The organism is Clostridiales bacterium, from assembly GCA_018333995.1.
Taxonomy (GTDB): Bacteria; Actinomycetota; Coriobacteriia; order Anaerosomatales; family SLCP01; genus JAGXSG01.
This window is the reverse complement of sequence record JAGXSG010000029.1, coordinates 1-49386: the sequence shown is the minus strand read 5'-3', so window position 1 is coordinate 49386 and position 49386 is coordinate 1. Positions and strand designations below refer to the sequence as shown.

60 protein-coding genes, 6 tRNA genes and 1 pseudogene are annotated in these 49386 nt (G+C 62.4%); 26 read left to right on the top strand and 41 right to left on the bottom strand.

The genetic code is table 11. The annotated features are described in order from the left end of the window. Positions 1 to 704, top strand: a 704-nt coding sequence (locus KGZ40_08520) for a DUF3360 family protein (GenBank protein MBS3957547.1), incomplete at its 5' end; no start/stop codon positions are given. 112 nt (positions 705 to 816) lie between these two features. Beyond that, a complete protein-coding gene (locus KGZ40_08515) occupies positions 817 to 1335 on the top strand; it encodes a universal stress protein (GenBank protein MBS3957546.1) in 519 nt (172 codons plus the stop codon). 217 nt (positions 1336 to 1552) lie between these two features. Here the strand turns inward: KGZ40_08515 and KGZ40_08510 are convergent. Both KGZ40_08510 and KGZ40_08505 read right to left on the bottom strand, forming a co-directional pair. After that, positions 1553 to 1645: transfer RNA gene (locus tag KGZ40_08510), tRNA-Ser, on the bottom strand. A gap of 124 nt (positions 1646 to 1769) precedes the next feature. After that, a tRNA-Ser gene (locus KGZ40_08505) sits at positions 1770 to 1863 on the bottom strand. A gap of 273 nt (positions 1864 to 2136) precedes the next feature. Here KGZ40_08505 and KGZ40_08500 point away from each other — a divergent pair. After that, positions 2137 to 3744 carry a HAMP domain-containing protein gene (locus KGZ40_08500; GenBank protein MBS3957545.1) on the top strand — a complete coding sequence of 536 codons (1608 nt, stop codon included), beginning with the start codon at positions 2137 to 2139 and terminating at the stop codon, positions 3742 to 3744. A 25-nt stretch (positions 3745 to 3769) separates the two neighbouring features. On the opposite strand, the gene KGZ40_08495 is transcribed toward KGZ40_08500, so the two are convergent. Genes KGZ40_08495 through tadA form a run of 3 tightly spaced genes read right to left on the bottom strand, consistent with a single transcriptional unit; the run spans position 3770 to position 5027 of the window. Continuing rightward, a complete protein-coding gene (locus KGZ40_08495; protein MBS3957544.1) occupies positions 3770 to 4000 on the bottom strand; it encodes a hypothetical protein in 231 nt (76 codons plus the stop codon). Beyond that, complete coding sequence (locus KGZ40_08490; protein ID MBS3957543.1) at positions 3993 to 4538, bottom strand: hypothetical protein; 546 nt, start codon at positions 4536 to 4538, stop codon at positions 3993 to 3995. The genes KGZ40_08495 and KGZ40_08490 overlap by 8 nt, the downstream gene beginning before the upstream one ends. Positions 4539 to 4571: 33 nt before the next feature. Continuing rightward, entirely contained in the window at positions 4572 to 5027 is a 456-nt protein-coding gene (gene tadA, locus KGZ40_08485; GenBank protein ID MBS3957542.1) for a tRNA adenosine(34) deaminase TadA, read from the bottom strand. Positions 5028 to 5055: 28 nt separating this feature from the next. Between tadA and KGZ40_08480 the strand changes: the two genes are divergently transcribed. From KGZ40_08480 to KGZ40_08460, 5 genes are all read left to right on the top strand, one after another. Next, positions 5056 to 5143 (top strand) — tRNA-Ser (locus tag KGZ40_08480). 65 nt (positions 5144 to 5208) lie between these two features. Then, positions 5209 to 5302, top strand: a tRNA-Ser gene (locus KGZ40_08475). Between the two features lie 51 nt (positions 5303 to 5353). After that, positions 5354 to 5430, top strand: a tRNA-Arg gene (locus KGZ40_08470). A 154-nt stretch (positions 5431 to 5584) separates the two neighbouring features. Next, positions 5585 to 6319, top strand: coding sequence for an SIMPL domain-containing protein (locus tag KGZ40_08465; protein MBS3957541.1), 735 nt, complete (start codon positions 5585 to 5587; stop codon positions 6317 to 6319). A 53-nt stretch (positions 6320 to 6372) separates the two neighbouring features. Next, entirely contained in the window at positions 6373 to 6864 is a 492-nt protein-coding gene (locus KGZ40_08460; GenBank protein ID MBS3957540.1) for a TIGR00725 family protein, read from the top strand. Between the two features lie 2 nt (positions 6865 to 6866). On the opposite strand, the gene zwf is transcribed toward KGZ40_08460, so the two are convergent. Continuing rightward, positions 6867 to 9212: a glucose-6-phosphate dehydrogenase gene (gene zwf, locus KGZ40_08455; protein MBS3957539.1), complete on the bottom strand. Its 2346-nt coding sequence runs from the start codon at positions 9210 to 9212 to the stop codon at positions 6867 to 6869. Between the two features lie 178 nt (positions 9213 to 9390). Between zwf and KGZ40_08450 the strand changes: the two genes are divergently transcribed. Then, entirely contained in the window at positions 9391 to 9822 is a 432-nt protein-coding gene (locus KGZ40_08450) for a hypothetical protein (protein MBS3957538.1), read from the top strand. Continuing rightward, positions 9798 to 11057: a poly-beta-1,6 N-acetyl-D-glucosamine synthase gene (locus KGZ40_08445; protein ID MBS3957537.1), complete on the top strand. Its 1260-nt coding sequence runs from the start codon at positions 9798 to 9800 to the stop codon at positions 11055 to 11057. Before KGZ40_08450 ends, KGZ40_08445 begins: the two co-directional genes overlap by 25 nt. Positions 11058 to 11073: 16 nt before the next feature. Here the strand turns inward: KGZ40_08445 and serS are convergent, their stop codons facing one another. Then, on the bottom strand, positions 11074 to 12354 hold the full coding sequence (serS, locus tag KGZ40_08440; GenBank protein MBS3957536.1) for a serine--tRNA ligase: 1281 nt from the start codon (positions 12352 to 12354) through the stop codon (positions 11074 to 11076). An 86-nt stretch (positions 12355 to 12440) separates the two neighbouring features. Here serS and KGZ40_08435 point away from each other — a divergent pair, with 86 nt between their 5' ends. Beyond that, positions 12441 to 13196, top strand: a complete 756-nt coding sequence (locus tag KGZ40_08435; GenBank protein MBS3957535.1) for a hypothetical protein — start codon at positions 12441 to 12443, stop codon at positions 13194 to 13196. After that, a complete protein-coding gene (locus tag KGZ40_08430; protein MBS3957534.1) occupies positions 13189 to 14523 on the top strand; it encodes a hypothetical protein in 1335 nt (444 codons plus the stop codon). Before KGZ40_08435 ends, KGZ40_08430 begins: the two co-directional genes overlap by 8 nt. Here the strand turns inward: KGZ40_08430 and KGZ40_08425 are convergent. From KGZ40_08425 to KGZ40_08415, 3 genes are read right to left on the bottom strand one after another with little or no spacing between them, the layout of a single operon-like run. Then, positions 14520 to 15236 (bottom strand): PHP domain-containing protein, encoded by a 717-nt coding sequence (locus KGZ40_08425; GenBank protein ID MBS3957533.1) that lies wholly within the window; start codon positions 15234 to 15236, stop codon positions 14520 to 14522. The two genes, KGZ40_08430 and KGZ40_08425, sit on opposite strands and share 4 nt — an antisense overlap. A gap of 60 nt (positions 15237 to 15296) precedes the next feature. Continuing rightward, positions 15297 to 16121 carry a prephenate dehydratase gene (gene pheA / locus KGZ40_08420; protein ID MBS3957532.1) on the bottom strand — a complete coding sequence of 275 codons (825 nt, stop codon included), beginning with the start codon at positions 16119 to 16121 and terminating at the stop codon, positions 15297 to 15299. Further along, on the bottom strand, positions 16118 to 17695 hold the full coding sequence (locus KGZ40_08415; protein ID MBS3957531.1) for a GGDEF domain-containing protein: 1578 nt from the start codon (positions 17693 to 17695) through the stop codon (positions 16118 to 16120). Before KGZ40_08415 ends, pheA begins: the two co-directional genes overlap by 4 nt. A 131-nt stretch (positions 17696 to 17826) precedes the next feature. Between KGZ40_08415 and larB the strand changes: the two genes are divergently transcribed. Together larB and larC are read left to right on the top strand one after the other, a co-directional pair. Beyond that, entirely contained in the window at positions 17827 to 18609 is a 783-nt protein-coding gene (larB, locus tag KGZ40_08410) for a nickel pincer cofactor biosynthesis protein LarB (GenBank protein MBS3957530.1), read from the top strand. Beyond that, the gene (gene larC / locus KGZ40_08405) at positions 18606 to 19868 is read left to right on the top strand and encodes a nickel pincer cofactor biosynthesis protein LarC (GenBank protein ID MBS3957529.1); all 1263 of its coding nucleotides are present in this window, start codon (positions 18606 to 18608) and stop codon (positions 19866 to 19868) included. Before larB ends, larC begins: the two co-directional genes overlap by 4 nt. A gap of 1 nt (position 19869) precedes the next feature. Here larC and KGZ40_08400 read toward each other — a convergent pair whose 3' ends face one another. Together KGZ40_08400 and KGZ40_08395 are read right to left on the bottom strand one after the other, a co-directional pair. Beyond that, positions 19870 to 20691, bottom strand: a complete 822-nt coding sequence (locus tag KGZ40_08400) for a hypothetical protein (protein MBS3957528.1) — start codon at positions 20689 to 20691, stop codon at positions 19870 to 19872. A gap of 29 nt (positions 20692 to 20720) precedes the next feature. Then, on the bottom strand, positions 20721 to 21944 hold the full coding sequence (locus tag KGZ40_08395; protein ID MBS3957527.1) for a DEAD/DEAH box helicase: 1224 nt from the start codon (positions 21942 to 21944) through the stop codon (positions 20721 to 20723). 473 nt (positions 21945 to 22417) lie between these two features. On the opposite strand from KGZ40_08395, the gene KGZ40_08390 reads away from it, so the two are divergent. After that, positions 22418 to 23293, top strand: coding sequence for a protein-glutamate O-methyltransferase CheR (locus KGZ40_08390; protein ID MBS3957526.1), 876 nt, complete (start codon positions 22418 to 22420; stop codon positions 23291 to 23293). An 18-nt stretch (positions 23294 to 23311) separates the two neighbouring features. Here the strand turns inward: KGZ40_08390 and KGZ40_08385 are convergent. From KGZ40_08385 to KGZ40_08370, 4 genes are all read right to left on the bottom strand, one after another. Further along, positions 23312 to 23397, bottom strand: a tRNA-Leu gene (locus tag KGZ40_08385). A 79-nt stretch (positions 23398 to 23476) separates the two neighbouring features. After that, positions 23477 to 23884 carry an arsenate reductase ArsC gene (locus KGZ40_08380; GenBank protein MBS3957525.1) on the bottom strand — a complete coding sequence of 136 codons (408 nt, stop codon included), beginning with the start codon at positions 23882 to 23884 and terminating at the stop codon, positions 23477 to 23479. Beyond that, the gene (locus KGZ40_08375) at positions 23881 to 24576 is read right to left on the bottom strand and encodes an aquaporin (GenBank protein MBS3957524.1); all 696 of its coding nucleotides are present in this window, start codon (positions 24574 to 24576) and stop codon (positions 23881 to 23883) included. Before KGZ40_08375 ends, KGZ40_08380 begins: the two co-directional genes overlap by 4 nt. A 343-nt stretch (positions 24577 to 24919) precedes the next feature. After that, the gene (locus KGZ40_08370) at positions 24920 to 25843 is read right to left on the bottom strand and encodes a hypothetical protein (protein MBS3957523.1); all 924 of its coding nucleotides are present in this window, start codon (positions 25841 to 25843) and stop codon (positions 24920 to 24922) included. 429 nt (positions 25844 to 26272) lie between these two features. On the opposite strand from KGZ40_08370, the gene KGZ40_08365 reads away from it, so the two are divergent. From KGZ40_08365 to KGZ40_08350, 4 genes are all read left to right on the top strand, one after another. Next, on the top strand, positions 26273 to 26464 hold the full coding sequence (locus KGZ40_08365; GenBank protein MBS3957522.1) for a hypothetical protein: 192 nt from the start codon (positions 26273 to 26275) through the stop codon (positions 26462 to 26464). 79 nt (positions 26465 to 26543) lie between these two features. After that, positions 26544 to 27449 carry an ATP-binding cassette domain-containing protein gene (locus KGZ40_08360; GenBank protein ID MBS3957521.1) on the top strand — a complete coding sequence of 302 codons (906 nt, stop codon included), beginning with the start codon at positions 26544 to 26546 and terminating at the stop codon, positions 27447 to 27449. After that, the gene (locus KGZ40_08355; protein MBS3957520.1) at positions 27450 to 28265 is read left to right on the top strand and encodes a hypothetical protein; all 816 of its coding nucleotides are present in this window, start codon (positions 27450 to 27452) and stop codon (positions 28263 to 28265) included. It begins immediately after the preceding gene. A 61-nt stretch (positions 28266 to 28326) separates the two neighbouring features. Further along, positions 28327 to 28554, top strand: a complete 228-nt coding sequence (locus KGZ40_08350; protein MBS3957519.1) for a response regulator transcription factor — start codon at positions 28327 to 28329, stop codon at positions 28552 to 28554. An 84-nt stretch (positions 28555 to 28638) separates the two neighbouring features. Here KGZ40_08350 and KGZ40_08345 read toward each other — a convergent pair whose 3' ends face one another. The 5 genes from KGZ40_08345 to KGZ40_08325 form a co-directional block, all read right to left on the bottom strand. Next, positions 28639 to 29295 (bottom strand): ABC transporter ATP-binding protein, encoded by a 657-nt coding sequence (locus KGZ40_08345; protein MBS3957518.1) that lies wholly within the window; start codon positions 29293 to 29295, stop codon positions 28639 to 28641. After that, positions 29292 to 29948: a hypothetical protein gene (locus KGZ40_08340; GenBank protein MBS3957517.1), complete on the bottom strand. Its 657-nt coding sequence runs from the start codon at positions 29946 to 29948 to the stop codon at positions 29292 to 29294. The genes KGZ40_08345 and KGZ40_08340 overlap by 4 nt, the downstream gene beginning before the upstream one ends. Positions 29949 to 29980: 32 nt before the next feature. Then, positions 29981 to 30832: a hypothetical protein gene (locus KGZ40_08335; GenBank protein ID MBS3957516.1), complete on the bottom strand. Its 852-nt coding sequence runs from the start codon at positions 30830 to 30832 to the stop codon at positions 29981 to 29983. 1 nt (position 30833) lies between these two features. Next, on the bottom strand, positions 30834 to 31562 hold the full coding sequence (locus KGZ40_08330; GenBank protein ID MBS3957515.1) for a hypothetical protein: 729 nt from the start codon (positions 31560 to 31562) through the stop codon (positions 30834 to 30836). A gap of 351 nt (positions 31563 to 31913) precedes the next feature. Continuing rightward, positions 31914 to 32270: a DUF2200 domain-containing protein gene (locus tag KGZ40_08325; GenBank protein MBS3957514.1), complete on the bottom strand. Its 357-nt coding sequence runs from the start codon at positions 32268 to 32270 to the stop codon at positions 31914 to 31916. Between the two features lie 373 nt (positions 32271 to 32643). On the opposite strand from KGZ40_08325, the gene KGZ40_08320 reads away from it, so the two are divergent. Continuing rightward, positions 32644 to 32901 carry a hypothetical protein gene (locus KGZ40_08320; GenBank protein MBS3957513.1) on the top strand — a complete coding sequence of 86 codons (258 nt, stop codon included), beginning with the start codon at positions 32644 to 32646 and terminating at the stop codon, positions 32899 to 32901. 100 nt (positions 32902 to 33001) lie between these two features. On the opposite strand, the gene KGZ40_08315 is transcribed toward KGZ40_08320, so the two are convergent. From KGZ40_08315 to KGZ40_08295, 5 genes are all read right to left on the bottom strand, one after another. After that, on the bottom strand, positions 33002 to 33514 hold the full coding sequence (locus KGZ40_08315; protein ID MBS3957512.1) for a GNAT family N-acetyltransferase: 513 nt from the start codon (positions 33512 to 33514) through the stop codon (positions 33002 to 33004). A 5-nt stretch (positions 33515 to 33519) separates the two neighbouring features. Further along, positions 33520 to 34332, bottom strand: coding sequence for an alpha/beta hydrolase (locus KGZ40_08310; protein ID MBS3957511.1), 813 nt, complete (start codon positions 34330 to 34332; stop codon positions 33520 to 33522). A 124-nt stretch (positions 34333 to 34456) separates the two neighbouring features. Further along, positions 34457 to 34777: a peroxiredoxin gene (locus KGZ40_08305; protein MBS3957510.1), complete on the bottom strand. Its 321-nt coding sequence runs from the start codon at positions 34775 to 34777 to the stop codon at positions 34457 to 34459. Further along, a complete protein-coding gene (locus KGZ40_08300; GenBank protein MBS3957509.1) occupies positions 34778 to 34927 on the bottom strand; it encodes a redoxin domain-containing protein in 150 nt (49 codons plus the stop codon). A gap of 77 nt (positions 34928 to 35004) precedes the next feature. Then, a complete protein-coding gene (locus KGZ40_08295) occupies positions 35005 to 35847 on the bottom strand; it encodes a VanW family protein (GenBank protein ID MBS3957508.1) in 843 nt (280 codons plus the stop codon). A gap of 164 nt (positions 35848 to 36011) precedes the next feature. Here KGZ40_08295 and KGZ40_08290 point away from each other — a divergent pair, with 164 nt between their 5' ends. Next, positions 36012 to 36362, top strand: a complete 351-nt coding sequence (locus KGZ40_08290; protein MBS3957507.1) for a PadR family transcriptional regulator — start codon at positions 36012 to 36014, stop codon at positions 36360 to 36362. Continuing rightward, a complete protein-coding gene (locus KGZ40_08285) occupies positions 36359 to 37072 on the top strand; it encodes a hypothetical protein (GenBank protein ID MBS3957506.1) in 714 nt (237 codons plus the stop codon). The genes KGZ40_08290 and KGZ40_08285 overlap by 4 nt, the downstream gene beginning before the upstream one ends. 24 nt (positions 37073 to 37096) lie before the next feature. Here the strand turns inward: KGZ40_08285 and KGZ40_08280 are convergent, their stop codons facing one another. Continuing rightward, the gene (locus KGZ40_08280) at positions 37097 to 37237 is read right to left on the bottom strand and encodes a hypothetical protein (protein ID MBS3957505.1); all 141 of its coding nucleotides are present in this window, start codon (positions 37235 to 37237) and stop codon (positions 37097 to 37099) included. 143 nt (positions 37238 to 37380) lie between these two features. Here KGZ40_08280 and KGZ40_08275 point away from each other — a divergent pair, with 143 nt between their 5' ends. Together KGZ40_08275 and KGZ40_08270 are read left to right on the top strand one after the other, a co-directional pair. Next, positions 37381 to 37914 carry a hypothetical protein gene (locus KGZ40_08275; protein MBS3957504.1) on the top strand — a complete coding sequence of 178 codons (534 nt, stop codon included), beginning with the start codon at positions 37381 to 37383 and terminating at the stop codon, positions 37912 to 37914. 610 nt (positions 37915 to 38524) lie between these two features. Further along, positions 38525 to 38758, top strand: a pseudogene (locus KGZ40_08270) (hypothetical protein). A gap of 477 nt (positions 38759 to 39235) precedes the next feature. Here KGZ40_08270 and KGZ40_08265 read toward each other — a convergent pair. From KGZ40_08265 to KGZ40_08230, 8 genes are all read right to left on the bottom strand, one after another. Then, complete coding sequence (locus KGZ40_08265) at positions 39236 to 39733, bottom strand: GNAT family N-acetyltransferase (protein ID MBS3957503.1); 498 nt, start codon at positions 39731 to 39733, stop codon at positions 39236 to 39238. Between the two features lie 231 nt (positions 39734 to 39964). Continuing rightward, the gene (locus tag KGZ40_08260) at positions 39965 to 40489 is read right to left on the bottom strand and encodes an XRE family transcriptional regulator (GenBank protein MBS3957502.1); all 525 of its coding nucleotides are present in this window, start codon (positions 40487 to 40489) and stop codon (positions 39965 to 39967) included. Beyond that, complete coding sequence (locus KGZ40_08255; GenBank protein MBS3957501.1) at positions 40486 to 40680, bottom strand: DUF4160 domain-containing protein; 195 nt, start codon at positions 40678 to 40680, stop codon at positions 40486 to 40488. The genes KGZ40_08260 and KGZ40_08255 overlap by 4 nt, the downstream gene beginning before the upstream one ends. A 492-nt stretch (positions 40681 to 41172) precedes the next feature. Continuing rightward, entirely contained in the window at positions 41173 to 41760 is a 588-nt protein-coding gene (locus tag KGZ40_08250; GenBank protein ID MBS3957500.1) for a hypothetical protein, read from the bottom strand. Between the two features lie 62 nt (positions 41761 to 41822). Next, complete coding sequence (locus KGZ40_08245; GenBank protein ID MBS3957499.1) at positions 41823 to 42203, bottom strand: type II toxin-antitoxin system VapC family toxin; 381 nt, start codon at positions 42201 to 42203, stop codon at positions 41823 to 41825. Continuing rightward, positions 42200 to 42406 (bottom strand): AbrB/MazE/SpoVT family DNA-binding domain-containing protein, encoded by a 207-nt coding sequence (locus KGZ40_08240; GenBank protein ID MBS3957498.1) that lies wholly within the window; start codon positions 42404 to 42406, stop codon positions 42200 to 42202. Before KGZ40_08240 ends, KGZ40_08245 begins: the two co-directional genes overlap by 4 nt. 206 nt (positions 42407 to 42612) lie before the next feature. Next, entirely contained in the window at positions 42613 to 43725 is a 1113-nt protein-coding gene (locus tag KGZ40_08235; GenBank protein ID MBS3957497.1) for a VanZ family protein, read from the bottom strand. Positions 43726 to 43776: 51 nt separating this feature from the next. Continuing rightward, positions 43777 to 44418 (bottom strand): VanZ family protein, encoded by a 642-nt coding sequence (locus KGZ40_08230; protein ID MBS3957496.1) that lies wholly within the window; start codon positions 44416 to 44418, stop codon positions 43777 to 43779. 192 nt (positions 44419 to 44610) lie between these two features. Here KGZ40_08230 and KGZ40_08225 point away from each other — a divergent pair, with 192 nt between their 5' ends. Then, positions 44611 to 44856 carry a CDGSH iron-sulfur domain-containing protein gene (locus tag KGZ40_08225; GenBank protein ID MBS3957495.1) on the top strand — a complete coding sequence of 82 codons (246 nt, stop codon included), beginning with the start codon at positions 44611 to 44613 and terminating at the stop codon, positions 44854 to 44856. Between the two features lie 83 nt (positions 44857 to 44939). Here the strand turns inward: KGZ40_08225 and KGZ40_08220 are convergent, their stop codons facing one another. From KGZ40_08220 to KGZ40_08195, 6 genes are all read right to left on the bottom strand, one after another. Beyond that, the gene (locus KGZ40_08220) at positions 44940 to 45491 is read right to left on the bottom strand and encodes a hypothetical protein (GenBank protein MBS3957494.1); all 552 of its coding nucleotides are present in this window, start codon (positions 45489 to 45491) and stop codon (positions 44940 to 44942) included. Positions 45492 to 45580: 89 nt separating this feature from the next. After that, on the bottom strand, positions 45581 to 46879 hold the full coding sequence (locus KGZ40_08215) for a hypothetical protein (GenBank protein ID MBS3957493.1): 1299 nt from the start codon (positions 46877 to 46879) through the stop codon (positions 45581 to 45583). A gap of 114 nt (positions 46880 to 46993) precedes the next feature. Beyond that, a complete protein-coding gene (locus tag KGZ40_08210) occupies positions 46994 to 47419 on the bottom strand; it encodes a PIN domain-containing protein (GenBank protein ID MBS3957492.1) in 426 nt (141 codons plus the stop codon). After that, on the bottom strand, positions 47416 to 47658 hold the full coding sequence (locus KGZ40_08205) for a hypothetical protein (protein ID MBS3957491.1): 243 nt from the start codon (positions 47656 to 47658) through the stop codon (positions 47416 to 47418). Before KGZ40_08205 ends, KGZ40_08210 begins: the two co-directional genes overlap by 4 nt. Before the next feature lie 196 nt (positions 47659 to 47854). Beyond that, positions 47855 to 48118: a Txe/YoeB family addiction module toxin gene (locus tag KGZ40_08200; protein ID MBS3957490.1), complete on the bottom strand. Its 264-nt coding sequence runs from the start codon at positions 48116 to 48118 to the stop codon at positions 47855 to 47857. Further along, positions 48115 to 48357 carry a type II toxin-antitoxin system Phd/YefM family antitoxin gene (locus KGZ40_08195; GenBank protein MBS3957489.1) on the bottom strand — a complete coding sequence of 81 codons (243 nt, stop codon included), beginning with the start codon at positions 48355 to 48357 and terminating at the stop codon, positions 48115 to 48117. The genes KGZ40_08200 and KGZ40_08195 overlap by 4 nt, the downstream gene beginning before the upstream one ends. 218 nt (positions 48358 to 48575) lie before the next feature. Between KGZ40_08195 and KGZ40_08190 the strand changes: the two genes are divergently transcribed. Continuing rightward, positions 48576 to 48989 (top strand): hypothetical protein, encoded by a 414-nt coding sequence (locus KGZ40_08190; protein ID MBS3957488.1) that lies wholly within the window; start codon positions 48576 to 48578, stop codon positions 48987 to 48989. Positions 48990 to 49386 lie beyond the last annotated feature (397 nt).

The window sequence follows — 49386 nt, the reverse complement described above, 5'->3', positions numbered from 1 at the left end:
CGAACCTGAATCCGTTCTACTGGTGGGGAGAGGGTACCGGATGGATGCTGGGGATGCCGGACCTTGGACATTTCATCGCAGTATTGCCGTTTGCCATACTTGCGATCGCCATGTGGCCCCCGGACTTCCTGAGTCACCGCATCTTCCAGGAAGTGAACTATCCAAAGGGATCAGAGAAAGTGTTCATGCACGTCGACGACACGATGGTCGTCTGCTCTGTGCGGCAAGCAGTCGGAAGCGTTCTGGGCGGCGGAAATCTCACGTCGTCGTGGGGAACTTACATAATCCCCGCGGGAATCGCCAAGCGACCGATTCCCGCGGGTGCGATACTGACAGGAATCGGCTGTATTCTTGCATCTCTTATCGGGTATCCGATGGATATGGCAGTATGGCCGCCGATGCTCAGGGTTGCCCTCATTGTCGGGGTGTTTCTCCCGCTACTCGAAGCCGGTATGCAGATGATTCAGACCAAGATGGATTCTTGGGGTGCAGGGCTATGCATATTCGGCTCAGCGCTCATCAACCCGGTGTTCGGATGGTCGCTGGCGATGCTGCTTGATAACAGTGGCGTACTTGGGGACGCCGAGAGGACAAGAAGCTTGGTGCCCATTGACCGCGTTGCCATACCGCTTGCGATGTGGGTGATATGCACGGTTGCGATGGCGGCTGCGGGACTGATCCCCGGAATTCCTGCGCTCATATAGGAGTCGTAGCAAGTCCATTCCCTTGGTGACCAGGTCTGAAGGCGCCGATGCTAAGGGAGGTCTTGAAAGAAGGGGACACATTCCACTTAGAGGTTGAAGGAGACGGCAGAGCATGATGACTGAGATAGAGAAGATCAAGAAGATCATGGTCGCGACCGATGGCTCGGAGCCGTCGATACGTGCGATCAGGCATGCCATAGAGATGGCGCGGGATAAGGGCGCAGACGTTCTCGCACTCAGCGTCAACACCACTTTGGTTGATGTAGGTGCGCGAGGGTACGACGTGCTTGCTCAATTGGGATCCGACAAGCACGTAGTGGATGAGTCCGTAGATGTTCATGGCATATTGACCGAGTACTACGACAGGATCGGAAAACCAGAGTCGCTTCTCATGGCCGAGGCCGGCCTTGAGATCGCCGCAACACTCGGAGAAGAGCAAGGTGTGAGGGTGACCACACTGATTGAACATGGAAGAGCGACCGAGACGATCCTTAAGGTGGCCGAACGCGAGAAAGTGGACCTCATCGTCATGGGAACCACTGGATTGACCGGCATAAGCAGAATACTCATCGGGAGCACTGCGGACAAAGTCACTCGATTGTCTAAATGCCCTGTCATGGTGGTCCACTAGATTACCGCGAGTCATCGCCGGCTGGTCCGGCCCCCGAAATGAGTACCGTCTGAAGTGTTAGGGTCTCCTCGATCTCGATGTCCGTATCTTGACGGAAGAGGGTGAGGTGCTGAGGCACCTCACCCTCGATCCGACCAAGAACTATCAGGCCATCGGTCGTTCTGATGTGTCCACGATGTCGTGACACATCTGTCCACGATGTCCTGAGACATCACAATGGCGGAGAGGGAGGGATTCGAACCCTCGGTACGGGGGTTGCCCGTACAACGGTTTTCGAGACCGCCGCATTCAACCACTCTGCCACCTCTCCGCGGTGGCGCGGGCCGCGCGAGGCGGCCGCGAACGCAAAGGCGAGTATAGCGAGGGCGGCCAAGCCGGGCAACGGGAGCGCCCCTCTGCGCCCCTCTGGGGAGCGCTCCCGTCGTAGCGTGCAGTGGCGGAGAGCGAGGGATTCGAACCCTCGATACGGGTTCAAGCCCGTATACACGATTTCCAGTCGTGCGCCTTCAGCCGCTCGGCCAGCTCTCCGGATGTGGTGCGACGGTGCTCGCTTGCGGGCACCGTCGAGCGGCACCCGCGAGTATATCGGGCTGGCGCTGTGCGGGCAATTCGCACCGCAATTCGCACCGCAGCGCGGCACCTCAGCTCCGAGCGATGCTCCCGCAGCCCAGGCGGCTTCCCTGCCTCAGCGTGTCGAAGCACGTAAAACAGCGCATAATCTCTGATAAGGGTATCGCCTCGGAGGAGCAGGCAGCACAATTGGCTCCACCGTCGTTCGCGGTACCGCAGGAGAGGTGTCGCATGCGGCTTAACCTCGCGCTCGCCATGAGCATTCGCGCACGGATGACAGCCGTCGCGGTGCTCGCGTCCCTGTTCACCTTGGCGCTCGCGACGGTACTGCTCGTTTCAGTCTCGCAGTCCCTGCACTGGGATCGTTGCGCCACTCGCGCTCGGCAGATCTCTATCGCGGTGTTCGAGCTCGCCCTACTGACCGGCGACTACACCGTGACCCCCGACAAGCAAACGGCCGATCTTTGGTGGTCGCAACATGAAGCGCTCGGTGAAGCGCTCGCCACCACCGGCGGATGCGACGAAACAGTCGTCGCCCTGTCCGACAAACTCGTGCCCTATCACGAACGCCTCGCGACACTGTTCACCGCACTCACTGGCCACGTCGATGCGAACCCGGAACTACTGCACACGGGCCTCGACGCCCACGGGATCCGCATCGCCCAGCAACTCCGGCTCACCGAGCAAGACCTTTCTAACGCCACCATGGAGTTCCGTGCCACGCTCTCGGAAGACCAGTCCCGGATTCAATCACGCATCTCGATGATCGGCGGCCTGATCGCGTTCGCCGCCATACTCACCGTCGGCGCGGCCTCGTGGTGGAACTGGAGGACTGTCTCGCGCCCGCTGTCGCGACTGCGCGAGGGGGCGCTACAACTGGCTGCCGGCAACCTCGAGTTCCGATTCGGTGAGATGCGCGGAACCGAGATCCGTGAGGTAGCCCGCGCATTTGACGAGATGGCTGCCTCGCTTGCCGCGTCGAACAGCGCACTGCTGTCAGAGATTGCCGAGCGGCAAACGGTCGAGCACGCTCTCCGGGATGCGAAGCGCGACATCGAAGAGACGGTCGAGCGGAGAACAACGCAGCTCGTGGAAACCAACCAACAGCTGGTGGAAGCAACGCAGGCAAAGGACCGTTTCATCGCGCGGATGAGCCATGAGCTGCGAACTCCGCTCAACTCCATTATTGGTTTTAGCTCAGTCCTGCTCTCACGGGTTCCGGGAGATATCACCAAAGAACAAGAGACCCAGCTTCGCATGATCTCGCGGTCGGGCGTCAAACTGCTCGGCCTCGTCAACGACCTGCTCGACATCTCCGTGATCGCGGCGGGCGGCGTCGAGCTGAGATGCGAGCTCGTGGACCTAGAAAGTATCGGCGAGAACCTCACCGGCTACGCGGAGCCACTGGCCCGCCTCAAAGGACTCGCGTTCGAATCGGAGATTGACGACGCCGGATACATCTTCTCCGATCCGGGCCGTATCGAGCAGGTGCTCATGAACCTGCTCGGCAACGCGGTCAAATTCACTGAGCGCGGGATCGTCACCCTCTCGATCCGCCGCACCGGCGACGGCGGGGCGTGCTTCACGGTCGCAGACACCGGCGTTGGCATGCCCCCCGAGAGGATTGAAGAGATCTTCGCGGAGTTCGCGCAGCTCGCTCCCCCAGACGGGCATGTCGCCGAGGGCGCTGGACTCGGCCTCGCGATCGCACGAAGCCTGACGGAGATCCTCGGCGGACGGATAGGCGCACAGAGCACACCGGGGGTAGGCACGACGTTCACGGTGTGGCTGCCCGAACGCGCGCCGTGCCCGCCACAAGACGCGGATGACTCGCTGTAAACCATCGCGAGCACAACGAACGGTGTCAGAGTAGCTCTCGTACCCGCTGTGAAGCGGCCATCGCGACGTCCGGTCCAACGACCAGCTTAAGCGCCTCGGCGAGATTCTCGGCGATCACGGGCAGATCCCTGCGTTCTAATGTGTCCACCGACTTCCCGATGCGTTTCGCCTCGACATCGACAGACACCGTCGCGAGCACGGTGCCGATCACAGGCCGTAGCACCTCTTCGATACGTGTCGCAAGCAGGCTAGACACCCGGAGGCTCCTCGCGGGCGGTGGCATCCGACTGCACCGACGCGAGCGGCTCGACGCTTGAGAGCACCGACAGGTAACGCTTCATCGCCCGGCGCACCCGGAAAAAGTACACGCCGAGGAGAACCATCCCCACGCCTACCAGGGCGTCGGACACGATGCTGACGAGATCGCCGCCTAACCCCACCGGATCGAGCAGCGCGACCCATCCCGCAAGCGCCGAGGCGGCAAGCGCGACGATCCCCGCCATCACGTACGCCATGTTGTCGGAGAAGGCCGAGCCCTCGGCTAGGCGCCTCAACGCCGCGACCTCGACGAGAAGCAACGCCGAGACAACCAGCGCGAAGCCTCCCATCCCAAAACCAAGCCACGCCGGAGCCGTGACGGCGCTCTCCGAAGTCGCCACGGCAAACGCCGGAGCCGCACAAAGCACCGCGACCGTCATCATCACCAACCTCGCAGGCCTCATCATCGCGCCTCCATCCGGTAGGAATCTGCTCGTCTCGGCGGAAACCGGGGTACGCATCGCGAGTTTAAGCATACGGCATCCTTCACGTCGTCGCCTACACGCCTCTCAGCGCTCTCTCAAGCGCCGGAAGAAATCAGACAGCATCGCCCCCGCCTCCGCTTCGCAGACACCGCGCGTGACATCGAACCGGTGGTTGAGGCGCTCGTCGTTGGAGAGGTCGTAGAGTGTGCCCACAGCGCCTGCCTTGGGATCGGAAACCCCGTAGACGAGGCGCGCGATCCTAGCCTGGTGCATGAGGCCCGCACACATCGGGCACGGCTCAAGCGTCACGTAGACTGTGCAGTCCGCGAGGCGCCAGCGCCCCAACTTGCGCGAAGCCTCCCTGATAGCGATAAACTCCGCGTGACCGGCGGGATCCGAGTCGATCTCGCGCCGGTTGTGACCGCGTGCGACTACTGCTCCTTCGCACACGACCACCGCTCCGATGGGAACCTCTCCGATCGACTCGGCTGATCGGGCCTCATCGAGGGCCATCCGCATGTAGATCTCGTCTGCATCCATACCTCGCATGCTACACTTTCCTGCGCACGGAGGGGTGGCAGAGTGGTTGAATGCACTGGTCTTGAAAACCAGCGAGCCGCAAGGCTCCGAGGGTTCGAATCCCTCCCCCTCCGCCATCGCGCTGTCGCGCAAAACAAGCCCCTGCTACAATATCTCGGCACGTCCGCATGACGCGCACGACGGAGAGTTGGCCGAGTCGGCTGAAGGCGCTCGCCTGCTAAGCGAGTAAGGGGCTAACCGCTCCTTCGAGGGTTCGAATCCCTCACTCTCCGCCAGTTGACATAACACCTGCATCCTGGCAGGATTGCACAGCCCGTTTCGGGTATGCGCCCTTAGCTCAGCCGGATAGAGCGTCTGACTACGAATCAGAAGGTCGGGAGTTCGAATCTCTCAGGGCGCGCCACCGTACCACCCGAAAGCCCCGCCTCGCGCGGGGCTTTCGCCGTTCTCGCGGTAATCGCTATCCCAGCGTGAACCAGCACCGTCCCCGTGACGTCTCACTCGATGTAAGCCGTCACCAGAAGGGGTGTCGGCGGTACCCTGCCGAGGAGGACATGATGCGAAGAACACGTCTCGCCGGAGCGCTTGCGCTCATCGTGGTGATGGCGCTTGCGGTGAGCGGATGCGGTACCACCACGGTGGTTTCGTCGCCAGATGCCGCGATGCCCGATACGGTCACCGCCCACGGCCAAGGAACCGCCCTCGCACCTCCGGACACGGCGGTACTCACGTTCGGTGCGACTGAGAGCGCCCCCCAGGCCGAGACGGCGCTCGCGGCGGTCTCCAAAGTCGCTGAGGCGATCTCCGCGGCGGTACGCGAAGCTGGGGTCGCCGGGGAAGATATCCAGACCGCGGATGTGCGCGTCTATCCCGAGTACGCGCAACGTGAAGGCGAAGGGCCGCGTGTCACCGGATACCGAGCCTCGATCTCGGTGAGGGTGAAGGTCCGCGACCTTGCGACCGTCGGTCAGGTGATCTCGGCGGCGAGTGACGCGGGCAGCACAGAGATCAGCGGGCCGATGTTCACGCTCGACGATGACGCGGACGCAAACGCCAAGGCCATCGAAGACGCGGTCGCAGACGCACGTTCACGCGCGGAAGCCATGGCGCGGGCGGGCGGCAGGTCTCTCGGGGCGGTCAGAACGCTGACCGAAACGGTCGTCTCGGCCCCACCGGTCTGGGGTTATCGCGCTGAGATGGGCGCGGCGCCCTATGCGGCGGATATGGTTCCTGTCGAACCGGGACAACTCGACATTACAGCTCAGGTCACGGTGATCTTCGGGCTCGAGTAGACACGGCGGCTGTCACGCCTGTGTGCGCTACACTCCCACTGGGAGGGCTCAGGATGCGCACGATCATCGGGGTCATGGGAGCCGGACACGCCGACGCGGCGACATGCGCGCTCGCCCGCGAGCTGGGCAGCGCGATAGCCGCGCGCGGATGGGTGCTACTCAACGGCGGTCGCGACAGCGGAGTGATGGCCGCATCGGCCGAGGGCGCCTCGGCCATGGGCGGACTCGTCGTCGGCATTCTCCCCGGCGACGACCACTCCGGTATCGCACCGGGCGTCGACCTAGCCGTGCTGACCGGCATGGGGGATGCCCGCAACGTGATCAACGTGCTCTCAAGCCACGTAGTCGTCGCGCTGCAAGGCGGCGCGGGCACCCTGTCGGAGATCGCACATGCCCTCAACTCCAGGCGCCCGGTGGTGGTCATCGGCTGGGACCCGGGCGAACATCCGCGGCGCATCGGAGGCGAGCGTCTTGCGGTGGTTCCCGACGTGTCCTCGGGACTCGCCGCCATCGAGCGCTTTCTCGAAGCGAGTAAGATCCCCTAGGCTCACACGGCATGTCCGCCAAAGCGGTTACGCATCGCGGAGAGCAGCCGCCCCGCGTAGCTCGGATCACGTTCGGACGCCTGGCGAAACTGGAGCGCACCGCGGATGACGCGCGCCTCCAGCCCGTGCTCCTCGGCGAACTCGACCGTCCAAGCGCCCTCGCCGGTATGCCCCACCACCCCGCTCACGCCGTCGAGCTCTTCGCCCCACACCCCAAACGCCTCGGCAAGCCAGCCCACTAGCCGCGACTCGATCACGCTCCCATGCTGGTAGACGTCGGCCACGCGCTCAAGATCGAGCTCGTAGTCGCTCTCGCGCATCATCGCGAACCCCTCGGCTATGGCCTGCATCATCCCGTACTCGATGCCGTTATGAATCATCTTGACGAAGTGTCCCGCACCGTGGCCTTCGAAAAAGCGATAGCCGCCGGGCAACGCCACGTCCGCGAAGAGCGCTTCTGCCGCCGAGAAGTGCTGGGCACGCCCCCCGATCATGAGGCACGCCCCGTTCCGCGCGCCCGCGGGACCGCCGCTCGTGCCGCAGTCAAGATAGCCGATGCCCCGCTCGGCGAGGTGCGCGGCGCGGATGGGCGCGGCATCGAAGCGGGAGTTGCCGCCATCGATGACGATGTCGCCGCAGTCGAGTAAATCAGAAAGCCCGCCGGACCCAAAGAGGATCTCGTCGACCGGTCCGCCCGCAGTGAGCATGAGCCACACGATGCGGGGCGGGTCGAGCGCCGAGACAAGCTCGGCAAGCGAGTACGCGCCACGGATGCCGCTGGATTCGAGCTGGCGGGTCTTGTCGGCGGAACGGTTGTAGCCGACTATCTCCCACCGCCGCTCACGCATATTAAGAGCGAGCGCGGCGCCCATCTTGCCGAGTCCCACGATGCCCACCTGACCCCTCAATGATGGGGCGGCAAGCGCCTCGGTAGCGCGTGTGGTGACCTCGGCGGAGTCCGGCTCGTACGTGTGCAGCGGGACGGCGTTTTCCTCCCATGAACGGACGACCGGATCGATAAACGCCCACATCGCGGCCACCTCCGCTGTCGCAACGAAGAGCGTCTGGTCGCCGTCGATCGCGTCGAGCAACAACGTGGCGTACTCCTCGACATACTGGACCTTCTCGGCCTTCTCGTAGAGGAAGAAATCGAGTGTGCGCTCCTCGACCTCGTGCTCGAAACCGGGCTTCTTGGCCCAAAACGTGATGGAGATCGAGTCGGTGGGCTCGAGGCGGAAGACAACACGGTTGCGCACGTGCGTCCCGTTCTCGCACATGCAGACCGGCGGATTGCGAAAGGTGACGACGATCTCCTTGCGCGGCTCACCGAGGCGCTTGCCCGCCTCGACCGTGACCGGCACCCCGCTCCACCTGCGTCCGGAAAGCTCGAAGCGCATCCTGAAGTACGTCTCGGTCATCGAGTCGGCGGCGACCCCTTCGATCTCGCGATATCCCTCGTACTGCGCACGGAAGCTGGCGTGAGCGGCCTGATCGGAAGAAAGGGGGCGCAGCGTTCGCAGGAACCCAGTGCGCGCCTCGCGAATCGCGGCCGCATCGCGGCCATGTGGCTGGTCCATAGCGATGAGCGCAAGCATCTGGAGTATGTGGTTCTGGCCAACGTCGCGAAGCGCGCCTACTCCGTCGTAGAAACGGCCTCGATGCTCCACGCCGATCGATTCGAGCAGGGATATCTCGATTGATTCGATCGCCTCACGATTCCACGACGACTCGAAGAGATTGTTGGTGAACCGGAAGTTCATGATCCCCTGGAGCATCTCTTTGCCGAGGTAGTGGTCGATACGGTACACCTGCTCTTCAAGGAAGAGACCGCCGAGCAACTCGTCGAGCTCACGTGACGTGCGCTCATCGTCACCGAACGGCTTTTCCACGAGCACACGCGTCCAGCCGCTCAGATCGCTGCACGGCTCGGTAAGGCCGCTTTCAGCGAGACGCTCGAAGATCGTGCGGTAGTGCTCGGGCGGGACCGCGAGATAGAACAGCTTGTTGGCGCACACGTCCCACTGCTCCTCTATAGCGCGCAGATGCCGCGCGAGCCCACCGTAGCCAGACAGGTCATCGAACGTGCCGCGCGCGTACGTGAAGCGTGCGCAGAACTTCTCGACGTCGGCTACCGGCGCGTCGGGGTAGCGTTCTGCGAGCATCTCGCTGACGCGCGTGCGCAGGTCGTCGTCGCTCCAGTCGCGCCGCGAGTAGCCAACGGCGGCGAACCGCTCGGGAAGTACGCCCTTCCTCGCGAGGTAAAAGAGCGCCGGCACGATCTTGCGGGCCATCAAGTCGCCGGTCGCGCCAAAGACGGTTAAAATGGTGGGCATGCGCTGCTCAGGCATGGGGGTGCCTCCAGTGGCGGCGAGGGGCTTCACTGCAGTTATGTTTCCCCGGCGGCGAGCCGAGGCGCCGCCGCATTTCCGGAAATAGCGCGCGGTGGTCGCTGTAGCAAGCTCGCTCCACGCCCGATACCACCATTAGCAACGCGTTTGACCGTTTGCATTTTCAGGAGAAGGGCCCATGAAGGCTCGCATCTCACAGATGTTCCAGTTACTCGTCGCCATCGCCGCATGGCTCGCGTTTGCCGCCATGTGGTGGTGGGCGTTCGCGCTGCGTGGACCGATCGAGGACCAGCTGCGAGACATCGCGGCCATTGCGGCGTTCAGTCTGCTCGTCGTTGTCTCGACGTCGTTGTGGGTCCGCTACAACGTGAGGCTCTACCACCGAAAGGGGCCGCGCATGCGCATCCCCGATGGAGGGCACGACTACTCCCGTGACACGCTCGACCGCACCGTGATCGCGGATTTTGACACGCTCGCCTACGAACGTTTCGTCATCGTGCGTGTGCTCGAAGGCCCAAACGGGCCGATCAAATCATACGAGCCTGGCACCCGCCCTCCGGCCACAACAGATGAAAAGGAAGCGTCGTGCACGACATCGTGCTCAGCATAGCCGAGTCGCCTGTCTACATCGCCGCGGCGGCGTTCTTCGCCCTCTATCCGCTTTTCTCGGCGCTCATGTGGGTGTGGACCTCGCTCATCTACTGGTTCCGCCGGGAACGGGAAGAAGACGCTGACTTCTACCGAATCCCCAACGAGGGGCTGCCGCCGGTCACCGTACTCGTGCCCGCATACCAAGAGGGCCTCACCATCTGCCGGACGATCCGCGGTCTCCTCGAGATGGACTACCCGCACCTCGAGATCGTCATCGTGGATGACGGCTCTCCTGATGACACCCTCGAAAAGGCGCTGTCCTTCTGCGACGATGCGCGCGTGCGCGTCGTGCACAAGACGCTCAACGAGGGCAAAGCCCTGGCCATCAACGACGTCTTGCCGCTCGTCACGGGGGAATTCGTGATGATCATCGACGGTGACGCCGTTCCGGCTCCGGACGCGCTGCGGTGGATGGTGCCGCACTTCTTGCGCAACCCCCGGCTTGCCGCGGTCACCGGCAACCCGCGCGTGCGAAACCGCGACAAGCTACTCGCCAAGATTCAGACGGTGGAGTTCTCATCGATCGTCTCCCTGCTCAAACGAGCGCAGGTCGTGTGGGGCCGAGTCATGACGGTCTCGGGGGTCATCGGGCTCTACCGTATCCGGGCCATCGAGCATGTGGGCCTGTTCGTGCACGACGCGGCGACTGAGGACATCTCGACCTCGTGGAAGTTCCAGCGCCACTTCTTCGATGTGCGATACGAGCCCCGCGCCAAAGTCTACATGCAGGTGCCGCCAACCCTGCAGTCACTATGGAGACAGCGCCTGCGCTGGGCCAAAGGGCTCGCCCAGGTGCTCCGGCGCAACTCCGACATCTGGCTCGACTGGCGACACAGGCGCATCTACCCGGTCTTCATCGAGGCTTCGCTGTCGATCGTGTGGGCGTACACGTTCGTTGTGCTGACGGTGATGTGGCTCGTGACGTGGGCGCTCGGCGCTCCGCTCCTAGGCGCGACACCGGTACCGGCATGGTGGGGCATGCTGATCGCCACAATGTCCCTCGTGCAGCTTGGAGTCGGCGTTGCGCTCGACCGCCGCTACGACCCCGAGGTGACCCGCTACTACGCGTGGGCGGCCCTCTATCCGATCATCTACTGGGTACAGATGGCGATCATCACCGTCATCGCAACGCCTGCGGGCTTGCTCAGGCCGTACGGGTCAGGGATCTGGCGCACGCCGAGAAGCACAGATTGACGGGCGGCCGCCGCGCTTAGTAAGGGACGATCTCGCTCTGACCGCCGAGGTATGGTCTGAGTGCGTCAGGAACCTCGATGGAACCGTCAGCGCGCTGGTAGTTTTCGATGACGGCGACAAGCGTGCGGCCCACGGCAAGTCCCGAGCCGTTTAGTGTGTGCACGAAGCGCGAGCCCTTGAACGCACCCGGTTCGCGGTATTTGATGGCTGCTCGGCGCGCCTGGAAGTCCGTGCAATTGCTGCAACTCGAAATCTCTTTGTAGCCGTTGTAGCTTGGGAGCCACACCTCGATGTCGTAGGTCTTGGCGGCGGCAAAACCCATGTCGCCGGTGCACAGTACTACCGTGCGATAGGGCAAACCGAGCAGTTCCAAGATGTTCTCGGCGTCGCGAACCATGCCTTCGAGAGCGTCCATGGACTCCTCCGGACGCGCGAACTTGACTAGCTCTACCTTGTCGAACTGGTGCACGCGGATCATGCCGCGGGTGTCTCGGCCTGCGCTGCCCGCCTCCTCGCGGAAGCACGGCGTGTAGGCGGTGTAGTGGAGCGGGAGCGTGGCCGCCTCGAGCACCTCGTCGCGGTGGAGATTGGTGAGCTGAACCTCGGCGGTAGGAATGAGATAGAGCCCCTCGGTGGTCTTGAAGAGGTCGTCTTCGAACTTGGGCAGGTTGCCGGTGCCGGTCAGCGTCTCAGCGTTGGCGAGAACGGGCACCCACCACTCGCGGTAGCCGTTGGCGCCATGCGTATCGAGCATGAGGTTGATGAGCGCCCGCGTGAGCCGCGCGCCCTCCCTGCCAAGAACCACGAAGCGCGACTTGGCGAGCTTCACGCCGCGCTCGAAGTCTATGAGGCCCGTCTCGGGCCCTAAGTCCCAGTGCGCCTTCGGCTCGAAGTCAAACGCGCGCGGCGTACCCCACCGGCGCACCTCGATGTTGTCCTCCTCGCTGGCGCCTGCGGGCACGCTCGCGTCGGGGATGTTGGGGGCGGTCAGCAGCAGTCCTCGAGCGTCTTCGTCGACCTCGGCGAGGTGTGTCTCGATCTGGGAGATCTCGCCATTGAGAACGCGGACCTCTTCTTTGAGCGCGTCTGCCTCGTCGCGTTTGCCGTCTTTCATGAGTCCGCCGATGAGCTTGGACGCCTCATTGCGCCGTGCCTGACGCGCCTCCACCTGGCCAATGAGTTCCCGGCGCCGTTCGTCGAGCGCGAGAAAGGCATCGACGTCCCATCGATCGCCACGCGATGACATCGCGGCGCGAACCGCTTCGGCATTGTCGCGGACGTATGTGGCATCGAGCATCGAGGCCTCCCTGGGCGTGGCTTCGCGAACCTGCCGAGGAGTATAGCGAAGACGCACCGCTTCTCTGACTCGGGTATCCTTCGCGTATGACCTCCAAGATCACCAACCGGCTCGCCATCGCCGAGATCGCCGGCCGCGACAGCGTTGCCGCCGCGGTGGCGGCCGTGCGCACGCGGGGCTTCACGCAGTTGCTGCCCACCATTGCTTTCACAGGAACCGAATTTGGCGACGCGGAACAGCCACTGCGAACAATCGACGCCCTGCGCGTTCATTTGGGCGGTGCTTGCGAGGTATTCGAACCCGTCTACCTGCAAGAACCACGTCTTTGGGCCGCGATGAACGCCCGCTACGCAACCGTGATCGCCGACCGGTACGGCATGTGCTCGCCTTGTCTGGCGTGCCACCTCTACCTGCACCTGCTCCGTGTGCCGCTCGCTTGGGAAGCGGGCGGGGTTCCGATCATCGCCGGCGAACGCGACACGCACGACGGCCGCATCAAACTCAGCCAGACGGCCGAGGGCATCGACGCGGCAGTGCGAGTTCTCGCCTACGTCGGCATCGAGCTGCTCCAACCGATACGTCACGCCTCCGGAGAGCAGGTGGCGAAGCTCGCGTCCGGCGCGTGGAAGGACGGCGGCGATCAGCTTGAGTGTTTGCTTTCCGGCAACTACACGAGGCTCGACGGAAGCGTGATGCTGGCCACCGATGCGTACCAGCACTACCTCGCCGGGTACTTCGAGCCAGTAGGGCGGGCCGTCCTCGACGCGTGGCGCACGGAGGCCGATGGCGGCGGCGCGCCTGAGTGGGACGAAATCGTGCGCCGGGTGCTCGGCGATGGATGACCGCGTGCTTCCTCCCGTGCTCGTTGTCATGCTCGATGGTCTTGGCGACCGCCCATGGGCCGAGCTTGGCGGCCTCACTCCGCTCGCGGCCGCTCATACCCCCAACCTCGACGCCATCGCCGCCGCGGGCACTACCGGGATACTTCATCCTCTCGGACGGGGTCGCGCTCCCGGAACCGAGCTCGCGCACTTCGTCCTTCTGGGCTATGACGAGCTTGCATTCCCCGGCCGAGCAGTGCTCGAAGCGACCAGCGCGGGGATCCCTATCTCACCGGGCCAGGTCTGCGCCCACGCGATCCTTGTCACCGTACGCCGCAACCCCGACGACACGCTCACCATCGTCGAGCGCTATCCTGAAGGCGGCCTCGAGCACGCCGCCGAGCTGTTCGCCGCGATTGAGACGTTCGAGCACGAGGGCGTCTCGGTGACCCTGCGCCACACGTGCGGCGAGCAGGCGATAGTGCTTCTTGGCGGCGAGGCGAGCGAGGAGATCACCGACACCGATCCGCACAACGACGGCTGGCTCGCTGGTTCCGTGCACCCGCTGCGCGGTGCCCGCGATCCCAGAAGAGCGGCCCTAACCGCGCGGGCGCTTACCGCGTTCCTGCGCCACGCGTACACAGCCATGCGCGGTATGACCGGTACGGCCCCGGGCGACGAGACGTCCCCCTTCCTGCTCATCAAGTGGACCGCGCGCGGAGCGGCGTTTCCAACATTCGCCGAGCAAACCGGAATGCGCGGATGTGTTATCTCGGCGTCCGGAGTGCTCGAAGGACTCTCGCTTGCACTCGGCATGGCGCACCGGATGGTGCCTCTCGGCTCAGACATTGCCGCCGACACACGGGCGCGGCTCGCTGAGGCGGCAGATGCATTCGCGACCGGTGCGCACTTCGTCCTCGCGCACACCAAGGCGCCCGACGAGGCCGGCCATGCGAAGAACCCCTCTCTCAAACGGGATGTGATCGCCGCGATAGACGCCGGTCTGGAAGGTCTCGCCACCAGACGCGGCTTTCCGGCCGGGACGATCGTCGTCGTGACCGGCGACCACGGGACACCCTCCGGCACGTCGCTCATCCACTCTGGCGACCCGGTACCGCTTGCGGTGATCTCGGATGCCGCCCAACGCGACTCAGTGGCCGCATTCGACGAACTCGCGTGCGCCGCCGGCTCACTCGGCCATGTGCGCGGCACCGACTTCATGCCGATGCTGCTTAACTGGCGAGGGACGGTGCGTTACTCAGGAGGTCTGCTCGCCACACACACGGGAGTGCACTGGCCTGACGACTACGAACCGTTCACCGTGGAGTCGAACGGCCCGGGTTCCTAAACGAGCGTCTCAGGGACAACGGTCCCGTTCGCGAGTGCTCGTTTGAGGGAGGCAAACGTCAGCGCCTCCATCGCCACTATCGTCCTGCGCGCGCCGATCCGTTCACAGGAGTGGGAATCCGAACACCTGATAAGGCTCGCGCTTACGCCCGGCAAGCGGTACCCCTCGCGCTGCGGATCGAGCAGATCGATCGCAAAGACCGAAGGCTCTGCGGCAAGGCGGGTAAACAGGGGCGTATCGATGAGCCGGTAGCCACCGAATGGGCGATCCGCGTGCGACACACATGCGATGCCTCCGAGCGCGTGGATGATCCGAGCGACCTCGACGGGGTCGTGCTCGACAGTCAGGAACGGCAACTCCTCGCGGGCCGCGTACGGAGGCTTTCGGCCAATCAGGCCCATGAGCTCAGGGAAGAGCCGCTGGTAGCTCACCGGATCGAAGAGTGCCGTAAGGTGCGCTTCATGTTCCTGGAAGGTCACCCGGAGCTCAGCTCCCGGTACAATCAGCAGGTGGCGGCCTGTCTCGGCGGCGACATGATCTGCCGCGGACAACAACGCCCCAGCGAACGCACATGAGAAATGGTCGGTGACCGCGTACACGTGGAGCCCGGCGTCCAGCGCCGCTTCGACTATCTCGCGTGCGCTCGTCTCTGGCCGGAGATGATCGGCGGAGGCGGGTGTGTGGTTATGGAGATCAGCGGCGAACAGGTGCATAGTAACCGCCCAGTTCAGCGCACACGGCGATAATACTGAATATCATAACAGCTTATCCAACTACCGTGCTCTCGGGTAACTCCCGAGCACCCTCACGCGTCTGAGCTTCAGCCGCAAGCACTCAAGCGCGAGCGCCACGGCGGGATCCTCGGCGTGACCTTCGAGTGTCACGAAGAACATGTACTCGCCGAGCGCCCGCTTTGTGGGGCGCGATTGGATCTTGGTGAGGTTGATCGACCCGTACGCGAACTCCGAAAGGATCATCAGGAGCGCTCCGGGTCTGTCCTCATGCAAGAAGAGTGCGAGCGTAGTCTTGTCGTCACCCGTAGGCTCGTGCGCGCGGCGGCCGACCACCACGAAGCGCGTCTGGTTGCCCGCGAAGTCCTCGATGCTCTCGGCGAGAAGCACGCCGCCATGCAGCTCCGCTGCGAGCCGAGTCCCCACCGCGGCGACCCCCGGTTCAGCCACCGCCCGGCGGACCGCCTCGGCCGTGGAGTTGGTGGCCTCCACCACCGCGCCCGGCAGGTTTCCGGCAAGCCACTTACGGCACTGCGCGGTGGCGTGCGGATGGCTCGCCACGATCGAAGTGCTCTCAAGCGACTCCCCGGGGGCGGCGATGAGCGCATGGTGGATGTCGAGCACGACCTCGCGCGATATCGTGAGGCCGCAGTCGAACGCGAGCGCGTCAAGCGTTGAGTTCACGCTGCCTTCGACGGAGTTCTCGATCGGCACGATCCCGGCGTCAGCCTTCCCGCGCTCCACTGTCGCGAATACGTCTTCGATCGACACACACGGAATTGCTTCGAGATCCGGTATCCCAAGCGATCGCAGCGCCTCCTCGGTAAACGTCCCCGCAGGGCCGAGAAATGCGTACCTGTTGTTCACTCGTCGTCTCCCCTCGTTTTCGACGCGTCGCTCCAGCTGCGCCTCAAGAAGGCCGTGGCCGAGCGCACGCGATTCTTACCGACCCTCTTTGCCTGGTAAAGCGCCTCATCAGCATGGCGCAGCAGTGCTTCCTTGTCCTCGGCGTGCTCAGGGAACGACGCAAGCCCGATGCTAACGGTCAACCGGGGACCTCGTTTCCCGTCGGCGTCCAAGAACTCAAACGCGGCAATCGACTCGCGGATCTTCTCGGCCGCAACGAACGCGCCCGCGCCGTCAGTCTCCGGCAAGATGACCGAGAACTCTTCTCCTCCGTAGCGAGCGACAACATCCACCTCACGGACGGCGTCGCGAAGCACTTGTCCGATATCGGCAAGCGCGACATCGCCCGCGACGTGCCCGTAGGAATCGTTGAAGTCCTTAAAGCTGTCGGCGTCGATCATTAACAGTGAGACATCGTTATGGTAGCGCCGCGAACGCTCTACTTCCTCATCGAGACGCTGCTGGAAAAAACGGTAGTTGTTCAAGCCGGTGAGCTCGTCGGTGACCGCTAGCCGAAGACTGAGCTTATAGAGCTGGGAGTTCTCAACCGCCACGACAAGCGCCGAACAGACCGCTCCCAACACGGCCAGATCACGCTGGCCAAGGCGTTCGAGCGCATCCGAGTCCGTGCAGAATAGGACAGAGAACCTTTGGTGCTCGAACACGGAGCGGCACGAGAGGTGGTGCCCAGCAAGCAGGACCTGATCTTCCGGTCCAAGTGACTCGACAGCGGCGAGATCGCGCGGGGTGTCCTCCGGGAATCTCGACACACCGTGGGTTCCGCGAAAGAGTGTATCGCCGCTGCGCTTATCCATCACGATCAAGGTCGCGCGCTCCACGCCGAGAGCTATACCGAGGATCCTCATGATGCTCGGGGCAGCATGCTCGACTTCGAGACTCGAGTGGATGATCGACGTCAGATCCGAGATCGCCTGCAATTCGTCCACGCGGTGATGCAGTTCTTCGGCGAGGGCTCCGCGCTCGTGCACCGCCTCGCGGTACTGATGTTCACGCTCATGGTACCGCTCGTTGAGAAGGGCTGACAGCGCCCCTACGAAAACCACCACGCATGCCTTCATGCCGAGGAGCATCGCGCCGTGCCAGTGCAGCGGCTCGTGCGCGATCACATGGGCTACCGAGTAAACAGCCGCAGCCACGACGGTCACGAACGTGGCCGGCCATCGCGTGAGGATGTGACCGTAAAACGCCACGAACGCGACTACCACAGCAAGTACGGGATCGCCAAAATCGTGGAGAGCCGGTATGAACAACGCAAGGACGGCGAGGTCCGCCGGCGCCGCCCACACGAGCACGCGATCGAACCTCACGCTCGACACAATAAGCGCGAACGCGACTCCCGCTGTGACAATCGTCGCGGCGAGCGCCCCGCTCACAATGAGCGGACTCGCAAGCTCAAGGGTGCCAGTCGCCTGTCCCGCCGCGATCAAGAGCCACGCGAACGCCGTGAGCAGCACGCGCGTCGCGAGGTAGGCGCGCTCATCGATCAATCGACTGGAATCCGTGTGTTCGGCCACCGACGCTCCCGCGCTTGTAACACGTCCCACCCGGCCTGGAACCGGAGAGCAAACCGTGCCATCCTTACGAGTATATCGCCAGCAACGCTGAACGACACACCCGTTTGGCCATCTACCTGCGAGGACATGCCATGGAGTTAGACCGCCTCACCCGATTGCTCGAAGATGTCGCCTCCGGATCGCTGACTGCCGCCGACGCGGCTGACCGCCTCTCTGCACTTCCCTTCTCAGATCTCGGCGACGTGAAGATCGATCACCACCGCGCGGTACGGTGCGGGTTTGTCGAAGTCGTGCTCTGTGAGGGGAAGAGTGACCGCCAGGTCAGAAACGCCGGCCGAGAGATACTCGAGCACGGCGATGTCTTTCTCGGCACGCGTGCCAACGCGTCGCACTACCAGTCACTCGCGCAGGTCGCAGCGGACGCTCGCTACTTCGAACAGGCCCGCCTCATCGTCGTGGACCGCCGCAAGAGCCGTCCCGCCGAAGGTCACATCGTCGTCGCCACGGGCGGGACCGCAGACACGCCGGTGGCCGAGGAGGCCGCCATCTCCGCCGAGGTCATGGGCAACCGTGTCACCCGCCTCTATGACGTGGGGGTCGCCGGCGTCCACCGCCTGCTCGCTCACGAAGAGGTGTTGCGCAGCGCCCGCGTCATCATCGTGGTGGCGGGGATGGAAGGGGCGCTCCCATCTCTCGTGACCGGACTGGTCAGTGTGCCAGTGGTTGCGGTGCCCACATCGATCGGCTACGGCGCGAGCTTTTCGGGACTCGCCCCGCTGCTCGGCATGTTGAACGCGTGCGCTTCCGGGATGGCGGTCGTCAATATCGACAACGGCTTCGGCGCCGCGGTGATGGCCAACCGGATCAACCGGTTGCATCAGCTCATCCCGACGCCTTGCGACGAGTGCGCATGATCGGCTACCTCGACTGCACAACGGGTGTCTCGGGCGATAAGTTCCTCGGGGCGTGCATCGGCGCCGGCGCATCCCTCGAAGTGGTTCGCGAAGCGGTCAAAGCGGTCGCCCCCGACGTAGAGATACGCGTCGAACCCGTACTCCGTGCCGGTGTCGCCGGGCTGTCTGTTCGCGTCGAGGCGCATACGCCCGAACCGCCCTGCCGCACGTGGGCTGAGATTCGGGAGACGCTGCTCGCCGCCGCACTCTCGTCGCGCGTGCGCGACCGAGCGCTCGCCACTTTCGAGCTACTCGCCGAGGCGGAAGCGCGAGTGCATGACACGAGTCCCGCCGATGTACACTTCCACGAAGTGGGAGCCGCTGACTCGGTAGCAGACATCGTTGGAACCGCGGCCGCACTCGACGACCTGCGTCTCGATCGACTCGTCTGCGGTCCGGTCGCTGTCGGCTTCGGCACGGTCACAGCCGCTCACGGAGTGCTGCCCGTGCCCGCGCCGGCGACCGCGTTGCTGCTCGAAGGGGTGCCCGTACACGCGGGCCCGGTCCCGGGCGAGGCGACGACCCCTACCGGCGCTGCGCTCGTGCGTGCGCACGCCAGCTCCTTTGGCGCCCTTCCCGCAATGCTCCTCAGGCGCACGGGCCACGGTGCTGGGACACGTGACACCGCGCCCGTGGCCAACATCACGCGCCTGTTCGTAGGCGATCGCACCAACATCACCCCAGGCGTCGATGGCCCGTCACCATCGGAAAGTGGGCTGGCCGAGGAACCCGTAGCTGTGCTCGCTACCGCCATCGACCATCTCTCGCCGGAAAATCTCGCCGAGTGTCTGGAGCGGATTCGAAGCGCTGGCGCTCTCGACGCGTGGCAGTCACCCGCGCTTATGAAGAAGGGGCGGCTGGGTGCGGAGCTGACCGTCGTTGTCGCGCCGGGCGACGCGACACGTCTTGCGACGGCACTCGCAGATCTCACGGGAGCCCTCGGCGTGCGGATAGCGCCGATGACGCGGCTAGTCACGCCTCGCTCGCACCACACCGTGGACACGTCACTCGGCCCAGTGCGTGTGAAGGTGGCGGGCGAAGGGGCGGCGCGTCGGGCGCGCGTCGAGCACGACGACGTAGCAACCCTTGCCCGCGACCACGACCTGCCGCCGGACAGGGTCGCCCGCGTGCTAGAAACGGAGGTCGAAGACGTGTTCTCGCCTCCGCTCCACCCTGGCGGCAACATGCCCGGCGACACACGCGGAGACTCGAGCGGCTAGCTCAGGCGATCCGGAACCGGCCATCCTCCTCGGCGAGGAACCCCTCTGCGGACAGCTCGGCGAGAGCACGCTCAACGTCTTCGAGTCCGCGGGCTGTCCCCTCGGCCAGCGTGACGACTTCGCTGCCCGGCGCGGCCATCACGGCCCTAACGAGCCGGGCGCGCAGTTGCCGATGGGAGCCCTCGAATCTCGATTGACGAGTGTGATGACGGCTACGTTGCGAGGGATTGGGAAGGGTGCGCTTGAGATACGCTCCGTAGTCCATGAGCGCGTAGTACCAGCTCCGAGGGTCGTCCCGGTCGAGCGCAGCGTCCACGAGAGGCATGAGCGCGGTGTCAGGCACGCCGTCGGCGTCCGCCATGAACTCGTGCAGGAATACCGTGCGGATGTTGGTCTCCAGGTAGGGCCGCGCATCCCCCCATGCAAACGCCAGGACCGCGGATGCTGTCGCGTGTCCGACCCCGGGCAGCGCCACAAGCGCTCCGTAGTCACGCGGCACCGCTCCGCGATAGACCGCCGAAATAATCTCGGCGGCGCGTTTGAGCGCTAGCGCGCGCCGGTTGTAGCCGAGTCCTTGCCACTGTTCGAGTACCGCTTCGAGGGGCGCGACCGCGAGCGCGTCGGGCGTTGGAAAGGAGGTAAGCCAGCGCTCGTAGTACGGGACGACCCGCGTGACCTGGGTCTGCTGCAACATGATCTCGCTCACAAGAACGGCGTACGGGTCACGGGTGAGCCGCCACGGCAGGTCGTGTCTTCCTTGCTCTCGCCAGAACCCGTAGACCGTTTCACGGAACTCGGCGACCCGCTCTGCCGAGACGCTCACGTGCGCCTGGACTCGCCGCACCACCGGCGTCAGAAGCGTCGTGTGCGTCCGGTGCCACCCGGACGCCGCCCCGAACGTTTACCCCCGAACATGCTGCGCTTCTTGGCGAGCCGGTCGGGCTGTGGCACGACGCGATCGGCATACTCGAAACCCGCAACATCGCGCGTCTCAAGCGCTCGTCCGAGCACGCGCTCGACCGCCCTCATCGGCTCGAGATCTTCGTACGCGAGCAACGTGATAGCCACCCCAGTCTCGCCGGCGCGTGCTGTACGGCCGATGCGATGCACGTAGTCCTCCGGCGTCTCCGGCATGTCGTAGTTGATGACGTGCGTCACCGCCTCGACGTGGATGCCGCGCGCCATGACGTCAGTCGCCACCAGCAGCGCGTGCTTTCCGCGCTTGAAATCCTTGAGTGCGCGTTCGCGCTGGATCTGCGTGCGGTCACTGTGGATTGTGTCGACATCGACTCCGCTAGATTTCAGCGCCGCCGTGAGACGATCCGCGCGCAGTTTTGTCCTCGTGAAGACTATCGCCCGGTACTCGTCGACCTCACGGAGCAACGCCACGAGCAGCTCGGTCTTCTGTGAGGAACTCACCGGATACAGATACTGCTCGACCGCATCGACCGGCACTGAGGCCGGTGCCACGTCGACGCGTACCGCGTCGCGTACCGCCCCGCCGATCACCCGTAAGACCTCACCCGAAAGCGTGGCCGAGAAGAGCATGTTCTGCCGCTTCTCGGGCAGAAGGTTCAATATCTTGCGCACATCAGGCCAAAATCCCATATCGAGCATGCGATCGGCCTCGTCAAGCACGAGTATCTCGACCGCGGAGAGATCGATCTCGCCGCGATCGTGCAGGTCGAGGAAGCGGCCCGGTGTGGCGACGAGGAGGTCAACACCGAAACGAAGCTTCGCGAGCTGGTCCTTGTAGCCCACGCCGCCGTAGACGGCAAGTACCGAGTGCCCGGTGTGCTTTGCGATCGTACGTGCAACCTCCTCGATCTGTACCGCCAGCTCGCGTGTCGGCGTGATGACAAGCGCGGAGATAATCCCTCGCGGCCTCATCCGCTCGACGATCGGCAGCACGAACGCGGCCGTCTTCCCCGTGCCAGTCTGGGCGCACGCCAGCACGTCAGACCCGGCCAACGCGACCGGTATGGCCTGCTCTTGAACTGGCGTAGGCGTGTCGTACCCTAGTTCTGTGATCGCGGCGAGCGTCTGTTCGGACAGCCCGAGTGCTCGGAACCCCATGTGTCTCCTCGGCAGGATGGATGCTCAAGGCCGACGGTCATCGCTTTCCCAATGGCCGCGGTCCGTACCGAATGATACACGGGTGCGCCGCCAGGAGCGCGCGCAGCGCTTTAACCAGCGACGATGTAGTACCTGCAATGCGCGGACTCCGGGCACTCTCGCGGCACTTCGCCACACGGGTGCGTCCACGCGCGCCCCTCAACAAAGCAAGTGCAGCGCACTCGTTTGTCTGCCGCCTTGACCGACAGATCGTAGCGGTCCTCGTCGACCCAGGTCTCCCGCCACCACATACACTTCCCTGGGATCGGTGTGTATGGGTCCACGGTACCTCCCTCGCCTCTGACTGAACACGCACTACGATCAGTGATGTAGGTACCCGCGGCTGATGGACAGCTGACACCCGGGTTCCCCGCACGTGCCGGATAACACTGGTACAATGATACACATCGAAGCGTTTTCGAGGAGGCAATTGTTTGACACTCGACAGGGAGCCGCCCGACATCCTCATCGCGCTCCTCGACCTGCTCCATGAACGGCTCGGACCAGATTTCTCGGAGTACAAGTCGACCACGATTCTCCGGCGTGTCGAACGCAGGATGAGACTTCATGGCTACGAACACGTCGAGCGCTACCTGGAGCGGCTCGAAGACGACATCGCGGAGGTCGAAAACCTCTACCACGACCTCCTCATCGGCGTCACACGATTCTTCCGGGACACCGCAGCGTTCGATGTGCTCGCTCGCGAGGTCATACCCGCCCTGATCGAGGACGGTGCCGTCTCGCATGAGCTCAGGTTGTGGGTTCCTGCCTGTGCGACCGGCCAGGAGGCGTACTCCATCGCGATTCTCTTCGCCGAAGCGCTCGGATCCTCAGGAACGGGTCGCAGTGGCGTCAAGCTGTTTGCGACCGATGTGCACTGCGGTTCACTTGCCGAGGCGAGTGAAGGCTGGTATCGCGGCGACGCGCTCGAGGGCATGGATCGCGAGCGAATCGAACGGTTTTTCATCCCGGAAGCGGGAGGGTATCGCGTCACGCCGGAGTTGCGCGAGATGATCTCCTTTGCCGAGCACAACTTGCTCGCCGACCCGCCATTCCCTCGAATCGACCTCATCAGCTGCCGCAACCTGCTGATCTACATCAAGCCAGAGGGCCAGCGCCGCATCCTGCCCCTCCTCCACTCCTCGCTTGTGGAAGATGGCTTCCTCTTCCTCGGGCCGAGCGAGTCACTCGGCCCGCTTGAAAGCGAGTTCGCAATCGTTAATAGGCGCTGGAAACTCTACCGTAAGCTCCGGGATGTCGGGCTCGGACCGGCCGTCCAACCACAAGCGGCCCCACGGATTTCGCCGTAGAGCCGCATCTTGATCTGTTGGTGCGGGTGAGAGGATTTGAACCTCCACGGGGTTGCCCCCACATGGACCTGAACCATGCGCGTCTGCCATTCCGCCACACCCGCGTTGCGTAGCGGTGTGTAGGTTACCACACGGGGCAAGCAGGGGAAACGGCTAGCCGCTCCTCGTGTGGCTAGCCGCTCCTCAGGCGACCCCCAACTCAACAAGTACCGACTTGACCTTGCTTTCGATCAAGTCGCGAACCGCTCGGAACTCGTCGAGGGAGAGCTGCTTGGGATCCGGGATGCTCCAGTCCTCCCGCCGCTTGGCACGGACCATTGGGCAGGCATCACCGCATCCCATCGTCGCCACGAAGTCATACTCCACATCCGGGATCTGAGCGAGCGATTTGGACGCATGGCAACCCAGGTCGTACCCCAGCTCCCGCATCGAATCAATCGCCTTCTGGTTAATCACTCCGGATGGTTGCGAACCCGCACTGTAGGCTTCCACGCCCGTCCCGCCATGAATCCGAGCGAATGCTTCGGCTATCTGGCTTCGGTTAGCATTCTCAACACAGACAAACAGCACTCGCTTGACGGGAAGCGTCATGACCGCGCCCCTCTCGTGTTGGCCCCCCGACAGCAATTGGGCTCTCGGATGCAACGGCAGGTCAGCACTGCCAAACCCGCGCCAAGCGTAGGCCCAACCAGATAGACCCACAAAGCATCCAACTGCCCGGACACCAGAGCGGGCGCAAGCGACCGCGCAGGATTCATCGACGCTCCAGACACCGGCCCGGCGAAAAGGGCTCCTAGTGCGACGGCCCCGCCAATGGCAATGCCCGCTGTGATTCCCTTTTCTTTCGCCCCGGTCGTGACAGTGAGGATCACGAACATGAGCGTAGCGGCAAGAAACACCTCAAGTACCAGGGACTGAAAGACCGATCCGCTCGGCAGTGTGCCCCCGAGACCAGAATGGCCGGGAAACAGCAAGCGAAGCGTGATACTCGCTAGGACTGCGCCGATGACTTGGCTAACAACGTATGGAGCAACCGCATGTCCTGGAAATCGCTTCGCCAGGAAAAAGCCTGTCGTCACGGCGGGATTCAAGTGGGCGCCGGATACGTCCCCGACGGCAGCGATCATTACGAACACGATCAACCCAAACGTTACTGCGATGCCAACATGAGTCACGGCACCACCGCTGAGGTCATTGATGACGATAGCACCTGTGCCAGCAAACACCAGGCAGAAGGTGCCAAAGCATTCGGCGGCGAGCTTCTTCGTGATTGGGAGCTCCATGTGCCTGCCTTTTGATGACGCTGTCCAACGTTTCTTGAGATGGGCTGCAACATAGTATCTTCATCTCCGGGTTCGCCTTCCCAGAGTAGCAGCACGAGTTCGCCGGTGCTGCTCGACGACCAGAGCTTCAACGTCCTTGCCCGCCAACGGACAGGAGTCTCAGCGAACCTCGTTGAGCGCAAGGCTCCGAAGCGTAGAGCGTCCGCTTCCCACCTCGGCAAGAATGAAAGGGATTGCGGGAGTCCCCAAGGCCGTCAACCAGGCGTTCTTCTCTTCAGGGCTAGCGTTGCTCTTGGCAATCTTGGATACCTCAGAAGGTATGCGTCCAAGAGTTGGTCGTATCTCATCGCTTGCCCTCAATCTCTTGCAGCAATCGATCTCGCTCGTCCGGGGTGAGAACTGCAAAGAATGGCGAGCTGCGGCGCAGTCGATCGGCGCGTGAACTCCTCGATATCAGCAAGTCGCGCAATCGTTCTCCCGAGTAGGTCTCTAGCAGCTGTCGCCACTCGCCAAGGTCGCTGTTTGCGGTGCCCTGCCCCTCATGCAGGAGCATGTTCGTATACTGCAGGGCCCGACGGGCGAGCGAGAGATCTGACTTCATCATGTCTGCGATGGCCTGGGCCATCCTCCAGGAGCGCTCAACCGACTGGGCATATGCCTGTGCGCCGGGGGACCGGTCACGGACGACCTCTTCACCGGGACCCCAAATCAGGGCGGCATCCGCGGGAATCGGGGGGCTGTCGGCTCGCGTGAAGGCGTTGATTTCGATGATGATGTCGAATCGCTTCTCGGTCGGCATCAGGCGGGTGCGGAGTTCGGGTCCGATCCATCCGAGCGCCTTGGCGTCCACCACGACATCGAGTTCGAGCGAACGCGTAGCGGGGTCTGAGCACTCGCTCAACCAAGCGTTCCGGACCTCCGGCATGCCTACAGCCTCGCGCAGACTCCTGAACAGCTCCTCGTACTGCCGCTGCTCCTGCTGGAATAGCTGATTCAGTAGAGGTGTGAAGAAGCCGTCTCCTGTTGGACCGTACTTCTGCGCCCGGCCGGTCCCCACGCGCACGACTACACCCACTCCTGCGAGGAGCTCGAGCGCCTTCCGCGTACCGGTCGTTGACAGACCCGCCATTCGAGCGGCATCGGTGACACTCACTGGTCCGCCAACCTCGTGAAGGACTACCCGCATCAGGCGAACGTTAGCTGCGGAGCCAAGCACCACGTCAAGCGGATATTTCAATCTGCTGCGCTGGACTCGTGGGGGGCGCATGGAACACTTCCATTTCTAATTGACAACTATAGTTATCAATTGCACACTATAGTTAGACAATCGCGATGTGTCCAGCAGATTGTGTCAAGCTCTTCGGCACCTCCGGGCCAAACGCTCAGCACGAAACCTGTTCCAGTTCGGTGAGGACGCCTCGTTCCATCCCTAGAACGCAGCCGCTCAGCCGCTCGATGTCCTCACGGATGTGGCTTGCCAACCCGGGAACCCCCGGGGCGTGTGGCTGCTTGCGGGCATGCGTGTGCTTGTGACGGTCTCGCTCGCGACCGCGATGCTCGCGGGGTCGGGCATGTGGCAACACGCCGAGATCGTACTCGCATTCGTGATTCTACTGTCTGTATGATCGCGAACTCATCTTTCACAACACTGATTCGAGACGGAGACGGGAAGGGAATACTTTACCGTCGCGGACTGTTGGGGAGGTCCTCCGTCTATCTTCCGCTTACTGAGGTTCATGTGTTTCAGAGTGAAGTCCGTCCGTGGGACCGCTGGTTGGGTTTGCACCGCACCTCGCTTGACTACTTCGCTGGGGGAGCTCGCAGGCTCTTGGCGTGGCAGACGGCGAGCAACGACATTGTCATCCAGCCAGAGGCGGACGCCGCTTAAGGGGAAATGAGTTGGACGAACAACTCCCTTGAGTACGCCTTGGTGAAAGTCGCACGCGAACAGCTTGGAGGGAACTAGATTGATTGAGTTCAAATCGGTGTCGCACTACTACGGTGAGACACCAGCGCTCAATGACGTCAGCTTCACCGTTCCAGACGGCTCCATCACCGGCTTGGTTGGGCCGAACGGCGCGGGGAAGACGACCGCCATGAAGATCCTTATGGGCATCATCCGGCCGTGCAAGGGATCGGCCGCTATAGACGGGAAACCATTTCGCGATACGTTCCTTCCGATGTCGAAAGTCGGAGCTTTGATCACACCGGAGTGGATTCCGAGAGATAGAACGGCAATGAACGTCTTGTGTGGGCTTGCGCTCACCCACGGGATACCCCGACAACGTTGTCGCGACCTGCTCGGCTTGGTGGGCTTGGGCGATGTCGCGAACCGTCAGGTCCGCACCTTCTCCCTCGGGATGCGACAACGGCTGGGAATCGCGACCGCACTGCTCGGGGAGCCGACCCATCTCGTACTCGACGAGCCCGTCAACGGCCTGGATCCCGAAGGCGTCGTATGGGTGCGACAGTTCCTGAAAGACTACGTCAACGAGGGGCGATCCGTGCTCCTTTCGTCCCACCTGATGTCGGAGCTTCAAAACACCGCAGATCGCGTCGTAATCCTGTCCGAGGGTCGAGTGGTCGCGGACGATGCGATGAACTCGCTATTGGCTTCGGCGTCCGACGAATCGGTTTATGTGGAAGCCGACGATATCGAGCGGCTGATCAAACTGTTGGGTCTCGAGGGGTACGCGGCGCTCCCCCGCGAACGAGGCGCGGTCGTCTCCGGGGTGACCGCGCGTCAGATATCGGCCGTCGCTTTGCGTGGGGGCGTGCTGCTCGACCGGCTGGAACCCCGGCAGGACACTCTAGAGGACGTCTTCTTCGGCCTTACGGGCGAAGATGGCCGTGACGCGAGGGCGGTGGTCTAGGTGGCGACTTCGGAACGGCCCGAAACGGTGAAACTGACCTATGTTCGGGTCATGGCCGCCGAGTGGTTGAAGCTCAGGACGCATCGCGGCTTCGCCTGGGCTACGGTAACGGCTGTAATCGTGTCAGCCTTGATGTCCGCCCTGGGTGGATATCTGGTGCGAGAGGATTGGACTAGGGATCCTGCCGGAGCCCTTACTCTCGCGACGAGCGCGCCTTCGGTAAGTATCGCCATCACCGGCCTCATATTCGGCCTGGGTCTGTGCACTTGGATTACTAAGGAGTTCGTCAGCGGCTCAAATTACCTCACACTCATGGCGGTTCCCCGTCGGCACCTCGTGTTCTCGGCGCGGCTCGGATTGACGATTGCCCTGTCCGTGATCTTCGGCGGGGTCACGGCTTTGATTGGATCCGTTGCGGCACTACTCTTCTTCGGATCCGACCGCATGACGCAGGTCGTCTCCGAGGGCGCCTTCTGGGCAAACGCCGCCATGACTGTGCTCGTTTGCGCTTGCATGATGCTTCTATATTTCGCCGCAGCGACCCTAACCCGAAGGAGCCTCCCGGCAGTGGGCCTCATAGCGGTTCTGTTCTTCGTGATGCCGAACATCAGCGGCGCTGTCTCGCTTCTGGATGGGCCTCGTGTGCTATCGATTCTTCTGGGCTACTTCCCAGGCAGTCTCGTCTCGCAGTTGCTCACGGTGCCGTCCGATGGAGTGACCTCGACGCTCACCCCTCTTACGGCGGCCGTACTGTTGGTGTCCTGGAGTGTGTTACTCGTGATGGTGTCGGCTCGACGCTTCGCACGATACGAGTAGGCGGAGCGAGTGCCACACAGATGAATGGTTCACGGGTGAACATCGAGGCTAGGGGGAGCGAGTGACTTGGGACAAAGGACGGGGCATCCTGCAATACCCGGAATCGAGTCCCACGCTCACTGGTCGCGAGACCCAAGTGCTTCGTCGGCTTGTGGGTGGTCAGACGAACAAACAAATCGCCAATGAGCTCGGCATCACACCTAAAACCGTCGAGTTCCACGTGTCAAAGCTTCTCAAGAAACATGCAGTCAGCAGTCGCTTCGAACTGACGGATTCACTCAGGCGTTGAGCGAGGATTCGGAGGACGAGCCATGCGCCGAGGCGACCGGTCTCGGAACCGTGGGCAGGGTCGCGCTCAATCCGGGTCAAACGCTCAGCACGGGACCTGTTCTAGTTCGGCAAGGACGCCTCGTTCCATCCCTAAAACGCAGTCGCTCAGCCGCTCGATGTCCTCTCGGATGTGGCTTGCCAACAAGATGGTCACCCCCTGCGCCTTGAGTCTCTCGACGACTCCGTGCAGCATCTCAACGCCATCAGTATCGAGCCCGCTTGTCGGCTCGTCGAGGAGCAGCAGCCGCGGACGCTCCATGAACGCTTGCGCTATCCCCAAACGCTGCTTCATGCCGACGGAGAACTTGCGGACCTTCTTTCGTGCAACGTCTTCAAGACCGACCACGCGAAGCGCCTCTAAGATCTCGTCTCGGCCGATCCTGTTCTGGATCGACGCGAGCACGCTTAGATTCTCGTAGGCTGAAAGCGAGCCCAGGAAACCGGGCTTTTCGATCAGCGCTCCGAGGTCCGGGGGAAAGCGCTTGTTCGCAACCACCGGAAAGCCGTCCACGACGATCTCGCCGGACTGCGGGATTACAAGACCGGCGATGCACTTGAACAGCATGCTCTTGCCCGAGCCGTTGCGGCCAACGATCCCGATCACCTGACCGGCATGCGCCTCTAATGAGACGTCTTTGAGTATCTGGTCTCCTTTGAGCGAAAGAGAGACGGAACGAACAGACAGGAACGCCTCACTCATAAAAACTCACTCCCTCGTGTCGTGATGTGGCTCGGACGCAGCAGACGGAAGATGATGACAAACAGAGCAACTATGCCGAAGATCGAAACTAGCAGCGAGAGGATGTCGCCGTGCCCTGCTATCAGAAAGTAGCGGATTATGTTGGGAAGGTCCGCGTGGTTGAAGGCGAGGTTAGCGAAATGGTACGCAAGCACGCCGACAAAAGCGTACCCGGTTCTCAGGCCCAACATGCTCAAGCCGAGAAGCACGAGCGCTAGATGCAGGCCGTACGAGGCGAGTAGCAGCGAAGCGAGAAGCACTGCTCCTCCCTGACCTGGGTAGATTGCAACCAGGAACGCGAAGGGCACCGCGCCATAGACAAGCAGACAGACCGCGGCGACGGTGCCAAGCTTGCGTCCAAGCCACGCCGAGAAAGATCTGTGGCGTAGCGCCTCGAGGTGGAACCGCGACCCGGCTTCTGTGCTCCAGTAACCACCGGCTCCGATAAGACCGATCGCGGCAAACCAAAGCCAGAACAACAGGAGCGGCATCGAGAAGTAGTCCGCCACGTTGGCGACATAACTCTCGAAAATGTTCGGAGAATAGACGAAAAGCGTGACGTAGGGTGCCATGCACGAGAGCGCCTGCAGCCCGACGACGGCTAAGAGTAGCACTCTGTGGTTCCTAAGTTCGGTGAGAAGCGCCCTCATCCCACGACCGCTCTTTGCTGCCCGCGCCAGCCGGCCACGTTGAAGATCACGAAAGATGACAAGAGGTAAAGGTACGAGACCCAGTACGGGAATTGCACGCTCCTTGAATCAAGCGCGATGTGCATCTGCGGCGAGAAGAACCAAAGTATGGCGGCGGCACTTCCGAAAGGCACGAGGATAAGGAGCCAGTACGCAGCCACAACGATGAACGTGAAGGCCGGGTGTTTGATGTAGTGGGCGAGCGCCGCAAAGAGCGTTCCGGCAACGACAAAGGCGAGCACGAGCAACCCCGCCTGCAGGAGCGCAACGGTCCAGGGCCGTTTCGTCTCGACCAGGTAATCGTTTGCCACACGGTAGTAGTTGGGATCGAGGCTTCCCTCGGGACTTGCAGCCACCGCGCGCGTGACCTCAACGTACTCAGCCGTCCAGTTATGCACGGATAGCTCCCTGCCCGGGGCGATGAGGGCGACAGCCACGAGAAGGACCGTGCCCAAGAGCAGAGCTGAGAGCTTGGCGATGGCAAGAACCTTTGCTACCCAAAGCTCCGTGCGCCCGCCCCCTCGCACCGCCACCAGGCGCTCCTGCTCACTCTTGTTTAGCATCGGCACGATCACGAACAGCAGCGGGATGAACAGACCCCAGGTCGTGTACAGGACGTTGCTGCCGAACACGTGCAGGACACTCTCGATGACGCCGAGTTCGATACCAGCCTGCGAAAGGAAGAACGGCTCGTCAAGGCTGACCATGACCGTGTAGAAGAGCGCAGCCAACACAGCGATCCAGCTGACCGGGCTGCGCAACGCGCTTCGTACGTATATCTGAGAGATGGCGCCAGCAGGTCCTCCCACCTCACTCCTCCTTGGAGCGGAAGAAGCGGAAGTACAGCGTGAGGCTCACCGCCCAGAAGACGGCATACTGTGCACCCACGGACCAAGGGGTCGCTTTGCTGTTCATCGAGGGGTCCCACATCATTGCCGGATTGAGGAACGCGAAGTCGGTGTTCCCGAGCAGGATCGCCGGGATCATCAAAACGGCGAACGGGATGACGTACGCGTAGTACGGGTTCCGCAGCAGGGTCGAGGATGCGAGTCCAACGGTGGCGTACGTCGCGCCGAAGAGAAACGAGACCCCCACCAGCAGCCACATGTGGGTCACCTGATCAAGATAGACGCTCGAACCGATGAAAGGTCTGGGACCGTTGATGTCTTCGATAAGCGGGTATCTCGCCTGAAGCCAGAGCCGCGCGGCGGTCATCGGGACCGCCAAGACGAGACCGCCCGCAAGAGCGTTGCTCAGCAGCCGCACCACCTGATAGCGCACGGTCTCCGCTCGCATGAGGATACTTCGCGAGAAGCCCTCGTTGCGCTCGAGCGCGTACGACGACGCAAAAGGCACGACTGCCACCACTGCCGCCAACACGGATGCGTATCCATTATAGGCGCGGAAGTAGAGATAATGCGCGCCCACCTCATCGCCCCACGGAAGCTCCGGGCGGATCCACCAGAACAAAGCTAAAACGACGAGCACAACGCCCATGAAGAACGGTGCGGCAAGCACCGATCGTCGGATCTCTGTCAACCACCACCGCACAGGTCTGCCCCTCCCCTCATGTCATGCTCCACCCTTGGAATGCCAAGTAGGATTTGTGCATGCTACGACGTAAATTGCCACGCTTGGCGATGCCTCTTTGCGGGAGCCTCATTGGGCGTGGCTCCCTACGTGAATCTCATAGACTCGCCCCCCTGCGTAGTCTACTGAGCGACCCCCCGCCGCCTACACTTAACGGGAGTCTAGGCGCGCCACAGCACCACGTCAATGAGACGCGAGCGTGCCATCGGCATAGGCGGTTCCGGCTGCTCCGCTCCAGCTGAAGGAGCCGTCAGCTGCTTCCACCTGGGCTCCTTCCCTCGAGGAGATAGCAGCCTCGCGTCACGCGCTCTGACGCAAGATCCTGTCCATGGCCTTTCCTCGTGCGAGCTCATCAATCAGCTTGTCCAAGTAGCGAATCTTCTGCATCAGCGGATCGCCGACTTCTTCGACCCTAACACCGCACACCACACCGGTGATAAGCGAGCTGTTCGGATGCATGGATGGTGCTTGCGCGAAGAAGGTCTCGACGTCGCTCCGCTGTTCGATGTGTCGCTCTAATCCCTCATGATCGTAGCCAGTCAACCAGAAGATGATCTGGTCGACCTCGTCCTTCGTACGGCCCTTCCTCTCCGCCTTCTGAATATACAGCGGGTAGACCTTAGCGAATTTCATGGCTATCAGACGATGCTTAGTCAAGGTCATCCCTCTCTTGCGTGCCTGCCTGTGCAGACATATTCACTGCTTGGCCGACCCTATACGTCCTGTATGACGAGTATGGTGTCCGCGACTTCGACGGGCAAATGCTGCACGCAACACCAGTTCAACCCAAACGGAGCCGATGCCGGTACTGCCTACAAAGCGCGGCAACGGTCGGAGCTCACTCGATTTCGGGTAAGCTCAACATGATCGCCTCGGAAGTTGATCGCTCGGCGGCTATGTGCATTGTGTGCGGGACGCCCCTCGCACCGCTCAGCCGGTCTACACTTGGTGCAGCAGCCGGACAAGCGGCGAGTCCGGCGGATGACGCGCCCGCTCTCACACGCGGGGGCACGAGTATCGGAGGAATCAGATGGCCTTTGGAAGCATCTTCGACAAGATCAAGGAGGCCGCTGGCGGCGCGCTCGGAAACATTGGCGAGATTGCGACGACGGCAGCCGAGTCGGCCGGCTTGGGCGACGTGGCCACGCAGGCTACCGAAGCGCTTGGCGGCGTAACGGAGGGCTTGGGCGGCGTTACCGACCAGGCTACCGAAGCGCTTGGCGGCGTTACCGACCAGGCTACCGAAGCCGCGACCGGTCTCACCGACACGCTCACCGGCGGCAAGTAACGCGAACCCGGTGGCGGTGTACAAATTGCCAACGGTCGCCTGACAAGGAGGAATCTCTTCTCCCATACAAGAGAGCGATTTCGGCCCGAGGCCGCCGAGGTCAGGCTGGCGGGAACTCGAATGTCAGCAGCCAGTACTCACCGCCATCGGTGTCAATGAACGTCCTGCGCCGACTGAATCCGGCCTTCTCGTACGCCCGGACAGCGCGCGTGTTAGCCACCGAAGTCGCGAGGATGATCATCGCGGTGCCGCCCTCCACCAGTCGTTCGCGCAGTACCACGAGCGCACGGGTACCGATGCCCTGACCCAGGTAGTCGGTCTCCCCGATGGCTATGTCGATGTCGGTCACGTCATCGGGGACATCGAACAGGCCGGCGGCGTCGAGGTCTGAACGACTGGGAGTCTGCCAGCGGACGTAACCGACGGGGGCTCCATCTGCGGCGATGATGGCTTCGCCTCCCCCGGCCGGGGGCACCGACAGCTCCTGTGCAGCCTTCTTAGGGTCGCCCCACCAGCGGGAGACATGAGGCTGGTGCAGCCAGGACGCCACAAGAGCGCCGTGACGCTCGGGGCAGTATGAAACGAGTTCGACGTGGTGACCGCCCGATTCCACCATAGTCATCCTTCGTGCTGATCAGGACCCGAATCTACCTCACGCGGCGTTGTCGGGTTGACACCCGGGTGAGCCATTATCTCCTTGGCCGAGGCCACTGCGGATCGAATCACCTCGATGACCAGGCCCGGCTCGCTGATCTGTGGGAAGTGGCCGCTCTTGCTGGCTATGACGTGCGCACCCAGCGGCGAAAGAGCGACCAGCCCCTCTTGATTCCGGGCGCGCGCAGCCCGGACCGCGGAGGGGATACCTCGAGCCGATCTGCCTGCGCTGACTACTATGACTGGTACCGGCGGGAAGGTGCACGCGCACGCGATCATTCCCACGGTCTCCTTGACAAACATCGCCTCGCATAAACGGTCTCGCCCAAGTACTGCGTCGACCACGCGCTGCGTGAAGCGCTGAAGGACCGTGCCGTGCTCGTCGATCAGCGTGGAGTCTTCGGGTGCCGCGGAATCCAAAAAGACAACCGCAGCAACCTCAGATGGATACGTGCGGGCGAACAGGTTGACAAACAATCCGCCAAGGGAGTGGCCTACGAGAACGTAGGGAGGGTGCAGGTCCAGCTCCTTAAGCAGCGTGTGAAGCAAACCGACTACGACGTCTCCGGTCTGCGGTTCCGAGTGCTTGCTGCTTCGACCGATGCCGAGCCGGTTGTACGCTACGACAGTGCTGACCGCCTCGAGAGCCGCAAGCACCCGAATCCAGCCCTCCAAAGGGCCTCCCGCACCGTTGACGAGAACGATGGCGGGCGCACCGCTGCCAGCGACGACATACTCGACTGCCGAACCCTTGACCGTGGTGACGCGCTTGTCCACGAACCAACCGCCTACTGCTCGTTGGAGTTTCTCCTCTGTCCGCCCTCGTCGACCGCACGATGGCGGATCAGCTCATGAAACCTGGCTTGAGGCAGGCACACCCCTGTCGTCCGAGGCACCGCGGTCACCGCACCGACAGCTCCCTGATGGTGTTGACCACGTCCTCTGCGTGTCCGTCAATCTTCACATACGGCCACACGTGGGCGACACGTCCTTCAGGATCGATGAGGAACGTGGATCGCTTCGCGGCTAAACCGAGCACTGCTCGGGCACCATAAGCGCCGATGACCTGCTTGCCGGTATCGGAAACCATCGGATAGGTCAGGCCGTACTTCTCGATGAACTTGATCTGTGACTCGGGCTTGTCTGCGCTCACACCCACGACCTGGGCGTTCAGGGACTTCAGCGCAGGCAGGTGCGCCTGGAAGTCCTTCGACTCATGAATTCAACCCGGTGTGTTGGCGCGCGGGTAGAAGAACAACACCACCCACTTTCCCGCGTGCTCTGCAAGAGAGAAGTGCTCGCCCGTAGCGGTCGTCGCATCCACCGGAGGAGCGACGCTCCCGACGCCGGGCATGCCCTTGCTACCCTTCATCTTGGTCCTCCGGTCCTGAGGGGAAGGTGGCGCCGCCACTTCTCAGTGTAGCCGAGCGCTCCGACACGATGCGCGTGCTAGAGCGACGACGAGGCCTCACTCCGAGTGGCTGGTGGCAAAAACGGTGAGTACATCATGCACGCATCGTTCACCGCGACCAGCTGCTCCGACTCGTTTCCTGACAATCGGTCTGTGGCGATACGCCACAGCTCGTTGTGGCGAACATAGAGTCCGGGAGCGTCGTGCGTGATTCTATGAGCCCGCTCTTCTATGCGGTAGTCGCAGGTAGCGGGACGACTTGAGGTCCAGCTGCCCTCCAGATCCGTTTCTGTGACTCGAATCGACAAAACGTATGGCGCATCCGTGTCGTTGAGAATCTGCAAGTCGAGGGCGGGCCAAGCACACGTGGCGCCGCTTCCGAACGGCTGTGTGCGCCCCTGATCAGGGAAGACATCGTAGCTATGCCGCCATCTTTCGGTCACGGTAAGCGGTGTAAGAAGAGTCATCCAATACAGCAGGTTCGTCGCCTGGCATAGGCCACCCCCTACACCGACAGAAAGCGCTCCCTGCTTGAGAACAAGCCCCTCAACAAACCCGCGGCGCCGGGTGGGAGGTCCGACCTGCCTCCAGAATGACAACCATTGTCCTGGTCGCAAGACGAGACCGTCCAAGGACCCTGCCGCGAGACGCAGGTTCACGATCTTGTTGTGCTGCAGACGTGGCTCAAGCCCAGCCAGCGGCCGAATAAGGGGAGTCGAATGCGTCGCGATGACGTGGACGAACGGCCCGGAGCGCTCGGACACAAGTCGCCTGCCTACAGCGGCCCACTGGAGCTCACGTCGGCACCTTCGAACGGCGGGGCCGGCGATACGAGCAAGCGCCTGCCGAGCAAGCGCTGGCGCATCGACTCGACTTCCCATCCTTGGACCCCCAATGCCGTTCGCCCTAGATCTTGTGCTTCAGCCGCGAACGAGCAGCTTCATGTCAGTCTAGCGTGTGAATCCGACACTCGCTTCAGGCCTCGCATACTACCTTGACAGTCATAGTAGCTTGACAGAGAATATGCCTGAAGGGAGGGTGCCCAATGAGCGACGCGCCAATCTCAAGTGACCTGATCCGCGGCCATATCGACACTATCGTCTTGGGGCTGCTGAACACCGGAGACCGCTACGGCTACGACATCTGCAAGCGAGTGTCCGCGCTTTCCGATGGCGAATACGAGCTGAAGGAACCCACGTTGTACTCGGCCGTGCGACGCCTCGAACCGCAGGGCTTCGTTCGATCGTACTGGGGCGAAGCGGGTCCGGGTGCGCGACGAAAGTACTACACGATAACCGAGAAGGGTCGTGCAGCTTATCGTCAGAACCTGGATGACTGGAAGCGTGCGCGTACACTGATTGATCGCCTGGTGTCAGGCACGGAGGAGGAGGGGTGATCGTGGAGGCAATAAGGTACTACGTCAAGGGCGCCTTCCAAGGCGTCAAGGAGACACCGCAAGTTCTTGAACAGCAAGAAGAGCTGATTGCGGACATATCCGCTAAGGTTGAGGACTTGGTGTCAGAGGGCAAGACACGCGAGGAGGCTTTAGGGGCGGCAATCGCGTCCATGGGCGAGTTGTCCGCTCTCGTAGACGAGTTCAGGGCCGAGCAAGAAGCCCTGAACCTCAACGCAGACGCTCCCCTGGTGCCAACGGTCGAGGTGTACTCAGGGAGCCTGGAATTCCATACCGCGGCGATAACCACCGGGGTCGTTGCTTTCCTAATGCTGATGTGCACGGCGGTCGGAGCGGCTACAGACACCATCCGTGGCTTCGTCGGCGTCGTCCTGCTCGCCCTCCTGGCTGCCGCTGTGTGGTGGCTACGCGAAACCTACATACGATCTGTGCCGCGCTGGAGTGAAGTTGAGACCAGGGTGCTCGTCCAAGGAGGAAGAGTACTCAAGTCCATCGGTCTTGCCGCGGGGCTTGCCTTCGGTGCGGTCTTCTTGAACGTAATCTTCCAGTCAAACGACTTCTGGTTCTGGCCACTATGGGTCGCAGCAACCGCACTGCCGATCCGGCTGATGGTGGAGTGGTTCGCGATACGACAGGGCTGGTTTCTCGTCCAGGATGCAGCTCTGACGAAGGAAGTCGACCAGTTCGCCTAGCCTAGATCGGGCGCACGCCTGCGGTCATACCGTATCGAAGCCTGTCCCGAGATCGAGCCTATCGAGAGCGAGAATGTCATCAGCCATCTGCTGGACGTACTCGACAAGCTCTGCGACATCCGCGGATAGAGGCGCGATGAACATGAAGAACGAGCGGACGGCCACGCCGCATCTCGAGCAGAGAATACCTCACACGGCCGGTTTGTCTACGATGCGCTTGTTCGACCGGTGCAACCAGAGCCCCGGCGGCGACTCGCCCGTCTCGAAGGGTACCTAGAATAGGAGACCCTCGACGAACGGAGTCCACTGTGAAGCCAGGTCTGCGTTTCCTCGTCACATCCACGACGCTTGCATGCGTCATCGCTCTGACCGGATGTGGCGCGGCCCAACCCAGCGAGCCAGTACCGAGTGCTGAGCCGTCGGCACCGCAGGCTGAAACGACTCAACCGACTGGCACTGTCGGCGCGCCAGAATCCGTCAACTTACTCGATGAGCTCAAAGCTGCGAACTATACGGATTGGACTCCCGCACCTGGCAATGAGTCGCGAGTGGCCGCCAAGGGCCCACATGGGGATGAGGTTCAGATTCTGCTCGACCCGACCGCGGAGAAGGGTCTTGCGAGCGGCGGAGACAGATGGCCGCTGGACTCCATCATCGCCAAGGACATCTTCCGGGACGGCGAGCTCATCCAGATCGCGGCGATGAAGAAGACCGCCGACGGCTGGTACTGGGGCGAGTGGGACGCGCAGGGCAAGCCGATCGCCGAGGGGATTGCGATAGAGCCCTGCGAGGGCTGTCATGCCAGCGGAACCGACGGCACTCTCGGGGTAGTCCTCAAGTAGCGGCGCCAACCGCGCGGCGAGCTCAGAAGGCACCCTGTCTCCGGACTCGTCCGTCATGCGTTTGAGCACGACGATGATGTTCAGGAACAGCCAAGGTTGCTCCTCGAATCGTCTCAGTGCACCTAGTTCTTTGGCGTCAAGCTGCGCCGCGCCGTCACGCGCTTACTTGCCGAAAGCAGCTCACGAGGCGCGGTGTCGTGGAACCGCATGCACTCCTCGGCAGTCGAGTACTCTTCCCGTCGACCATGTTGTCGACGGCGTCCTGCACCAACGTACGGTCTATCCGCGGACTCATATGGTGGCCCGCCCTAATCCGAGCGAACCTCCATGGGGTGACCGCAGCACGTTACCGTCAGCTCGCACTCGGAATCGTGGGTGCAGCTGTCACCCGAACACGTGCGCCTCACGACTAACTCGATGTCGCAGTCCTCACACGGACACACAAGGACATCTCCATCTTTAACATCCATGGCTCGCTCCTATTCCTCTGCGTCGAAACGTTATCGATGAATTTACCCACTGCTGGCACCGATATTAACCCAGTCGAGATTCATCACCTTGTCCCACGCCGCCCCGCAGTCGTGCACGAACTTCTCCTTCGAGTCGTCACGGGGCATGCACCTCGGCCAACGCCCTCGAAAACGTCTCCGTCCTCGGCAGTCAGGACACCACAGTGATCTCTTTGGGGGAGGGCGGACGCCTGGCAGATTTCGAGATGAACGATACGTGCGCCGCCGGTACGGGCACGTTCCCTGCAATGGTGGCGCTCATCACGGAGAGCTTTGACGGTGAGGTTCGCGTCCTGCCGAGGCGCAGATATTTGGCGCGTATGGGGCGGCGTTGAGCTGAGATGCTGGAGCGCACAAGTGATAGGGGGATTCGAATGGCAAAGACAATACTGATTACCGGCGACACCCTGGGAAGCGCAGACCCGGAGTTGGGCCGCATCCTGATGCGCAGCTTCCTTGTGTCGCTCGCACACGAGGAACGGGCGCCAGCAGCGGTGATGCTGGTCAACCATGGCGTGCGGCACGTGCCTCAAGCATCTCAACCTCGCCGATGGACTAGTGGTGGGCACGGCGGGCGACATGCCATCTCTCGTCAAAGCCGCGTGTGGCGCGGACGACATTGTTACTGTGGGCTGAGGTTGCGGCGGGCGTGACACCGGGCACGCGTCTCACCTGCATCGCGTCGGGCAATCAAACATCCACTTCGTTGAGTTCAACGCTCTTGCGCGTAACCCGCGCACCAAGGCCCGGCGAGCCTTAGAGCACGCTTAGCTTGCTTGCCTTGGTTTGGTTTGTCGTGATTGACGCGCTTGTCACGCAACCAGCAGTCGGGCGAGCAGCACCACGTCGACCGACTCGCCATCCGAGACAATCGCGTGCCGACATAACCCCTCGCGTTCGAAACCCAACCGTTCATAGAGCGCGATGGAGCCCGGATTGTTCGCCCATGCCCATGCCTGGATGCGTGAGACCCCCGCGGTCGGAGCCCAAGCGATCAGTGCCTCGACGAGCGCCGTACCGATTCCGTGTCCGCGGTGGGACGAGGCAACTGAGAGTGAGAAGGTGTCGGCGTGACGCTCTTCTTCGAGCGAGCCACCGACAAACTCAATCAGACCTACGATGCCCCCCTCCGCAACCGCGACAAGCAACGTCGAGTTGTCCGGCACGAGGCGCGAGCGGATGAAGGCGCGCTCCTCTTCCAGCGTTGGATCAGGGCGCTTGAAGATTCCGGGCAGACCTTCCGCGAAGAGGCGAACCGCGTAGTCACGAAGCACTTCGGCATCCGCAAGCGTCGCGGCACGGATCTGCACTTGGACTAACCTCCCCGCTGGTTTGCCAACGTGTAACGCATGGGCAGACGCGTATGCGCTCTCGGGTCATTGTAGCTCGCGGCGTTCTGCTGTTGCTTGTTCGGTGTCCCCAAGGAAGAGCCGTAAAGACGACCATCTTCTCGAGGCCGCCGGGCCGTCGTTCTAACGTCTGCGAGTTGAGCCGCGAGCGAAGCGAGTCCGGTTGATCAGTATATTCTGCGACACATCACCCTACGTGTGGGCGGCCCGAGCGGCGGAGCCCGACTTGGCCCGCGCCGGGTGCTTCGCCCCGTGCTGAGTCGGCCGCACCGTGACCTCGACTTCGCAGTCCATTGCTCCCAGAAGGACGACGAGCTTGTCGACCGACTTGCTGCGATTCTTCACGTCCAGCAGCCTCTGAATCTGGGCCGGAGATGTCCTCGCTCGCCTGGTGATCTCTCGTTGCGACAGCGGACTGGTCTTCATGCACTCTTGTGCAGCGATGGTCAGTTTGTAAAGAAGCAGATCACGCATATAGGCGGGGTCTTCATTGTACTCGAGAACAGCATCGACGTGGACGGAGCCCTCAGTACCGGATTCCAGGATATACGTGAATGCTTCACGGCCGAAGTCCTCGTCAGCGTAGACCTTCACAACGGGATCGTCCTTACTTGGAGCAGGATCGACCTTCGAGTAAGGCATCGGAAAGTCGCCCTTACTCAACGTGACCACGAAGGCCCGCTTGTGGTTGTTCGTCTTGACTCGCCTTATCTTCACAACAGACCCTCCTTCTCCAACTCTTCAATCAAGTTCCGAATCCGCCGACTAGCCGAGCCGACCATCTCGCGCGAGTTGTCTAGATCCCACTTCACGACCAGCGCACCGTCCTTGTAGACGTGTACGTGACGCGGCGAGTGGTCACCCTTCCACGCGAGAAACACGTATCCGCCTCGCTTCAGCTTTGGCATCGGCTAAATGTTACCTTCCCCGGTAGCAGAATTGCAAACCACATGCGCGCCCAGTCCGCAGAACGGGTTTGGGCATAACCTGCGGCACGCCCGAGAGCGCTTCCCGTTCGAGTCTACCTGACGAGGCATGCCGCCTGCGCTAAGGATGCGCTTCCATGAAAAGGACGCGGGCAACGGCGAGCCACGCCCGGCCCGACTTGCCGAACATGCCGGTGCCGGGAAAGCGCAGGCATTCGCGGGGCGGGCAGATTCGGGATACGGTTCTTGGCCGTGGTGCGCTGCGCGACGAAGCGCCACCGCAGCCGCACCAGGTTGCGCAACTCCCGTGTCGTCTGCGGGGGCGCGCCCTCCTTGAGGACCTCACATGCGGCATCCATCACGCAGTACTAGGTGCGCCCTTGTGGACGTCGAGCCCGAGATATCAGGTTGGCATCGGCGCTTCTCCTTCCTGTCGACGCTGGACACGACGACAGTGTGGGTGGAGCGTCCTTTTCATGCCATCTTGTTAGGCGGGCAAAGTTCGAGTTCCGCTTGATGCGCGGGTTGTGCGCCATACGCCGACGCTTCGTCGTCCCGGACGTAGGCGACACCGCTCTCATCGAGCCACTCGATGGCGATCCGCGCGAGCGCTTCGACGCGATAGCGGTACCAAGCCTGCTGGATCCCGCGCCGGTGGACCACGTCCTTGAAGAACCGGAACGCCCCCCTGCCCCGAAGCGAGTCGGCGAGTTCGTCTTGCAGGTCAGTGTCCTCCACCGAGCGGGCGAACCTATCCATGATCGCCCACTCGTGGATGTCGAAGCGGGTGGGAAGCGCGAGCCACTCCTCCGACTCGAGGATCTCCCGGATCCTGTGCAGACCGCCTTCGAGCCAGTCAGGGATGACGTCAGGGTCACCGTCCTCTGCTGCGGAAACCTCGTCGTCCCGAAGGGAGCACAGCTCGCCGGTGGCCCGATTGAGGTAGGCCGTGGACTCGTCGGTGAGCGCATCGAGCTCCTCGACCACGGCGCGAAGGGAAACTGCCCCCGCCATCCCGACCCCCATATCGATACCCCGTAGTGCGCAGAACGTGTAGCGCATGAGCTGCGCACCGCGTGCTTACAGGTCGATTCTACCTCGTGCGCGCCAGCTTGATGCGCTTGTCACGCCGACGCCCTGCTCGCGTACATCACGCCGATCACACCCTCAAAGTCGACATCTTGCGTCCAGAGCGTAGCATCGAAGGCTCGGGCAGTCGTCAGGATCACGCTGTCCGCCATGGGCAGCTTGAGCTCAAGGCTCGTTCTAGCCGAATCGAGCGCGAGCGTGCCACTCAGTTCAACGACGTTGCCCCGCTGCATCTGGGCCACAGCCGCGAGCGCCTCGCTCTCACCACGCTGGGCGGCGACTCGCTTGAAGACCTCGTGGAGGGTGATCGAGGGGACGACAAGATCATCGGTCGCCTCGATAGCGGCGGCGAAGAAGTCCGCGTTCGGTCCGGCGGAGAAGTACTCAAGCCATGCCGAGGAGTCAACGACGTTCATACACGATCGCCCTCACGGGGCACGGTCGTGTCGATGCCGGACAGAAAACCCCGCATCTCCCGAACGGGACGCACAGGCACAAGCTCAACCCGTCCGTTGTACTCGATCGCCTGGATCTTCTGGCCGGGCTTGAGCCCGAGGCTCTCCCGGATACTCTTGGGGATGACCACCTGGTACTTGGGCGAAATCGTTACAGTCGTCATGACAGCCTCCTTGTCGATGCCGATATCGTACGACGATATGCATATCGATCGCAATATAGGGGATGCATCGGGTGGCCGTTCGGACTAGCGCGTGGTGGATGAGTTGCAATACGCCGCGCGCCGCGCGTTCCGGCCAGAGACCGCCTCACGAGGCGGCGCACTGCCCGCTCGATCCGCTTGTTCGACATGATCTGCTTCCACGCAGCTCAGTAGGTTCCGAAGATGTCAGTCACATCACGGCCGTCGGCAGTGCGGAAGACCGCGTCCAAGTCCAAGCCTTCCGGCCCTGCGCTTGAGGGCACGACTACAGCGAAGTAACTGTCGATCGGTCCCTCGAAGACAGTGCGGCCTGTCTTCGTTTTGAGACTGACAGTCAATGCGTCGGCCTCGTTTTGTCCGACAACGTAGACCACCGGCGATTCGCCCGCGGCGGGATTGTGGCTCGTGACGCGAATCGAGTAACGCGAGTCTGCACCCCTGAGTGGGTCGCTCCAGCCAAGTTTCGTGTAGCGACCAGGAAGAACCCGCTTGAACTCCGCGTGCTGGTGCACTTCAGAGGCGCCCTCGCCCGACTTCGCGACGAGCACCACGAAGTTGCCCGAATCGGCGCGTGCCACAACGGACCCGGCTGTCATGCCTGAGATCGCCTCCTCGTAGATAGCGCTCTCGCTCAAGGTGCCGGACAGAACCTGCGGAACGATCAGGCCGAGCGTCAGCACAATCGTCACGGACACCGGGAGCCACGCCGCCAGCAGAGGCTCGCCCTTCGTGTCCGAGCCCGCAGCATTCATCAAAGCCGCTAGACCCGGCAGACGCTGCGCTGAACGCTGCAGCAGCAGGAACACCGAGTAGCCGATGAGGGCTCCGGCGACGTTCAAGAAGACGTCGTCCACATCGGTGGCCCGCACACGGGTCGGGAGCTGCAGGACCTCGATCGCGATTGAAATGAGTGCCACACGCCACGCAAGCGCACCGGCAGAACGCAGCCTCCGGAACAGTAACGGCAGCAACAGGCCGAGTGGTACGAACATGACGATGTTGCCAGCGATGTTCTTCAGGGCCGTGGCCCGATCAGTCTGTTGCACGAGCTGCATGATGCTGGCGAACGGCACGAAACTGAATCGGCCATGCCAGTCGTAGAAGTGGATGCTCATTGGGAAGAACGTGACAACCGACACAGCGACCAAGTACATGAAGAGGACGGCCACCACGCGCTCTTTAGTCGCGCCGCCGCCCGACGAACGCCAGCGCGCGATTCGCCACATGCCGAAAACCAAGCACGCGATAGCGACGAATCCCCCTGCTCCGATCGAGACCACGATTCCCCTGCCTGGTCTATATCGAACGTTCTATGGCGTAACCCGCAACGCCTACGCCCGGTCCCTACCCGAGTCTACCTCACACGGCGTTGTCTGGTTGACGCCCGGGTCAGGCAGCAGTCGAGCGTCTTCAGCAGCGCCATCCGCAAACCGTGACCGGACCACGGCTACAAGTCGCCACACCCCGAAGCCAAGCAGCGCGCCAGCGGTGTTGAGAATGACGTCATCGATATCGATCGACCGCCAGCCGATCAGGGCCACCTTCTGGAGCAGCTGCAACAGCTCGATCCCCACCGCGACACTCAACGCGAAGGCTAGGAACGCCCGCAGGTTACGAAGTCGAGGGATAACAAGCGGGGCGAGCACACCCAAGGGAATCAGGAGCGCGAGATTGCCGAACAGTTGAAAGACGGCGGTTGGAGGAGCATCCGCCGAAAGCTGCGCGACGACCGTTCGGAGCGGCACGAAGTTGACCGACTGCTGCCAGTAAGGCCAGCTGGACAGGTACATCTCGCGCATCACGGCGTCGAATCTTACCGGCAGCAAGGACATGTCGATGGCAAACAGGACATAGCCGACGAACACGGCCTCGAGCAGCACCCGGCGCCATGGCACGCGAAGAGCGATGCGCACGGCTGATGCGATAACGACCAGCAGGCTGCCGATTAGCGGGAACCAGGTACCCCCGAACAAGTGCCCCCCTGCTCAGACAAGCGTGTGCTACTTTTAGGACTTCACTGGCTGTCTAACGATGTGGCGCATAAGCTGCGCACCGCGTGCTAACAGGTCGATTCTACCTTGTGCGCGTCGAGTTGACGCGCATGTTAGCGAGTCACACCGTCCGGGGAACAACAAACACACGATCCCGATGGGAAGGCGGACACGATGACCAGGTTCGAGAACGATGACGCCAAAAGCCACCCCGTGGTGCTGGAACTCGGCGCAGGCACCTACTACTGGTGCAACTGTGGCAAGACGAAGACCGTCCCGTATTGCGACGGCTCACACACCGGAACAGGCATCGAGCCGCTTGCGTTTGAGATCAACGAGCCGGTGACCTCGGCAATCTGCAACTGCGGGCTGAGCGCCAATCCGCCGTACTGCTCCGGCGCCCACGTCGAGATCGAGTAGCCCGGCACGCCTTGAGGTCTCACTAACGTAGTAGCGCATAAGCTGCGCAGCTTGATGCGCTTGTTCGATTCACGCGGCGGACGCTACTGAAGGCGATTGCCCGCGAACTCATCGCCCATCAACTGCCTTAAAGGCGCGAGCACATCTGAGTCCAGCGCAGCCGAGTCCTCCACCTGCTTCTCGATGTACATGACGATCAGGTCGCCGCGCATGAAGAAGTGCGGCATGCCCACCCATTGCACCATCGCGATCCCGTCACCCGAGTCTGTTGGCACCGTCGAGCCATCGGGGCTCACCTTTGACGCGGCCTTCGATGCCTCATCGGGCGATTCGAACTCGAAGAAATCGATGCTGACCTCATCCGCTACTTCGAGCACCGTGCGCTCGCGCGAACTGCCGAAGATCGAGACATCGGTTGACTCAGGCTCCTGAAGCTCGATGCTCCCGACCCGCAATCCGCTCGCCTCAAGCGCCTCGCGAATCTGATCCGGAGTAATCTTGCCAGCTCCGACCGACGCGGGAGACGCAGGCTCGCTGGTGGGGCCGGTTGGCTCGAGACTGACCGAGCCCGACGGGGAACAGGCGACTGCGAACGCCATCGCAAGCACAAGAACTGTGAGCGCCCATGGCTTCATCACGACACCTCCAGTCCGATGATCGCCTAACGTCTGTGAGATGAGCTGCGAGCGAAGCGAGTCAGCTCGATCTCATTGTTGAGCACACACTACACCAAGCACACGCCCTCTATCTCGCTAGTGATGGAACCCAGAAGCGCTTCGATCAAGTCAGTGCTTTCGTCAGAGTCGCCGTAACCCATACAAACGGTCAGCGTGCTGCGGTACGTACTGACGACCGGCACGATGCTCGTCCCGATAGCGATCGGTCCGAACATGAACCCGGCGTCCGGGGCGACTCCATCGAACAGAAGCTTCGTGTCATCTACGATGCCGACGTTCGTGAACCACGGATAGGTCTTGTCTGTTGCGCCCCCTGCTCGAAATGCAAGTCCGAGCAGACGCTCCGTGATGCCGTACCCAAGTGCCGCAATCCTCTCCGCGCTCGCGAGCGGACCTGCGCCGTGGCACATCTCTGCCCAGCGCTGCATCCTCCCGTGCACCCGTCGCAGGGTCTCCTCGAAGGACTCATCGTTGACCCGCTCGATGTCGAGGGAACCCGAGATCGAGACGTTGGATATCGGGAGCGTGGCAGTGTCCGATAAGTAGCGCCGAAGATCAGCGGTGTACATGAGTGAGAGCGGCACGCCAACCGGAGGGTCGAGCCGCGAGATGCAGGAGCGCAGGATGGCGGTAAGCATCATGTCATTCACGGTGCAGCCGCGGTCAGTTCCGTAGGATTTCAGCGCATGGAACAGCTCAGGGCGCAGTGCAGTCCACCGATACGTGAGGCGTTCTCCGGCATCCGCTGTATTCGGCGCGGGCCACGTGGGGCTGGTCCACGACTTGGCCTTCTTGGCTTCGCGTCGTTGCGTCGAAGTCAGGCTCGCCCATACATCGCGCCCACTGGGACGCTCCCGTAGGTTCGGTTCCGGGGTGAACGACGGGTCCGCCCCCAACCGGGTGTAGATGTCGGCAAGGAGATACGCATATTGTTTCGCGGCCTGTCCATCGGCGAGAACATGGCTGACCTTGATGCCGACGACATCCCGCTGGGCTGACCGGAAGAGTGCCACGGTGGCCTGTGGTCCTTCGTCTGACACCTCAGCCACCTGGAAGGAGCGCATCAACTCGTCCGGGTCCGAAACGCCCTCCTTCACCAACAGCTTCGCACCGTCGAGATCCGACATACGCTGCCAGTACGCCCTGCGTTCGTCGGTCCGGAACGAGCAGCCGACCACCGGCTCGGCGTCAAACGACAGGCGAAGTGCTCGTGCAAGGCGAACCGGGTCGAGGTGCCCCGACTGGAACGACAACGACACACCGATGCGATGGTTGACCGCGGCACGCGTAATCGCGATTGCGGCGTCCGCACCGGTGGCGATGAAGCGCGTAGGGATCTCCGACATCCGTTCCCCCAGTCCCCTGCCTGCACCCTCCGCATGTTGTGTCAACGTGTTGGAGATAACCTGCGAGCGAAGCTGTCAGGTTGATCTCCTTGTTGAAAAGCCCTCGCAGCAACCTTAGTCCGATCTCACTGCAGCGGCAGCCAGCAGTTCAAGCGGCTGGAACACCGGAATCGTCGCCTTCGTGAAGCCCGTTGCATCACGGGTGACGATGGCACCACAACCAGCCGAGTGCGCGGCCTCATGGATCACGGCGTCCTCATAATCCGCGAAGCCATTCGTGTCCAATGCTCGCTGCAACACGTCGCGGTCAACCGCTGCAACCTGAAACAGGCCGAGGAGTGTGCGGAGATGTCCGTGAACGGCCTTCTGCCCCAGTGCCTTGGCGCCGACGTAGTACAACGAGGTCGCGGCCGTTGCGCAGATGTAGCCATCTATTCGGTCGTTGTCGACCAGCGCCACCAACTTCTGGGCCACTTCGACGTGAGGGTCTCGCTCGAGCAGGACGTCTAGCAGGATGTTGGCATCGAATAGCACTCTCACCGGTACTTCTCCTCCAGGTAGCGGCGATAGTCTTCCTCTGTGACAGTCGAGCCCTTGAACGCCCCCCTAAGGGATCGGACACGCGGCGAAATCTCCGTACCGGGGATGTCCGCATCCGCATCCATCGCGGAAAAAAAGTCCGCCACGAGCTGGGAGACGGACTTCCCCGAGCGGTCCGAGTAGCGCTTGGCCTTGCTGATGAGCTGGTCGTCCAGCCGGAGTGTGAGTTTGGTGTTCACTGTGCGCCTCCAAGACGTACCGACGATGGCATAAGTGTACGTCATCTGAGTGGACGAAGCAACGCCCGGCGAGCGGTTCCACAGGGTCTTTCCAACGATGCAGCGCATAAGCTGTGGCGCGCCCATGCGCGGCCCCGAGCCGAGGATACCTCACGAGGCGCGCCATCTGCTGATGCGCTGATTAGAGCCACGCCTATCACTCGTAGTGGCTCCACATCCGAAGCACCTTGACGACCTTCTCCTCTTCAAGCACCTGGTAGACGAGCCGGTGTTGGATGTTGATGCGACGCGAGTACGCGCCACTCAAGTCGCCGACGAGCGTCTCGGATCGCGGCGGTGTCGCGAACGGATCGTCCTCAAGCACCGCCAGCAGCTCTAGGGCCTTGGGCTTCAGCCCGGCTGCGGCAAGCAACTTAGCGTCCTTCTGAGCGGCCTTCGTGTATACGAGGCTCCAAGTCACCAGTCGAGCTTACTGCCGAGCTCGCCGGTGGGCGTAGCCATACCCTTCATGATCGAGTCGCGCATGCCGGGGATCGAGACGAGATGCAGAGTCTCCTGCACCGCACGCCAGTCGTCCTCGCCAACGAGGAACGCATTGCCGCGCCTGCCGGTGATCTGGATCGGCTCGTGGGTATCCTGGACCTCGTCGACGAGGCGGTAGAGCGACTTGCGGGCCTCGGTCGCAGTGATGCTGATCATGACGGCTCCTCTCTTACGTACGACATAGCGTACGCTTTGAAACGAGTTCCGTCAACGTCCCGGCGTTGGCTCTAACGTTGATGCGCATAACCTGCAACGCAAGCGCTTCTCTTCCGCAGTGTAGCGCCTGGTTGTCAGGTAATGCGCTTGTTCTACGCACCATCTCCATGTTTAGTGTGTAGCCTCTGGAGGATCTGGCTCTTTTGGGGAGGGGCGCAATGAAACCCATTCGAATCATCGCCATCGCGCTACTGTCGGTCGCGCTCATGACTTCAGTCGGCTGTGCGAGAACCACACCGCCGGTGGACCGCGAGGAGATGCGGGCCCTTGTGCGAAGCGACATCGCGCAGGTGATGAGCGACATAGCTGCGGCCGAGAAGGCCAACCCCGCGATCGCCCTCAGCTCCAATCCCTTCACCTATGCCGAGATATCACCTGCACTCGACCGGTTGGTCGCGCGGGGTGAGCCTGCGCTCGAGTCGATCGCCGAGGAAATCGAGGACAGCCCTGAGAACGGACTGCGCGAGTACCTGATGGCGATTGCTGGCCAGAGAATCATGGGAGCCGAGAAGACGATCGGGACTTGGTCCACTGCCAAGGAATGGGCGCGGTACTACCGAACCAGCAGGTAGTGTTCGGCACGCGCTTGGTTGCGTAGAGCGTGTTGCGCATGAGCAGACACCTGCGCGCTTGCTTCCGAGAATACCGTACGCGTTCGGCTCGATGCGCTTCCATGAAAAGGACGCGGGTTGCAAGTCATGGTCTTGAACTCCGTTCTTGATCGGTCATGGACCCCTCGGGCCAGCAGTCCTCATCTTCGACGGCTTCGGAGAGCCAAGCTTCCATTCGCGCTCTTATGAGGTTCGGCGCACAGATGGGCTATACGGCGGCGAGGAGGCCTAATCTTGTTACCGGGGATGGACTCTCCCCAAGCGCATTGCAGGTCTCTCCTCTACGCCGCCCGATACACCTCCTCCTTTCGCAGGAGGGTCCAGGACAGTTCTAACAGCACGCGGGCCGCGGCCACGA

Coding starts and splice junctions, on each gene's coding strand:
- KGZ40_08515 (MBS3957546.1), top strand. CDS start 817: ATGATGACTGAGATAGAGAAGATCAAGAAGATCATGGTCGCGACCGAT.
- KGZ40_08500 (MBS3957545.1), top strand. CDS start 2,137: ATGCGGCTTAACCTCGCGCTCGCCATGAGCATTCGCGCACGGATGACA.
- KGZ40_08490 (MBS3957543.1), bottom strand. CDS start 4,538: ATGCTTAAACTCGCGATGCGTACCCCGGTTTCCGCCGAGACGAGCAGA.
- tadA (MBS3957542.1), bottom strand. CDS start 5,027: ATGGATGCAGACGAGATCTACATGCGGATGGCCCTCGATGAGGCCCGA.
- KGZ40_08465 (MBS3957541.1), top strand. CDS start 5,585: ATGCGAAGAACACGTCTCGCCGGAGCGCTTGCGCTCATCGTGGTGATG.
- KGZ40_08460 (MBS3957540.1), top strand. CDS start 6,373: ATGCGCACGATCATCGGGGTCATGGGAGCCGGACACGCCGACGCGGCG.
- zwf (MBS3957539.1), bottom strand. CDS start 9,212: ATGCCTGAGCAGCGCATGCCCACCATTTTAACCGTCTTTGGCGCGACC.
- KGZ40_08450 (MBS3957538.1), top strand. CDS start 9,391: ATGAAGGCTCGCATCTCACAGATGTTCCAGTTACTCGTCGCCATCGCC.
- serS (MBS3957536.1), bottom strand. CDS start 12,354: ATGCTCGATGCCACATACGTCCGCGACAATGCCGAAGCGGTTCGCGCC.
- KGZ40_08435 (MBS3957535.1), top strand. CDS start 12,441: ATGACCTCCAAGATCACCAACCGGCTCGCCATCGCCGAGATCGCCGGC.
- KGZ40_08430 (MBS3957534.1), top strand. CDS start 13,189: ATGGATGACCGCGTGCTTCCTCCCGTGCTCGTTGTCATGCTCGATGGT.
- KGZ40_08425 (MBS3957533.1), bottom strand. CDS start 15,236: ATGCACCTGTTCGCCGCTGATCTCCATAACCACACACCCGCCTCCGCC.
- larB (MBS3957530.1), top strand. CDS start 17,827: ATGGAGTTAGACCGCCTCACCCGATTGCTCGAAGATGTCGCCTCCGGA.
- larC (MBS3957529.1), top strand. CDS start 18,606: ATGATCGGCTACCTCGACTGCACAACGGGTGTCTCGGGCGATAAGTTC.
- KGZ40_08395 (MBS3957527.1), bottom strand. CDS start 21,944: ATGGGGTTCCGAGCACTCGGGCTGTCCGAACAGACGCTCGCCGCGATC.
- KGZ40_08380 (MBS3957525.1), bottom strand. CDS start 23,884: ATGACGCTTCCCGTCAAGCGAGTGCTGTTTGTCTGTGTTGAGAATGCT.
- KGZ40_08375 (MBS3957524.1), bottom strand. CDS start 24,576: ATGGAGCTCCCAATCACGAAGAAGCTCGCCGCCGAATGCTTTGGCACC.
- KGZ40_08370 (MBS3957523.1), bottom strand. CDS start 25,843: ATGCGCCCCCCACGAGTCCAGCGCAGCAGATTGAAATATCCGCTTGAC.
- KGZ40_08345 (MBS3957518.1), bottom strand. CDS start 29,295: ATGAGTGAGGCGTTCCTGTCTGTTCGTTCCGTCTCTCTTTCGCTCAAA.
- KGZ40_08320 (MBS3957513.1), top strand. CDS start 32,644: ATGGCCTTTGGAAGCATCTTCGACAAGATCAAGGAGGCCGCTGGCGGC.
- KGZ40_08300 (MBS3957509.1), bottom strand. CDS start 34,927: ATGAAGGGTAGCAAGGGCATGCCCGGCGTCGGGAGCGTCGCTCCTCCG.
- KGZ40_08295 (MBS3957508.1), bottom strand. CDS start 35,847: ATGGGAAGTCGAGTCGATGCGCCAGCGCTTGCTCGGCAGGCGCTTGCT.
- KGZ40_08290 (MBS3957507.1), top strand. CDS start 36,012: ATGAGCGACGCGCCAATCTCAAGTGACCTGATCCGCGGCCATATCGAC.
- KGZ40_08255 (MBS3957501.1), bottom strand. CDS start 40,680: ATGCCAAAGCTGAAGCGAGGCGGATACGTGTTTCTCGCGTGGAAGGGT.
- KGZ40_08250 (MBS3957500.1), bottom strand. CDS start 41,760: ATGCGCTACACGTTCTGCGCACTACGGGGTATCGATATGGGGGTCGGG.
- KGZ40_08245 (MBS3957499.1), bottom strand. CDS start 42,203: ATGAACGTCGTTGACTCCTCGGCATGGCTTGAGTACTTCTCCGCCGGA.
- KGZ40_08240 (MBS3957498.1), bottom strand. CDS start 42,406: ATGACGACTGTAACGATTTCGCCCAAGTACCAGGTGGTCATCCCCAAG.
- KGZ40_08225 (MBS3957495.1), top strand. CDS start 44,611: ATGACCAGGTTCGAGAACGATGACGCCAAAAGCCACCCCGTGGTGCTG.
- KGZ40_08220 (MBS3957494.1), bottom strand. CDS start 45,491: ATGAAGCCATGGGCGCTCACAGTTCTTGTGCTTGCGATGGCGTTCGCA.
- KGZ40_08215 (MBS3957493.1), bottom strand. CDS start 46,879: ATGTCGGAGATCCCTACGCGCTTCATCGCCACCGGTGCGGACGCCGCA.
- KGZ40_08195 (MBS3957489.1), bottom strand. CDS start 48,357: ATGATCAGCATCACTGCGACCGAGGCCCGCAAGTCGCTCTACCGCCTC.
- KGZ40_08190 (MBS3957488.1), top strand. CDS start 48,576: ATGAAACCCATTCGAATCATCGCCATCGCGCTACTGTCGGTCGCGCTC.